30 protein-coding genes (1 of these 30 cut by a window edge) are annotated in these 47,919 nt (G+C 44.2%); 8 read left to right on the top strand and 22 right to left on the bottom strand.

The features are described 5' to 3' along the window. On the bottom strand, positions 1 to 1,993 hold a 1,993-nt coding region (locus IKG78_RS01385; protein WP_290938378.1), incomplete at its 3' end, for an AAA family ATPase. A 369-nt stretch (positions 1,994 to 2,362) separates the two neighbouring features. Between IKG78_RS01385 and IKG78_RS01380 the strand changes: the two genes are divergently transcribed. From IKG78_RS01380 to IKG78_RS01355, 6 genes are all read left to right on the top strand, one after another. Then, entirely contained in the window at positions 2,363 to 3,100 is a 738-nt protein-coding gene (locus IKG78_RS01380; protein ID WP_290938376.1) for a hypothetical protein, read from the top strand. A gap of 316 nt (positions 3,101 to 3,416) precedes the next feature. After that, positions 3,417 to 3,683 (top strand): type II toxin-antitoxin system Phd/YefM family antitoxin, encoded by a 267-nt coding sequence (locus IKG78_RS01375; RefSeq protein WP_290938374.1) that lies wholly within the window; start codon positions 3,417 to 3,419, stop codon positions 3,681 to 3,683. Further along, complete coding sequence (locus tag IKG78_RS01370) at positions 3,680 to 3,991, top strand: type II toxin-antitoxin system RelE/ParE family toxin (RefSeq protein WP_290938372.1); 312 nt, start codon at positions 3,680 to 3,682, stop codon at positions 3,989 to 3,991. Before IKG78_RS01375 ends, IKG78_RS01370 begins: the two co-directional genes overlap by 4 nt. Positions 3,992 to 4,185: 194 nt before the next feature. Then, entirely contained in the window at positions 4,186 to 6,030 is a 1,845-nt protein-coding gene (locus tag IKG78_RS01365) for a DNA topoisomerase IV subunit B (RefSeq protein ID WP_290938370.1), read from the top strand. A 256-nt stretch (positions 6,031 to 6,286) separates the two neighbouring features. Continuing rightward, positions 6,287 to 6,883: a hypothetical protein gene (locus IKG78_RS01360; protein WP_290938368.1), complete on the top strand. Its 597-nt coding sequence runs from the start codon at positions 6,287 to 6,289 to the stop codon at positions 6,881 to 6,883. A gap of 6 nt (positions 6,884 to 6,889) precedes the next feature. Further along, positions 6,890 to 7,474, top strand: a complete 585-nt coding sequence (locus tag IKG78_RS01355; protein ID WP_290938366.1) for a hypothetical protein — start codon at positions 6,890 to 6,892, stop codon at positions 7,472 to 7,474. A 117-nt stretch (positions 7,475 to 7,591) separates the two neighbouring features. Here the strand turns inward: IKG78_RS01355 and IKG78_RS01350 are convergent, their stop codons facing one another. From IKG78_RS01350 to IKG78_RS01320, 7 genes are all read right to left on the bottom strand, one after another. Then, complete coding sequence (locus IKG78_RS01350) at positions 7,592 to 9,343, bottom strand: FISUMP domain-containing protein (protein WP_290938364.1); 1,752 nt, start codon at positions 9,341 to 9,343, stop codon at positions 7,592 to 7,594. A 243-nt stretch (positions 9,344 to 9,586) separates the two neighbouring features. After that, positions 9,587 to 10,912: a hemolysin family protein gene (locus IKG78_RS01345; RefSeq protein ID WP_290938362.1), complete on the bottom strand. Its 1,326-nt coding sequence runs from the start codon at positions 10,910 to 10,912 to the stop codon at positions 9,587 to 9,589. After that, complete coding sequence (ybeY, locus tag IKG78_RS01340) at positions 10,905 to 11,390, bottom strand: rRNA maturation RNase YbeY (protein WP_072826736.1); 486 nt, start codon at positions 11,388 to 11,390, stop codon at positions 10,905 to 10,907. Before ybeY ends, IKG78_RS01345 begins: the two co-directional genes overlap by 8 nt. Continuing rightward, complete coding sequence (locus tag IKG78_RS01335) at positions 11,390 to 11,680, bottom strand: hypothetical protein (protein WP_290938359.1); 291 nt, start codon at positions 11,678 to 11,680, stop codon at positions 11,390 to 11,392. The genes ybeY and IKG78_RS01335 overlap by 1 nt, the downstream gene beginning before the upstream one ends. A gap of 314 nt (positions 11,681 to 11,994) precedes the next feature. Continuing rightward, positions 11,995 to 12,768 carry a metal ABC transporter ATP-binding protein gene (locus IKG78_RS01330; RefSeq protein WP_290938356.1) on the bottom strand — a complete coding sequence of 258 codons (774 nt, stop codon included), beginning with the start codon at positions 12,766 to 12,768 and terminating at the stop codon, positions 11,995 to 11,997. After that, positions 12,768 to 13,643, bottom strand: a complete 876-nt coding sequence (locus IKG78_RS01325) for a zinc ABC transporter substrate-binding protein (RefSeq protein ID WP_290938353.1) — start codon at positions 13,641 to 13,643, stop codon at positions 12,768 to 12,770. Before IKG78_RS01325 ends, IKG78_RS01330 begins: the two co-directional genes overlap by 1 nt. Beyond that, the gene (locus IKG78_RS01320; protein WP_290938351.1) at positions 13,643 to 14,434 is read right to left on the bottom strand and encodes an HAD hydrolase-like protein; all 792 of its coding nucleotides are present in this window, start codon (positions 14,432 to 14,434) and stop codon (positions 13,643 to 13,645) included. Before IKG78_RS01320 ends, IKG78_RS01325 begins: the two co-directional genes overlap by 1 nt. A gap of 71 nt (positions 14,435 to 14,505) precedes the next feature. Between IKG78_RS01320 and IKG78_RS01315 the strand changes: the two genes are divergently transcribed. Continuing rightward, on the top strand, positions 14,506 to 15,246 hold the full coding sequence (locus IKG78_RS01315) for an RsmE family RNA methyltransferase (protein ID WP_290938349.1): 741 nt from the start codon (positions 14,506 to 14,508) through the stop codon (positions 15,244 to 15,246). Positions 15,247 to 15,337: 91 nt separating this feature from the next. Here IKG78_RS01315 and purT read toward each other — a convergent pair whose 3' ends face one another. The 13 genes from purT to IKG78_RS01250 form a co-directional block, all read right to left on the bottom strand. Further along, positions 15,338 to 16,522, bottom strand: a complete 1,185-nt coding sequence (purT, locus tag IKG78_RS01310) for a formate-dependent phosphoribosylglycinamide formyltransferase (protein WP_290938347.1) — start codon at positions 16,520 to 16,522, stop codon at positions 15,338 to 15,340. 112 nt (positions 16,523 to 16,634) lie between these two features. Continuing rightward, positions 16,635 to 22,811: an FISUMP domain-containing protein gene (locus IKG78_RS01305; RefSeq protein WP_290938344.1), complete on the bottom strand. Its 6,177-nt coding sequence runs from the start codon at positions 22,809 to 22,811 to the stop codon at positions 16,635 to 16,637. A gap of 18 nt (positions 22,812 to 22,829) precedes the next feature. Then, a complete protein-coding gene (locus IKG78_RS01300; RefSeq protein ID WP_290938342.1) occupies positions 22,830 to 24,218 on the bottom strand; it encodes a fibrobacter succinogenes major paralogous domain-containing protein in 1,389 nt (462 codons plus the stop codon). Positions 24,219 to 24,320: 102 nt separating this feature from the next. Beyond that, positions 24,321 to 27,299, bottom strand: a complete 2,979-nt coding sequence (locus IKG78_RS01295; RefSeq protein ID WP_290938339.1) for an FISUMP domain-containing protein — start codon at positions 27,297 to 27,299, stop codon at positions 24,321 to 24,323. 91 nt (positions 27,300 to 27,390) lie between these two features. Next, positions 27,391 to 28,785, bottom strand: a complete 1,395-nt coding sequence (locus IKG78_RS01290) for an FISUMP domain-containing protein (protein ID WP_290938336.1) — start codon at positions 28,783 to 28,785, stop codon at positions 27,391 to 27,393. Positions 28,786 to 28,887: 102 nt separating this feature from the next. After that, on the bottom strand, positions 28,888 to 30,183 hold the full coding sequence (locus tag IKG78_RS01285) for a fibrobacter succinogenes major paralogous domain-containing protein (protein ID WP_290938334.1): 1,296 nt from the start codon (positions 30,181 to 30,183) through the stop codon (positions 28,888 to 28,890). 198 nt (positions 30,184 to 30,381) lie between these two features. Continuing rightward, positions 30,382 to 32,259, bottom strand: coding sequence for an FISUMP domain-containing protein (locus IKG78_RS01280; protein WP_290938331.1), 1,878 nt, complete (start codon positions 32,257 to 32,259; stop codon positions 30,382 to 30,384). 29 nt (positions 32,260 to 32,288) lie between these two features. Beyond that, positions 32,289 to 34,319 (bottom strand): FISUMP domain-containing protein, encoded by a 2,031-nt coding sequence (locus IKG78_RS01275; protein WP_290938328.1) that lies wholly within the window; start codon positions 34,317 to 34,319, stop codon positions 32,289 to 32,291. Positions 34,320 to 34,663: 344 nt separating this feature from the next. Then, complete coding sequence (locus tag IKG78_RS01270; protein ID WP_290938326.1) at positions 34,664 to 37,456, bottom strand: fibrobacter succinogenes major paralogous domain-containing protein; 2,793 nt, start codon at positions 37,454 to 37,456, stop codon at positions 34,664 to 34,666. Next, positions 37,438 to 38,340, bottom strand: coding sequence for a fibrobacter succinogenes major paralogous domain-containing protein (locus IKG78_RS01265; RefSeq protein WP_290938324.1), 903 nt, complete (start codon positions 38,338 to 38,340; stop codon positions 37,438 to 37,440). Before IKG78_RS01265 ends, IKG78_RS01270 begins: the two co-directional genes overlap by 19 nt. Positions 38,341 to 38,619: 279 nt before the next feature. Continuing rightward, positions 38,620 to 41,733, bottom strand: a complete 3,114-nt coding sequence (locus IKG78_RS01260; protein WP_290938322.1) for a fibrobacter succinogenes major paralogous domain-containing protein — start codon at positions 41,731 to 41,733, stop codon at positions 38,620 to 38,622. 241 nt (positions 41,734 to 41,974) lie between these two features. After that, complete coding sequence (locus tag IKG78_RS01255; protein WP_290938321.1) at positions 41,975 to 43,924, bottom strand: FISUMP domain-containing protein; 1,950 nt, start codon at positions 43,922 to 43,924, stop codon at positions 41,975 to 41,977. Positions 43,925 to 43,937: 13 nt separating this feature from the next. Then, entirely contained in the window at positions 43,938 to 47,195 is a 3,258-nt protein-coding gene (locus IKG78_RS01250; protein WP_290938319.1) for a fibrobacter succinogenes major paralogous domain-containing protein, read from the bottom strand. A 148-nt stretch (positions 47,196 to 47,343) separates the two neighbouring features. Between IKG78_RS01250 and IKG78_RS01245 the strand changes: the two genes are divergently transcribed. After that, positions 47,344 to 47,553, top strand: a complete 210-nt coding sequence (locus IKG78_RS01245; protein WP_290938317.1) for a hypothetical protein — start codon at positions 47,344 to 47,346, stop codon at positions 47,551 to 47,553. A 63-nt stretch (positions 47,554 to 47,616) separates the two neighbouring features. Here the strand turns inward: IKG78_RS01245 and IKG78_RS01240 are convergent, their stop codons facing one another. After that, positions 47,617 to 47,919 carry the 3' end of a hypothetical protein gene (locus IKG78_RS01240; protein WP_290938315.1) on the bottom strand. It continues 765 nt past the right edge of the window, so only the last 303 of its 1,068 coding nucleotides appear in the window; its start codon lies off the right edge, out of view; it ends in the stop codon at positions 47,617 to 47,619.

Below are 47,919 nucleotides of genomic sequence, written 5' to 3'. Positions count from 1 at the left end.
GATGCGTACGCACAGCCTCGGTCAGCTGGCCACCTTCTTCGTAGCCCACGTATCCCGGAGGAGCACCGATCAAACGGCTTACGCTATGCTTTTCCATATATTCGCTCATGTCGATACGGACAAGTGCGTTTTCGCTATCGAAAAGTTCCACAGCCAAAGCCTTTGCAAGTTCCGTCTTACCCACGCCCGTCGGGCCCAAGAAGAGAAAACTTCCAATCGGCGCATTCTCGCGGCTAAGTCCGCTACGGTTACGCAAAATTGCTTCGGACACGGCTTCGACAGCTTCGTCCTGGCCAATCACGCGGGCATGCAGACGTTCATCCAAGTGCAACAACTTTGCCTTTTCGCCTTCGCAAAGCTTTGTCACCGGAATGCCCGTCCAACGGCTCACCACAAGCGCAATCGTCTCTTCGGTCACTTCTTCGCTCAAGCCACCTTCTTCAGCACTCTTGCGGAGCGCTTCAGTCTTTTGAGCCAGTTCCTTTTCGATGTTCACGATCTTGTTGTACTTGAGTTCTGCAGCACGGTTCAAGTCGTAACGGGCTTCGGCCTGTTCCATCTCATCCTTTGCGGCCTTCAAGGATTTCTTCAAGTCCTGAACTTCGGCAAAAGCGGCGCGACGATCCTGCCAGCGTTCCTGCATCTGCTTGACAGCAGCATCGGTCACGGCAAGGTCTTCACGGAGTTCTTTCAAGCGCTTGACGCTTGCTTCATCCGATTCCTTCGAAAGCGCCTGCTCCTCGATTTTCATCTGGAGTTCCTTACGCTGCAACGTATCGAGCGCTTCCGGGACCGTATCCATCTGCGTTTTCACAAGGCTTGCAGCCTCGTCGATCAAGTCAATCGCCTTGTCCGGCAAAAACCTATCACTAATGTAACGGTTCGAAAGTTTCACAGCAGCCACAAGCGCATTGTCATGCAGACGCACGCCGTGGTGCGCATCAAAGCCGTCCTTAATGCCACGCAAGATGGAAATAGCTTCGTCTTCGCTCGGTTCCGAAACCTGCACCGGCTGGAATCGACGTTCCAAAGCGGAATCCTTTTCGATGTACTTGCGGTATTCCTGAGTTGTAGTAGCACCAATGCAATGGAGTTCTCCACGGGCGAGTTTCGGCTTCAGCATATTGCCCAAGTCCATCGAGCCTTCGGTCTTGCCCGCCCCCACAATGTTGTGGAGTTCATCGATGAACATAAGCGTGTTGCCATCTTCTTCAATCGCATCTATAACGGCTTTGAGCCTTTCTTCAAAGTCGCCACGGTATTTTGCACCCGCCATCAACGCGGACAAATCAAGCGCAAACACTTTCTTGCCCTTCAACGCATCCGGCACGTCGCCGCGGTAAATACGTTCGGCAAGGCCTTCGACAATAGCCGTCTTACCCACGCCCGGTTCACCGACCAAGCACGGATTGTTCTTTGTCTTACGGCTCAAAATCAAAATCACACGGCGGATTTCTTCTTCACGGCCAATCACCGGCGAAAGCTTTCCGTCAGCCGCCATTTCCACGAGTTCACGACCGTAGAGTTTCAGCGGAGACTGTTCCTCAGCATTCGCAGCACCCGCAAACGGATCTGAAAGCCATGTTTCCACCACTTCGGTCGAACCAAGAGCATCTTCAAAGACCTTCGCAAGTCCGCGGTCGCCCGAGAACTTCATCAATGCCACAAGCAAATCGCCCGGCGTCACCATACGGCTCACTTGCCGCGCCGCCTGCACAGCGGCACGCAAAATGCGGTTCAAGTCGCTATCCGGTTCCACATCTGGATTCACGCCTTCCATGCGCGGGATTTTCTGAACAAACGGCTCCAAACGTCCACGGAGTTCGTTCGTCTTGACGCCCTTGGACTTATAAAGTTTTTTCAAGGTTGCATCGGGGCCTTCCACAAGGCCAACCGCCAAATGCGCCGCCCCCAAATAGGAATGCGAACAGCGGTCGCGCAAGCTCTGCGCTTTTGCTAAAACCTTTTCTGCATCATTAGTAAAATCTGACATATAATACCTTCTTTTTTTATCGCCCTACTCATGCAAATAGCGTGCCAAAATTTTCCTTGAACCCCAAATTGCAGTTTTTAGCGAAAAAAAAAGCTTTTTTCTGCAATTTCACACCTCCCACTTATTCAAAAAACAACATGTAAACGTTTCAAAAGTAACGAATAAAAGGAATTTTTGAAACAATTTGCCAAATCGAAAACCAACACAAAATAGACTTTGGTTACCCTACGATTTAGTGATCTCACAAATCTGAATGTGATCTAAATCACTACATTTCTTTTACGCAAAACATACTTTTTTATTATATTTCTATATAAAACTATAAAAAAGGAGCAATGACTTTTCAAGAAAATCGCACTCGCTGCAGCTTTGGCAGCGACCGCATCTTTCGCAACTTGGGACTACTTCCCGGTTAAAGAAGCAGGCCATGGTCAAGCCCAAATCAGTGAACAGGTCTTAATGCACGGCAATAGAAGTGTAGATGTAGTCGCACTCGGTGCCCGCTTTTCCTTCATCCAAAACTTTGAAGCCGGTCTCGTAGTCCCTGTCACCGCCTTAACTTATATCGATGGAAAAAATGCTGAACAAAGCGGACTTAACAACATCTCACTCATGCTCCGCTACCAGTTCATGCCGATTATGAATGCGTTCTTGGACGTTGAATTCCCCACATGCAGCAAAGACCTCTGCGGCGACGACAAGCCGTTTGGATTCCATTTCGGTGTGCAATTCTCCCAGAAGTTTGGCATCGTAGATTTCGGTTCTGAACTCGGCCTCAAGCTTGAAACGAAGGGCAAAGACAAGACGACTCCACCCTGGGACTTGAACCTTGGTTTAGAAGCCGACTTCTTGGTGAGTGACATGCTTACCCCGTACGTCGGTTTTGATTTTAACATGCTGCTCGGCAAAACTACACGTGACGGCAAGAATGAAGGCGAAAGCCGCACGGGTGATTTAGGCATAGCTCCGTATGTTGGTTTGAATATCGATTTCAACCCGATGTTGTATCTCGGCTTTGAATTCCGGTTCGGCGTTGGCGAAGACTATGACGATTATGGCAAAGATACCCCGATTTGGCTCACCGTCAATTTCGGCGTAAACTTCTAAAAAAATCAAAAAACAAAATTTGCACTCTAGTGAAATATCTAGGGTGCTTTTTTTGTATTTCCAAAATCACATAAGTTTTGCCTTTTTTGCAGACCTGCATGACCGAAGCAAGCGAGGGCTGCCTATAGCAAGTTATAACACACTTTTGAAAAACTCTCGAACCGATATTTTTAGTAAAAATATTTTTCCAGCATTCATGCTAACGGTTGGTTGCAAAATTTAGGCTTTTTCCGTTTTTCGTGATTATCATTTGTAAATTTACAAGCAGACTTATCTCACCAACTCAAAAAATATATATTACTCCAAAGGAATCCTCATGAGCACAACTAGACCCATATCAGATTTGCAAGATTGTCTCGACGACATTTCCAAGACAGCACACGAATCTGGGCAACCCGTCTTTTTAACAAAAGACGGTTATAATGATATGGTTTTAATGAGCATCGAAGCCTTTGAACATCTACAAATCGAAAAAGAAATTTTCGAAAAGTTACACGAAGCTGAATTGCAGGCCAAACGCTCCTCTAAGAGATATTCCTCATCTGAAGTTCTTGCGGAACTAGAAAAGATCACAAACGTATGAATTATAGAGTCGAGTTTCTTGAACTCGCGCTCTTAGACTTACAGGCAATTACCTTCTATATTACAAATGAATTAGGAATGCCCAAGGCTGCTAAGAATTTAGCCGAGTTGTTCATACGTGAAATTAACTTACTACAAAATCACCCATATTCCAACGCTCAATATATTCCAACAAAATCTTTGGAACATGATTTTAGAAGAATGATCGTTCGTCATTATTCAGTTTTTTACTGGATTGAAGAAGATTCAAAAACAGTAACCATAGCACGAATTTTATACAACAAGAGAAATTTTATTTCCATGTTATAAGCAGTCGGGCCATTCAGTACACTTTGCCCCGGCTAGCCCCAAATTTCCAATTTGTAAGCCCATTTTCGAAGTTTCGCCCGAAAAGTACTGTTTGGTAGGACAGAGCCGTTTTACGCCTTGCCCTTATGTGCAGTAATTAAAATTTTTATATATTTGTTTTCGGTTTTTTATTGAAATTTTAAAGAGATTGATTAATGGCAGCTACGAAATATACAGAAGAAAGCATCAAGTCCCTCGAATGGCATGAACATATCCGCCTGCGCCCCGGCATGTACATCGGTAAGCTTGGCGACGGACAGAGCCCGGACGACGGCATTTACGTGCTCGTCAAGGAAATTATCGACAACTCCATCGACGAATTCGTGATGGGAGCGGGCAAGAAGATTGAAATTGATATCGACGACCACGCGGCTCGCGTGCGCGACTATGGCCGCGGCATTCCTCTCGGCAAGGTCATCGACTGCGTATCGAAGATCAACACGGGCGGCAAGTACGATTCCGAAGCGTTCCAGAAGTCGGTCGACTTGAACGGCGTGGGTACAAAAGCCGTGAACGCACTTTCCACGAAATTCGTGGTCAAGAGCTACCGCGATGGCCGCATGAAACAGGCTGAATTCTGCCGTGGCGTTCTGGTGCAGGACTACAAGGAATGTGCAACGAACGAAAAGAACGGTACCGAGATTTACTTCGAGCCAGACGCTGACATTTTCAAAAACTACCGTTTCCTCCCAGCGTACATGGAAGAAAAGGTCTGGAACTACGCCTACCTGAACAACGGCCTCCAGCTTATCATGAACGGCAAGGTCTATACGAGCCCGAACGGCCTTTTAGACCTTTTGAACAAGCACGTCGATGACACCATCCGCTATCCGGTGATTCATTTTAAGGACAAGGATATTGAATGCGCGTTCACGCACGGCAACCAGTACGGCGAACATTACTACAGCTTCGTGAACGGCCAGCACACCACGCAGGGCGGTACACACCAACAGGCTTTCCGCGAAGGCATCGTCAAGGGCGCCCGCGACCACTTCAAGAAGGACCTTGATCCGTCGGATGTTCGCAACTGCGTCATCGGAGCGATTTCTGTACGCATCCAGGAACCGGTGTTCGAATCGCAGACAAAGACGAAGCTCGGTTCTACGACGGTTTCGCCGGGCGGTGCTCAGTTGCGCTCCTGGGTCGTCGATTACGTCGCAAGCCAGTTCGACAACTACTTGCACAAGAATCCCGAAACCGAAAAGGCTTTGCTCAACCGCATCACGCAGAACGAACGTGAACGCAAAGAAATCGCGGGCATCAAGAAGCTTGCGAACGAACGTGCCAAAAAGGCGAACCTGCACAACCGCAAGCTCCGCGACTGCAAAATCCACCTTACCGACGTGAAGAATGCGCTAAACCGTGAATCGATGATTTTCATTACAGAAGGTGACTCCGCATCCGGTTCCATCACGAAGGCACGTAACGTGCAAACGCAGGCGGTGTTCAGCTTGCGCGGTAAGCCGCTCAACAGCTTTGGCATGACGAAAAAAGTCGTCTATGAGAACGAAGAATTTAACTTGTTGCAACACGCACTCGATATCGAAAACGGTCTCGAGAACTTGCGTTACGACAAAGTCATTATCGCGACTGATGCTGATGTCGATGGCATGCACATCCGCCTTTTGCTCATGACGTTCTTCTTGCAGTTCTTCCCGGAACTCGTGGAACAGAAGCACTTGTACATCTTGCAGACGCCACTTTTCCGCGTGCGTAACAAGCAGGTGACCAAGTACTGCTACGACGAAACCGAACGCGACAAGGCCGCCAAAGAAATCGGCAAGACCGGTCTCGAAATCACTCGATTCAAAGGTCTTGGCGAAATCAGCCCGGAAGAATTCGGACAGTTCATCAACGAAGACATGCGCCTTGAAACGGTCAGCATTCCACCCGACGCTACGCTTGGCAAGATGCTCGAATACTACATGGGCAACAACACGCCGAGCCGCCAGGAGCACATCGTGCAGAACCTGCGAGCGGAAGCCGTCGAAGAACTGTAAAACTGCGGCTTTGGGCTATGGGCTCGCGCTAAAGCGCTTTGAGCACGCTACGCTTTGAGCGATTGCACACATCTTTTATGGATTACCACCTAAAAGCGGCGATTTTGCAGCGATAAAAAAACTAATGACCATTGACTAATGACCATTGACTACAAAAAGCTATTCGCCTCGCAATTTGCGGGGCGTTTTTCATTACCAAATGCGCTGAAAAGTTTTATACATTTACAAAGAGCAACATCATTCACGGCAAACCCTCATGAAAAAAATACTACTCGCAATCGTTTTGGCGTACTGCACGCTATCAGCACAGGAAAGCATCCGGGTAAACTTCAAAGGAGCTAGCCCCACCATCAAGGACTTTGCATGGGCTCTGCTTTCATCGACCGACAACGAAGAGGAATGCACTGACGAAGTGATGAACACACTCAAGCAAGCCTGGAGTCTGCACAGCAAGGGCAAAGCACTTGCAAACGGCGAGACGCTCACCATCGACACCAAAAGCGGTTTCGTTTTATACGAACGCACGCAAGACAACTACATGTTGCGAATCGAAATGTGCTACTGGAACGAATCGGACAAAAAACACAAACTGTTCGCCTACAACGTGACTAGCTTTATAAACGGCAGACATGAGCCCGGACAATTCGACGGAATTAACTTCTACCGCTACAACAAAGCCTCCAAAAAGATGACATTAACACACGATGTCGGATTCGACCGGCAATACGGCACCAGCGGAGCTTGGGTGTCCTATACCCTACCGCGTTCCGGCAAGGACATTACCGAAATCACGTGGTCCGAAAAAGAAACGAAACAGAAAATGTTAAAGTGGAACGGTCGGGAGTTCAAGTAAAAACGTATGAGAGTACCAAGACCTGATCATGAAAAATGGATAAGGGAACATTTTCCAGAAGAACTCCAAAAAGAAGACTTTGACTTTCTTTTTTGGGGAGTGTATTATCTGGAAGATGGACTTTCTGTAATGCAAGTTGGAGATAGACGCCCAGATGAGGTCCTTTATAAAGCAAAAGATGAAGAGGATCTGAAATGGTGGTTGCTGGATTTTTTCTGTTACAGACATGCTGACAGCAATGTGCTTAAGCATGAAAAAAACGTAACTTGGCGCTGGTGCCGTGACGATGTGAAAAAAAATCATTGGCGCTATATCGAGCATAGGCACTACGACTACAACACGCTTGAAAACCAAAGATTGGTACGGTACGACTTATACCTCAAAAATCTGAAACGGGCTTCTTTTCCTGAAGACTATTTTAGGAAGAAGGTCGAAGAATGTACCGACATCATGAACCTCCTTTTTCAAGATCCCCACTGGGGTTACGACTATGAGAATCTGCGTTTCATAGAAATCAGCGATTCAGTGCCAACCGATTACGAAAAATTTGAATATAAAAATCCGAAATATACCACTAAAGTCGTGGATTGATGAAATAAAGGTTCACTGCCCAAAGACTGTATTTTAATGCCAAAAGTCCAGCGTGAAAGCCGGACTTTTCTATGGACTATTGACCATTGACCAAAGACCAACGACTAATAACTAAATTCAGTCCTTGAGGCAACGGATAGAACGAGCAACGTCCTTGCCATACTCGCTAATAGAAGCATAAATAGTACGAGCGTTCAAAATCATGTAATTTGCATATGTTGAATGATACTCTTCTGAACTCCAAAAATAAGTTACGTTACCATTACCAAAGTAAATTCCTTCACGATCTCTGGCACCTGCCGGTAACGCAGAAAAACCATAAGCATCCGCCCCATTGAGTTGATCCTCCCAGCCAAAAACAGACTTGAGAGCCGTACCGGCATAATTTTTACTACCCATCGTATTGAATAAAGTTTCCCATTCAGAATTGCTCGGTAGATGCCAATTTTCGGGACAGACACCACGAACAGGAGTTTTCTCTACACAATTTACATTATAACCACATCCTTTGCCATTTGTACTGAACACCGCAGCACTATCCATTGCAGCACTCCACAAATAGAGGCGACCGTATTTTTCGCAATATTCTAGCGAATCATTGTAACAAAAACTACTTGAATCTAAGTCTTTCGTAGGTTGCAGATTAGCGTAATTTAAATTTTCCGCCATCCACGTTTGTTCTCCTATAGTCACCGTCTTATACGTCCGACCATCGCGTTCATCAGTAAAAGAGCCATATTCACATGTTTTCATTCCACATGGAGATGTTAGTGGGGATTGGCCTTGAATACAACGGACTGAATACATTTCATTCCTATTGCACATATAATCTTCAAACATACCATAAGTCTCAATATAGGCACTATAGCCATACTTATTACTATTCAACGTATATAACCAAAAACAAGAACGATAACCTTCATAATAAAAAATCCAATCCACATTTTGACCACTTGCATAACGTATATACGCACCCGCAGGTATTGCAGAGAAACCGAATGAATCATAATTTTCCATTTTTTTTCTCCAACCATTAATTGATCTTAGTTTTGCAGCATCTTTGCCAATAAAATCTTCCAAATATTTTATTTCCTCAGATGTCGGAAGATGCCATCCCTCTGGGCACGCGATTTCAGAAGAACGCTGATTATATAAGCGCCCATACCGGGCACACATTAAAGTATCGTTATTATAGCACATGTTCTCATAAGCTTTTGATACACTATCTATATAATAGTTAAGGTTTTGAGCCATCCATACAAGTTCTCCAATTTTAACAGTACGATAAACCTTGTTATCACGTTCATCTAAAAATTCGCCGTATTCAACATTAGGATTCAAATAAGCAGTACTCACACAATCATAAACAGAGCAATCATATTTTCCCGGCGGTAAGACCGTCGGTTCCCATGAACTAGACCAAGACAATTGACGACTTGAAGACGATGCAGAAGAATACGAGACAACAGATGAACTGCTATTTTTGCTGTTAGAACTTGAAGATTTAACAGAGCTATCACTATACTTTACAGAAGAGGAACTATATGTTTCCCCTCCGCTCCGCCTCGAGGATGACGATGACTTTTTGTTCGAAGAAGACGACATCTTAACGCTGGAAGACGATTTCGACTGGTTATAAGATTCAAACCAATGGTCACCATCGCATTCGTAATTTTTTCGTTTTTCATTCACATAAACTATTTCACCGATTAAGGACAAATTGCACTTGAAATCTTCAAGTTCGTCCATATCGGCAACTTCTGACGGAAGCGATGAAGGTCTTGTAGTCGAACCATCGTCACCGCAAGAGGTCAATAGAGCAAATACGCTCAGATAAACAAAAGCCCTCAATCCTCGTCCAAGAAACATAGATACTCCTTATTGTATGAATAAATTACAAAAATTTAGATAAAAAAACTAAGGCATTAGAGAAAATCTATGATGTATGGACGAGTCCCGTATATCGCGTTCGCCGCAGATTGACTAGAAAAAAACTCGCGAACATAAAAGTCGCGAGCTTTTTCGTTTTTAAAAGGAGACGCCCGCATCCTTCGACTTCGCTCAGGACAGGCACCGGCGGGCATGACAAGTGCATTGCAGAAATCGCGAGCCCTACACTTTATGCAGGCTTTGCGTCTTGGGGCCTTTCACTCCGGCAGGGAGAATCATCATGACCTTTTCCATGCGAGTACCGTCCATGCGCAAAACGCGGAAGGTGTAGCCTTGAATCTTGACTTCGGCGCCCGGCGACGGGATGATGCCAAGCGTCGCTTGAATCAAGCCAGAGAGCGTTTCCACGTGAGAATTCTCAGGCGGCTTGAGTTCCACATCGAGTTCGTATTCCAAATCCGAAAGCGTCATCAGCGGGTCGAGAATGTAGCGTCCATCCTTCAACTTCTGCACGTCCTCGTCTTCGTCCATGTCGTCTTCATCGCGGATTTCACCGACGATTTCTTCGAGGATATCTTCGAGCGTCACAAGGCCAGCCGTTCCACCGTATTCATCGACGACAATCGCGAGCTGGTTACCCGTCTTGCGGAGTTCCGTCAACAAATCGTCAATCTTCTTGTGATAGGGCACATAGACCGGTGGCATCACGAGCTTCATCAAGTCAAACGGTTCATCGCGATGTTCCGTAAACCATTCCAAAAAGTCGCGGTTCGAAAGAATGCCGACGATGTTATCGACAGTATCTTTATAGACCGGCAAACGCGAGTGGCGTTCGTTGTTCAAGACCTTCACCAAATCTTCCAGCGAAGTATCCACGTCAATCGCGCACATATCGACTCGCGGCGTCATGATTTCACGCACCGGCGTTTCCACGAAATCGAAGATGTTAAGGATCATCTGGCGTTCTTCTTTTTCCAAGCCTTCACCTTCGGCAAGCGAAGAATCCGAGAGGTCCGCCTGCACAGCGTCACGGCGTTCTTCGGGCAAGAAGCTGAGCTTTGCATCATAGCCCAAAGCGTTCAGAAGTTTCAGATAAACTATATGACAAAATTTACCCACAGGCACAAACGGCATGCGAATGTACTTGTAAAGCGGCACAAGAACAACAGACAAAGTATCAGGTTTTAAGCTACCGAGCAAGTTCGGGCAAAAAATAGTCACCACATAAATCACGACGCAGGCGAAAACCATGTACGCCAAAAGCCCGAACAGCCAATAGTCGTGCGTCCACTGCCACGGAGCATTCGAAAAGAGGTAATAGCCGAATACGCCAATACCGACATCCGAGAAAATCCGCCCAATCGAGACAGTCTCGTTGTAGCCGCCGTGCTCCACAATCTTCGCAATCTTTTCTTCGCGGTCCGTGCGGTCGCGGGAATCGCGCTTAGCATAGATGGCAGCAAAGACAGTCTTGACTAAAGTAAACGTCGCCGAAATAAAAAGAAAAACACAGAGAAGAACAACTGCAATGGTGTTTGTATCACCCATTTTCCATGCTCTCCTTGTCCTTGTACGGATCTAATCCCAAGAACTCGCATTCGCGGGCACGCATGACCTTGCGGTCGGCGGCCTTGATATGGTCGTACCCCGACAGGTGGAGCAGTCCGTGAACAATCACGCGCTTCATCTCGGCAAAAAAGCTGTTGCCGTACTGCGGAGCCTGACGCTTGACTTGGTCCCTTGCGATGTAGATTTCGCCAAGCATTTCTTCTTCGCCGGGGATTTCTTCGTGCCATTCGAACGAGAGCACGTCGGTCACCTTGTCGAGTCCGCGATAGTTCTTGTTCATCTCGCGAACGAACTCGTCCGTGCAGAGCACGATATTGACGTTGTTTTCAGTTCCTTCTTCGGCGAGGAGTTTGCGGGCCATAGCCTCGAACTTGTCCTTCCACGGGAAAGATTCGATATTGCCCTCGCACAGGAATTCGATGTTGTAATTTTTCTTTTTACTAGCAGGGTCTGGCATTAAATGTTATACCACTTTTTTAATACGTTGATAATGGCTTCGGCTTGCGCTTTGCCTGTAATCTTGAACTTGCCCTGGGCTTTAAAGGTGCCTTGCATTTTGCGGTAACGGCGCAGAGAGACCTTCGGTTCGCTGAATTCACCCGTTTTCGGATCGCGGTCCTGATAAAAGAACATGACGGTCGGCCAAGCGCCTTTCGACAAGACTTCCTTGTCTAATTCCTTGATGACGACTTCGCCGGTTTCTTCGTCGGTGTATTCGACGGTCAATTCTTCAACTTCTGCACTCATTTTTACCTCCAATGAATCACAAGACTCCTTTCTTGCGACAAGTACTGGAATAAATATATAAAAGTGGTTAGTGGTTGGTGGTTAGTGGTTAGGAATTGAGCGGGTTTAGGTGATAGACGAGAGACGAGAGACGAAAGACGAAAGACTATAGACGATAGATATTCCAATCATCTACACGTGCGAAGCACCATAATTTCTCTTTCGTCTTTGGACAAGTCCCAAATGCTAAGCTCAGTTATAGGTCTGCAAGCAGCCCTGCAACATTCGCCCTTTGCATTTGTAGTCTATAGCGAGCCTAGCGAGCGTTCTCTCGTCTAATGCGCCTTCGGCGCATGGTGATGTTCGCAGCAGCCGCCGTGGGTGTGATCGTGGCTTCCAAGGACGCGGTGCGGTACCCCATGTGCAATCAAATCGACTTCGCAGCCGTATGTGCGGTGCAACATTTCTTCGGTCAGGTTTCCGCCCTCGTGGTAATGCACGGAATGGTTCACGCACACAACGCTTTTTACCTTATGCGAAAGAGCCATCAAGTCGTGCGTCACAATCACAATCGTCATGGATTCGCTAAAATCCGCAAGCATGTTGTAAAGAGCCTCGATTCCCGCCACATCGATATTGTTGGACGGTTCATCGAGAAAAAGGATGCGCGGGTTACAGACAAGAGAACGTGCAATCAGAACACGTTGGCGTTCGCCGCCGCTCAATTCGCCCAAACGGCGATCGAGATACCCTGCAATATGAACGCGATCCAAAGCGGCCTTCACTTCGCTAGATTTCGATGAAAGCCCTGTCTTGCCTGTCGCGACGCACTCGCCCACCGTAATCGGGAAATCGATATTCTTGTTCGTATTTTGCGGCACGTAACCAACAGCCACCTTCTTTGTCGGCACCTTTTCACCGAACAAACGAACAGTTCCGGTCGTAGGTTTCAAAAGCCCAACCATCAGCCTCATCAACGTCGATTTACCACCACCGTTCGGTCCGATAATTGCAACAAAGTCATTTTCATCAATAGACAGATTCACGTCCGTCAACACGGGCGACTTGCCATAGCTAAAATTAAGTCCATTGATGTCAATTGCTGACATTACTTTTCGCCCACTTGTTTAAGAGCATCGATAAACTTTTGAAGGTTTCCGGCAAAGTCTGCCGAAAGCGGATCGGTTTCAACAATTTTCGCTCCAAGATCCTTCGCAATCGTTTGTGCGGCACGCTTACTAAACTGCGGCTGAACAAAAACAATTTTCGTTTCGTTTTTGCGTCCAATTTGAATGAGTTTCGACAAATCCCTCGGTTTCGGTTCCTTGCCATTTACTTCAATCGCATACTGCTGTAGTTTGTAATCCTTCGCCAAATATCCATACGACGGATGGAACACGATAAACGAACGCGACTTGGGCGGCATTTTTATAACAGCTTCATTAATTTCTCGTGATTTTTTTTCTAAGAAATCTTGAGTTATCCCATAATGAGTTACATAGTAACTAAAATGCTCGGGATCAAGTTTTTTCAAAGCTTCAAAAATATTCATGGCTAAAATTTTCACACGAGCTGGCGACGTCCAAATATGTGGATCAAGTTCATCATCATGATGTCCGTGTAAACCATGGCCTTCATGTTCCAATTTCATCCATTCAATGCTTTTAGAAATATCTATAACATTGACCTTTTTATTGGCAGCCATAAAACGAGGCAGCCAAGCCTTATCCAAGCCCGATCCATCCGTAAAGTAAACCTGAGCCAGCGAAAAAGCCTTGATGATTGCGGGCTTCGGTTCGTAATTGTGCGGATCGGCACCCGGCGGCAAAAGCGTTACCACGTTCACGCGGGCACCGCCCACCATCTTTACAATTGTCGCATAAGGTTGCAACGAAACAGCAACCGTAATATGTTCATCTCCGGCGAAAGCAATCGCAACGGGAATAAGGACGAGCAAAAGCAAGGAACGAGCTATACGATGCATTATTTTTTTCCTTCAAAAAAAGCGTTAAAATCTATTTCACTAACATTATTGACAATAAATTCGGGCTTCACGTCGAGCTTTTCGACATCCGCCATTTTCGACTCACCGCACAGAGGCAGCACAAAACGGCAACCAGAACGTTTCGCGAGTTCAAAATCCGTATAAAGCCTATCGCCCACAAACAAGATTTCTTCAGGGCGGTAAAGCTTCAAAAGTCCAGAGAGCATCGCCGGATTCGGCTTGCCAAAGCTTTTTTCAGGCTCCACTCCGTAAGCGGTTTTCAAAAGAGCCATGAAGCTCCCGATGTCGGGCACGGGGCCGCGTTCGTCAGGGCAGACAAAATCCGTATGCGTCACCCAGAACGGGATTCCGCGTTGCACCCGGAAACTGAGTTCGCAAAGTTCGCGGTAATCAAAGCTGTTGTGGTAAGCGACAAGCACCAACTCCGTTTCTTCGACGGACGGACGCAAATTGAGGCTCGGATCCTGCGCAGCAAACCATTCATAGACTTCGGGATTCGCAAAGAAAAAGACATTCTTGATTTTGCGTTCGTGAATCGCATCGAGCGAAAGGTACAATGCCGAAATAATCGAATCTTCTGCAAGCGGAAGCCCCATGACTTTGAGGCGGTTCTCGTAGAAAACCGGAGACTTGCTCGTGTTGTTGCTCAAATAATAAACGGGAACTTGTTTCGCCACGCGATTAACCGTCTCGACCGCACCTGGATAAGGGCGACCGCTCAAATAGAGAGTTCCGTCTAAATCGAATACAACAGCTTTAACTTTTTTCACAAGATGTAATATAGAAAAGTGGTTAGTAGTTAGTGGTTTGTGGTTAGTATAATTTTTCTATTTTTAAGACTATGAAAACTCCTGATAGCCGTTTCTATTGTCCGCTGATTACTGTTGGCACAATTATTTTAGACGAAAATGAAAGCAGCCATGCGGTACGCGTTTGCCGTGCCGCAAACGGCGATACGCTGCAACTCTGCGACGGCCTCGGACATTACGCCGACGCGACAATCACCAAGGCAGATGCAAAGGCCTGCGAAGTCCGCGTTGACGTAGTTGAAGACGCACCGTTTAAACGCCCACGTTTGAATCTCGGCATCGCTTGCCTCAAAGACGACGCGCTCGAAGAAGTCGTATTCCATGCGGCACAGACCGAAACGGACAGCATCATCTTTTTGCGTACAGACTACTCTCAGGAACCCAAGAATTCCGATTTGAAAAAGACAGTTCGACGAGCCGAACTCAAATCGCTCGTAAGCCTCAAGCAATCCAAAAAGCCCTGGATGACGCGCATCGAGGGGCCGATTGAATTTGACAAATGGCTTAAGGACTATCAGGGAGACTTGATTCTCTGCGATATTGATGGAGAACGTAAGCTCGATTTGGGATTGGATGTGTCTGCGGAAGGTGCCGACGGGAAATGCACTGCAGTTCCCGTTACTTTACTCGTAGGCCCTGAAGGCGGATTTTCTCCACGCGAAATTGAAGCCGTAAAATCGTTCAAGAACGGGAAAGTCCATTTGCTGAACCTAGGCAACACACGCCTGCGCGCAAGAACCGCAGCGGTAATAGCGTTAGGGAAAGTTTTATAAATAGTGGTTAGTGGTTGGTGATTAGTGGTTAGGATTTATAATCGCGGCGAAGCCGCCCTGTTTACTAATCACTGTTTACTAATCACTTTTCCTATAAACTAATTTTCACTTTTTCGCGCATGGCCATGACTTGAGCCTTGGCTTCTTCGACGGTGTCGCGACGAGCGAGGAGAACGCCCAAACGGCGGTGGCCTTTGAGTTCCGGTTTACCGAACAAACGAAGTGCAGTATCCGGTTCGGCAAGAACATCTTCCAAGCCGCCGAACTTCATGTGGTCGGAAAATCCATCAACAACAATAGCCTTCGATGCACTCGGACCATGGAACGCGATGTTTGGAATCGGGAGGCCGAGAATCGCACGGGCATGCAATGCAAATTCAGACAAATCCTGCGAAATGAGCGTCACCATGCCGGTATCGTGCGGACGCGGAGAAACTTCGCTGAACAAGACTTCGTCCTTGCAAACGAAAAGTTCCACGCCAAAGATACCGCGACCGCCAAGTGCGTCCGTGACCTTCTTCGCAATCACTTTCGCTTGTTCCAAAAGTTCCGGCTTCATCGGCTGCGGCTGCCAAGATTCCTGATAGTCACCGCCCACCTGATGATGGCCAATCGGCTCCAAGAAGCTCGTGCCGCCTACATGACGGACCGTGAGCAAAGTAATTTCGTAATCGAACGGCACAAAGCCTTCGACAATCACACGGCTTGCATGGCCTGTACGGCCTTCATGCTGAGAAATGTTCCAGGAATTTTCGATATCGGCTTCGGTCTTGATGACGCTCTGACCGTGACCGGAAGAACTCATCACCGGCTTGATGACGCACGGGATGCCAATTTCCTTGACTGCAGCCTTGAAATCTTCGTAGTTGTCTGCAAAACGGTACGGGCTCGTCTTGAGTCCAAGCTCTTCGGCAGCCAAACGGCGGATGCCTTCGCGGTTCATCGTAAGCTTGGTCGCCTTCGCGGTCGGGATGACGTTGTAGCCTTCCTTTTCAAGTTCCACGAGCGTATCCGTCGCAATCGCCTCGACTTCCGGGACGATGTAGTCCGGCTTTTCAAGTTCAATCACGCGACGAAGTTCTGCACCGTCCAGCATGTTAATCACGTGGCTGCGGTGAGCCACCTGCATACCGGGAGCGTTGGCATAACGGTCCACCGCGATAACTTCAACACCAAGACGAATCATCTCGATGATGACTTCCTTGCCTAATTCGCCTGCTCCGCAGAACAGGACCTTGGTTGCACTAGAACTTAGAGGTGTACCGATTTCTGCCATATAGTCTCCTTGATATGCTGGAAATATAGGTAATGTCTAGACGAAAGACGAAAGACGAAAGACGAAAGATGGTAAAAGTGGTTAGTGGTTAGGAAATGCTTGGTAAAAGTGGTTAGTAATCCTTCACACAGCGGACGGTATAACCATTCGCTTTAGCGTCTTCGAACTTGATTACATCACCATCGAAATAACCCATTCCCATGACATAAGCGCTGTCGGCACTATGCTCTTTAGAAGTCCAAAAATTCGCGCTGTAGCCATTTTCACTAAAGGTTCCATCCTTAAGCATTGCATCAAAAGTCACCCAGCAGCCAACAGGTTCCGCCGTAAAACCATAATCGTCAGAACCTCCACCATTACGGTCTTTATATTCAAGCCAACCCTCTTTGGACTTGAGCGCCCTAGCCGCCGTCGCAGAATCACCCACCGCATTTATCAAGGTATTCCAATCTTTTTCTGTCGGCAAATGCCAACCCACAGGGCATGCCCCATGCGCATCAATCCATTGATAAATTCTACCAAAATCGTCACACCTGCGAGGCTCATCATCCAAACATCTACTAAGTTTCGTTTTGTAATTGAGGTTTTGAGCCATCCAAGTTTGCTTTCCAATCTTTACAGTCTTGTAAGTTCGCCCATCACGAGAATCCGTAAACGTTCCCTTAATAGCACTCGATGGAGGCACAATATGAGCAGCGTTCTTTCGTTTATCGCCATTTCCCTTTCGTTTAGCATCATCCTTGACGCAGCGGACACTAATTTCTTTATACGTAAAATCATCCGTCCGTTCAACGCTATCGCTGCAGAAATTAAAACACATTTCAACTTCCATAGAATAATCATCTTTTTCTGCCGTATGGAAACACGCTTTATACCCCGGCTTATAAGTCTCAACGCCACCTCCGTAAAAAGCGCCTACCGGTAGAACAGAAAAGCCGAATTCATCCGTACCATTACCATTGCCATAAAAGCCTAAATTCGAATCGCAATAATGCCACCCACTCTTCGACCTCAGCAATTTTCCTGCAACAGAAGAACCTCCCACAGCCGTAAACAGAGTATCCCATTCAGCGTCTGTTGGCAAGTGCCAACCCGCAGGGCAAACTTCCTTCAGCGCATTCCATTTGTAAAGACGACCTTCTGAATTGCAACTGGCCGGATTATTATCATTACAAAAACTGTTCTCCGTTTTGAAGTTCATATTTTCGGCCATCCAAGTTTGAGAGCCTATAGTCACAGTCTTGTAAATTTGTCCGTCACGAGAATCGACCATAGAATCCCTTATCGCAGATTCTTTCGGTAAATCATTCTTGACACAACGGATTCCATACGAATGATTCTTCTCGTATTTAGTAACATTATCCTTTTGCCTTTCGTCATTGAATACCACGCCATGAGCCTTGTATCCGTCATCCTGCGTAGAACTCCACAAACGCAGCCGATCGGTATTCCCGTAACGATGGTTATCGGTATAAACAAAATCCGATTTTAAAGAAGGCTGTTTTTTCAAAGTTCCCAAAAGTGTAATCCATTCATCACTTGTCGGTAAATGCCATCCGTCAGGGCAAAGACCTTGAACAGTTTTCGTCGGGATACATGACGACTTATAGCCACACCCTTCACCGTCCTTAGAATAAGTACCGGCGCTATCCATTGCAGAAGCCCATGAATAGTGACGACCGTATTTTGCACAATTGCTTGCAAAGCTAGACTCGCAACCGCTTGATTCGCTTTTGAAGTTCAAATTTTCAGCCATCCAGGTTTGAGAACCGATAGAAACGATCTTGTAAACTTGTCCATCACGGGAATCCACAAGTAAATTCATAGAATCAGGGAAAAACGGCAGACGTTTTTCGCGACTTTCATCTTTTGCAATTATCTTATTGAATTTCTTATCATCTTTTACGCAACGGATGCTTTTACCAGAACGCATTTTATCATCGGTGCCCAAATTCACATGATTATCATAGCCATACAAACTCATGCCATAAGCGCGTTTGTCATCGTACTCCGTAGAACTCCAGTAATTAGCGAACCGATAATTCGATGAACGCCAAGAGTAATCCTCGTTTTTAAATTCCCGATCGCCCTTATCATCTATAGAAAAATTACCCGCAGGGAGAGCCGAGAATCCATAATCATCCGAGCCCAAAATAACACTATTCCAACCGGGAACCGATTTTAGAGCCTTACCCGCCGAATCGTTTCCGCCCAACGCATAAATCAACACGTTCCATTCAACAAGCGAAGGCAAGTGCCAACCTGCAGGGCAAACACCCTCCCCATCCATCGCCGTCACCCAATTGTAATAACGGCCATATTTTACGCAATTGCTATCGGCATTATTGAAACAGAAACTGCTACCCGTCTTGTAGTTCAAATTTTCGGCCATCCACGTCTGAGTACCAATTTCAACAGTCTTGTAAGTTTGCCCGTCACGGGAATCAGTTAGCGGTTCCGCTTTTATCATCTTTTTCTTGCTACCATCCGCTAGTTCACCTTTGATGCAGCGAATCGGGAACTCACTTTTCTTTTCAATAATTCCATAAGAGGCACTATCGGTATAATAAAGCGTATATACGGCATAAGCCTTATCTTTATCTTGTTCTGTAAAAGTCCAGAAGAATGCATTTCTGCCTTCCTTCGTCATCCAAGGGTTTCCATAAAGGGACTCAGCCCCGTCCTTGTCCGCAACACGAATAGGGATGGCCGAGAAACCATAAGCATCCTCACCATTGCCATTTCCAAACCACCCCGTCTGAGACCGGAGCGCCTTACCTGCAACATTTTTACCGCCAACAGCAACAAACAAAGTATCCCAATCCTCTTGCATGGGCATACGCCAACCATCAGGGCATACTTCTTTCGCAAGGAGCCAAGAATAGTAGCGACCGTATTTAGCACAATTTTCAGCACTGTCCCCAACGCAACTGCTATTTTTCACTTCATAGTTGAGGTTTTGGGCCATCCATGTCTGACGGCCAATGGTAACAGTATTATAAGTATGCCCATCACGAGGGTCAACTAAAGTTACATCGACGTATAACTGAGAGGCACTAGATGAAGATGACACAGGGGCCGGTGCAACCGTTTTTTCGCGACTTGCATAATAATCTTTGACACAACGAACAGACAACCGCTCGCTTTTGCGCGCTTTAGATAAATTCACCTTATTTGAAATATGTATATAAGAATCTCTATACGAATTTAAGGCGCGATAAAAACCGTCACTTGGAAGCCCGAAACGATACGCTTCCTTTTCCCCCTCATAATCAGTAGAACTCCAAAAATTCGCATCATTATTCTTTTCGTAAAATTCACCATTATATGACTTGTTATAAACTACAGGAATTGCCGAAAAGCCAAAATCATCTGTACCATTATTTTCACCAAACCAACCTTTCTTTGACCTAAGCGCATTATTAGCAACATATTCCCCACCCACCGCATAAATCAAGTTTGCCCATTCTCTTAGCGAAGGCATGTGCCAGCCATCAGGGCATACACCTTGAACAGGATCTTTCAAAGCACACCATTTTGTATATCCCCAACCATCACCATCTTCGTCCATCCATTTATCTTCACAATCAACGGCTTCATTCCATGTGTAAAAACGGCCATATTTCGAGCAGGTTTCGACACTATCACCATGACAAGTACTATTTTCGGTTTTGTAGTTTAGATTTTCGGCCATCCAAACCAGCGAACCAATTTGAACGGTTTTATAGGTATGTCCATCGCGAGAATCCTTGAGAGGTTTAGCTTTCACAACTTTACGAACAACATCAAGAGTATCATCTTTTACACAACGGATCGACAACCGATTTTCGTCAGACATGTAATCCCATTCTAAAGTATCATTTTTTAAAGCAACCGTTTCATTACGGTCACTGTTATATTCTTCTCTTGTAGAACTCCACCAATAAGCTCCTAAGCCCGCATTTTCAACCCATCCATCGGCTTTACCATAACCAGCCGGCAACGCAGAAAAACCAAACTCATCCGTGCCAGCCACACTATTGCGCCACCCCATTTGAGACCTAAGCACCTTAGCTGCAACTTGTCGATTACCAATCGTCACAAACAATTCTTCCCATTCCTTAATCGAAGGCATATGCCAACCTACAGGACATGCACCAGATGCAGCCCCCCTTTTGTAAAGTCGGCCATAAAGGGAACAATAGTCTTCGTCATTACGATAACAAAAACTACCCTCCTTTTTATAGTTCAAATTTTCGGCCATCCAAGTCTTGGAACCGATTTTTACAGTCCTGTAAGCTTGTCCGTCACGAGAATCTACAAGAGCATCTTTGACACGACTCTTGACAACGTGTTTCTTTTGTCTAGGGGTATCCTTAAGGCAACGGATAGACGAAGCATCGTTTTCAAGACTATGATAACGATCAACTTTGCCTTTGAGAAGGGAAATTGTCCGCATACATTTTCTTTTGGAAGCACACTCCCCAGAAGTCCAAAAATTTGGTCGCATGCATTTTTGTTCGGGAGCACAATCCGTAGAAGTCCAGAAATCAGCACAATATCCAGATTTCTTATACTTGTCTGCATCCTTGAAACCGCCAGGAAGCGCAGAGAATCCAAATTCGTCTGTACGTATTCCGCTATCAAGCCAATCCGTTGTCTTCGATCTCAGCGCAATATCAGCAGCGAGCAACCCTCCAGCCGTCACGAGCAGTTCGTCCCATTCATCTAATGTCGGTAAATGCCAACCCATCGGGCAAACTTTTTTTGCAACAGACCACCCATAAAGCAGTCCATATTTAGAACAGTTAATCGTATCGTTGTCATAACAATAAGTGTTTTCTGATTCATATTTCAGATTTTCAGCCATCCACGTCTGAGAGCCTATAGTTACAGTCTTGTAAGTTTTCCCGTCACGGGAATCGGTCATAAAAGAATGACGAGATTCCGGCTTGGTGGCCGGAATGACGGAAGAACTAGAAGCTGGAATGACGAAAGAACTGGAACCAGGAATGACAACGCTCTTGTTTTGGTCAGCCAGCTTGCCGAGCCGAGTCTCGCGTTGAATATTTCCCATAAGGCAGCGGACCCTCATTATATTAGATTTTGGAGTCCGATTCATACTAGCCGAGCCGTCATCAGACGGCATATTTATGTGATAAGCACTTAAACTATCGTCCTCAGAAGAACTCCAATAGTTAGGCGACAAAGCCAAAAAACCGAACTCATCCGTACCATTAACTTTAAAAAACTCCGTAAACGGGCCGTACATTCTTGTACCACCCATTCCACTCGCTTTTCCTCTAAGCAATTTACCGGCAACCTCCCCTCCGCCAACATAAGTAATCAACGTTTTCCATTCACCATACGTCGGCAAATGCCAACCGTCCGGACAAGCATTCACCGCAGCATCCCATGTGTAAAAACGTCCTGATTCGGCACACGTTTTCAAATTGCAAGAACTATTTGCCGTCTCGTAATTCAAGTTTTCGGCCATCCAAGTTTGGGTACCAATCTTCACAATTTTGTAAACCTGATTGTCGCGTAAATCAGTAAGCCAATTCCCATCGATTCGAGAACCGCTCTGTATTTTTGTGGGAGAAGAAGAACTCGCAGAAAGCATTTCGACAGACTCCGACGATGAAGATAAATTATCTTGTTGCGGCACAGAATCTTCAACCTCGCGAACACAACGGACAGCAAACCACTGATCCTCAGCAACCGCCAAAGAGGCTTCATCATTGTAATAATTGAACCCCACGCTATACGCGGCATACTGATACAATTCCGTTGAACTCCAGAAAAACGCATAACGACCATCAATGCTATAGTCGCCATCTTTGTACCGCACGCCCGAAGGGAGCACCGAGAATCCGTAATCATCCGATCCATTTCCATCAGCAAGCCAGCTATCCGAAGACTTGAGCATTTTACCGGCAATAGCCTCACCACCCACCCAATAAATGAGCAAGTGCCAATCAATGGAAGTGGGCAACCGCCAATTCTCAGGACAAGCCTTTTTTGCCGCTTTCAAAGAATAGAGTCGTCCATATTTAACGCAACCCACCTCATCATTGCCATAGCAGTAGCTATCTTGCGTTTCATAGTTAAGGTTTTCGGCCATCCAGAGATGCTTGCCGACAGTCACCGTTTTATAAATCTGACCATCACGGGAATCCGTAAAAGTCCCTTTGGCAACAGCAACCACCTTATTGCTATCCGAAACAGCGTTTCTGGAATCACCACACGAAACAAGCAAAGCGAACAACACAAAGCAAATCAAAGACATTACAAGAATACGCTTATTCATTTTCACTCCCCAATACGGTCAATCCTTCACGCAACGGACAGACAAACTATAGTCAATCCCTGCAGAACTATTAAACGCAGTTGTCTCGTAATCAAGAAAGAAAACATTTTTCACAAAAGAAGAATTACTCTGTACAGATGTCCAAAATTCCGCTCTTGATCCACCTTCTTTATATCCCCAATAATTTTCCTTGAACCCACCGGGGAGCACAGAAAATCCATAATCATCTGTATTGACGAAACGCTTCATTTCCTCCGGAGTTCTCACATGTACTTCTTGTCGAATACCATTTTCTTCCATATACAACAAAGTTATTTCTTTTTCAGGAGCAGTCCAACCGTTTTTTGATTTCAGTTTTTTACCGGCTCTTGGGAATTGATCATCCGATATTTTCCCTTCACTTACAACAGAAAGTAAAACACTCCATTCTGAACTCGTTGGCAAATGCCATCCAAGAGGGCAAATTCCTCGCACCGGATATCTCGGAGTACACATGTCGCGATCTTCGAGAGTATAACCGCAACCCTTGCCGTTGGTAGAAAAAAACGCCGTGCTATCCATTGCATCCGCCCATGTGTAAAGGCGACCATACTTGGTGCAGTTGCTATCCGCATCATCGTAGCAAGAACTTTTTTCGGTTTTATAATTAAGGTTCTGTGCCATCCATATTTGCGAACCAATTTTCACGGTCCTGTAAGTTTGTCCGTCACGGGAATCGGTGATAAAATTTGCAAGCGAATCGGGAATGACTGCGTCGCCCTCTCGTCTGAGATTTTCCCTAATGCAGCGGACAGAAAAGCCGTTCTTTTTATCGGCTTCATTCAAGTCGCTTCTGTCATTGAAATAGCTCAAGTTCATGCTATACGCATTTTCTGCACGATTCTCCGTAGAACTCCAGAAAAAAGCATAAGCACCATCCGCACTGTATTTGCCATTGTCAAATCGAACACCAGCAGGGATTGCCGAGAATCCAAAATCATCCGTGCCATTTCCTAGATTAAGCCAATCTTTCGTAGCTTTCAGCAATTTGCCACCAGCTGCTTGCCCGCCCACCTTATTAAGCAACGCAATCCAATCACCGTCTGTCGGCAAATTCCAACCGTCCGGGCATGCATCCATCGCAGATTTCCATGAGTAAAGTCGCCCGAATTTTAAGCAATCATTGCCACGGCAATAGCTTTCGTCCGTCTTGTAGTTCAAATTCTCAGCCATCCAAGTCTGCGAACCGATTGTTACGGTCTTATACACCTGACCATCACGCGAATCCTTAACTGACCCGTAATTTATTTTGCTATTAAGCCAACCATTTTCGCCATCAGCAAAAGACTTTTTCGCACCGCTACACGCAACAAGCGCAGCAAATACGAAAAAACAAACAATAGACGACAATGCTATTCGTTTACCCATGATTCCCATCCTCTATAAAGAGAATAACTACAAATTTATCAAACGTCACACAAGAATCTTTTAGTAAAAATTAATTTTCGGGAGTCTCTAGGCATACTCCCATCAATCCTTCACGCAGCGGACGGAATGGGCGTTATCCCCCGAAGAAGATGAATAGTGGACTATATCATTATCATGATAAACTTTTAAAACACTAATATCATAAAAAAGTTCTCCTGTTGACATCCAAAAAGCCGCACTAAATCCATTATTGACAAATTTATATATAGATGATCCAGCATACGGCGATTTCCAATAATATCCAGCCGGAAGTGCAGAAAAGCCATAATCATCCGTACCATTCCCACGGATAGAATCAGCGTGTTTCCATCCCTTTTTAGATTTAAGTTTTTTACCTACAGATTTAAATTTTGGGGCTAAAAAAGTTGAATCATTGACAGCAAAGAGCAAGTCTAGCCATTCCGATCCCGACGGCAAATGAAAGCCCACAGGACAAGCGTTCATAGCATCTTCCCAGGTATAGAATCGACCATATTTAGAACAACTATCCAGAGAATTGTGGTAACAATAGCTATTAGGCGTTTCAAAGTTCAAATTCTCGGCCATCCAAGTCTGTTTGCCGATTTTTACAGTCTTGTACTTTTTCCCATCCCGTGAATCCTTAAACGTTCCTTTAACAACTTTTGATGGCGGAACAAATGATCTAAATTTCTTTCCCTTATCTTTTCTCATTGAGACTTTTTTGCGTCCAGAATCGTCCTTTAAGCAACGGATACTCATGGCATAGTAAACACGCCAAGAATTCAGCTCTGCAACATCTCTAGAATTATTCAAACACATTTCCCCCACCAAAGAATCTCCATCTATAGCAGCATGAAAGCACGTATAATGTCCCTCTCTAGACTCACTATCGGGTCCTGCAAGTTCTCCATTGGGAAGTATCACATAAATTAAATCATTAAAGTCATACAACCCTGCCGGAAGAGCGGTAAAACCGAAATCGTCGGTTCCATTGCCATTATCATATTGAAATTCTCCTGTTTTATAATAAAGCCAATCATGCGTCGATTTAAGTTTTTTCCCGGCTACAGTTTGCCCACCCACAGTTGCAAAAAGCGTTCGCCACTCCGATTCATTGGGCAAATGCCAACCCACTGGACAAGCCCTATCTGCCACATCCCGATGATAAAGGCGGCCATATTTAGAACAACTTACAGGATCATTTTCATTACAGAAACTATGCTCAGATTCATAGCGTAGATTTTCGGCCATCCAAGTTTGTTCGCCTATTTTCACGATTTTGTAAGATTGTCCATCCCGTTCATCCGTTATAATATTTTGTACGCTATTCGAAGAAGACGAGTCAACACTTTCCTGTCTAGACTCATCTTTCACACAACGAACATTTAGCTCATCTTCATTTTCTAAGTTGATTAAGGAAATTCCACTCTTTGTACGCCAATACAAAGCAAGCATATAATTTCCAACAACCTTAGTGGAACTCCAAAAAAATGCTTCTTTACCAAGTTTTTCATCTGAGATATTTTCTCCTAATGTAGCGATATAATCAACCCATTCTACTTCCGATGGCAAGTGCCAACCCACTGGACAAGCCTTTTTTGCGGAATTCCACGAATAATATCGCCCATACTTAAGGCAATTACTGGCGTAATCATTACGGCATCGGCTATATTCCATTTCATAATTTAGGTTTTCTGCCATCCAAGTATGCTTTCCAATAGTTTTAGTCTTATAAATTTGTCCGTCACGGGAATCCACAAGAACGTGCGAATCCAACATTGCATCAGAAACCTTTTTCTCAACATTTTGCCTTGAATCATCCGCTTTGTTCAAGTCCAAACCACTCCCATCATTCACACAACGAATGTAGCCTTGTTCCTTATCGGATATACGCAAATCAGCACCATCTGAATCTCCACGGAACAAAACACTAAAGGACATGTCATACCCATGCTCTGTAGAACTCCAAAAACTTGACCCCACCGGTAATACCGAAAAACCATACTCATCAAAATTCAACATGGGTTCACGCCAGCCATTCACTGACTTAAGAACCTTGCCAGCAATATCTTTCCCTCCCACTGTAGAAATCAAGACATTCCATTCGATTTGCGTTGGCAAATGGTAACCAACAGGACAAAGTCCTCGCACCGGATATGTCGGGATGCAATTTTTTCCTTTCGTGCATCCCTTGCCATTTGCTGAAAAAATCCCAGATTCGTCCATCGCATCAGCCCAAGAATAAATACGACCGAATTTTGTACAGGAAGTGCTGTCATATTTATTGGAGCACGAACTGCCATCCGTTTTGAGCCTCAAATTTTCAGCCATCCAAATCTGCGAACCAATTTTTACAGTCTTGTAAGTATTCCCATCACGAGAATCTATAATCGGCTCAGCCTCTATCATTTTCTTTTTATCCACAATCAAAGCATTTCCCTTAATACAACGGACTGAAATCCAAGAATCTTTGGGGAAAACAACCTGCCCGACATTGCGTGCATTATAAAGAAAAGCCTTTGCATAGGCACTATCGGAATATTGTTCCGTATAGCTCCAGAAAAAAGATCTTCGACCTTCATCATAAAACTCACTTAGACTCTTACTCTTGGACAAGAGGGTTCCTGCCGGGAGTACAGAAAATCCGAACTCATCAAAGCCATTCGCGCCACTAAACCATCCAAACGACGATTTAAGAACATCGCCCGCAGAATCGGCTCCAACAACAGCAAAAAGAGAATCCCATTCCGATAATGTAGGCAAACGCCAGCCACTAGGACACGATTCCTTCGCCGAACCCCATCCATAGAGACGACCGTATTTATCACAGGAATTTACACTATCGCCATAGCAATAGCTATCTGGATCTCTGTAATTGAGGTTTTCTGCCATCCAAGTCTGCGAACCAATTTGCACGGTCTTGTATATCCGACCATCACGATCATCAGTAATTTGTCCAACAATTTTTTCAACAGGCATTCTTCGTGAACCACCACACGCCACAAGTACGGCGACCGTCATAAAAAGAACAAACAAAAGCAAATAGAACAGTTTATTCATAAAGCACCTAATCTTGGCAATCTAAATCTCCCAAAACATCACAAGAAGTATCAGGCTCCCCTGAAGGATATCCGGAAGGGTCATCCGAGACTTACCTATCCGCATCCCTGCATATAAAAGCGTCTAATTTTGTAGAATCTTCTATATCTAAAGGATCAACAACATTTGAAATTTCGCCCTTGACACAGCGAACTGGGAAAAAATTAACGTGCTGATCCAAATCAACATACTCATCTTTTTCAAAACAAGCCCGCCATTTGAAACAAAAATTTGTTTTCATATATGAAGTTTCATGGATTTCACACCGAAAGGTCATGTGATACGTATTGGAATCATTTTTTTCTGAAGCGCTCCAAAAATACACTTCCAAATTCAAATATGGGGCGATTACAGAAAAACCATATTTATCCGTTGAATCATCTATATTTAGCAATGCATCCCACTTTTTGGACATAAGAGTCTTTGCAGCTTCTGGCCCACCCACTGTGGTAATCAAAGATTTCCATTCCGCCATTGTTGGCAAATGATACCCCGCAGGGCATGCCTTTAGAGCATCCGACCTTGTATAAACACGACCATATTTAAAGCAGTTCATTGCCTGACGCTTATAGCAGGTACTATTTTCCGTTTCATAGTTCAAGTTTTCGGCCATCCAAGTTTGTTCGCCAATAGTCACAACTTTATAAGCTTGTCCATCACGAGAGTCGATAAGAAGGCTATCTCCAAGAGTATCGCGAGCAGACCTAATAACCGGAATAATTGGATGCGTAAAAACAGAAGGCGAATTCTTCTGGACTGAAGAACTATTGGATGTCGGAGAATCGTCCTTAATGCACCGTATAGAAAGCCAATTTTCTGATTGCCCTTCATATTTCTTCTTGGGTTCGCGAACTAAAGAAGCTCTATCATTATAGTAGTACAAATACAAGCCATAATTATCAACCCCAGCTCTCCAAAATTTTTCAGCTCCAGTACTCCAAAAAGCGGTATTACGCCTCATTCCGCTGTAAGCCCCATTTTCGGATCCTGAGTTAAAATTTTCGTCCAACTTGATTCCAGCAGGATATGCCGAGAAATTCAATTCATCGGAACCATTGCCGCCATTAAGCCAACCCTCTTTTGATTTAAGTTTTTCGCCTGCCAATAACGGTCCGCCAGCAAAATTAATCAAGACACTCCATTCCACTTGTGTCGGCACACGCCAGCCCGCAGGACATGCTTCTTTCGCTGAAGACAACGCATAAAGACGACCATATTTAACGCAATTGCTGTCAAGATTTTCATAGCAGTAGGTATTTTCCATTTCATAATTCAGGTTCTCGGCCATCCACGTCTGTTCGCCGATTTTCACAGTCTTGTAATTATGACCATCGCGAGGGTCAACGAGAGTTCCTTGCAAAGAAGGTTCATTTGCAAAACAGCTCGGGACAAAAACCGCGAGCAACATAACACAAATCAAAGGCAAAAAGGCGATACGTTTGTTCATAAGCATATTCTTTATTTATAAAAACAATATAAATACTTATAGCACAAGATTTCAAATAAATATTAAAGAAAAAGTGTGTCAATCGAATGAGTGAGGCATTCATCACTCCTTCACGCAGCGGACCGAGAGTTTTCTCATTTCGTTTTTCTCGTCATCTAACAGATTCGCATCGTCTCGATTCGAAATCAATTGCGTGTAATAGACATGGGCAGAATCCTCTGGTGCAAAGCTCCAAAAATACGCGTATTTGTCACCGACTCCGTAATCTCCCCAAAAATCTTTTTCACCAGCAGGGAGAGCGTTGAATCCGAAAGAGTCTATACCGTTGCCATTCCCAAGCCATCCCGTTTGAGCCTTAAGCGATTTCCCAGCAACAGCTTGGCCGCCCACTGTTGCAAATAAAGTTTTCCATTCTACGGTATCGGGCAAATGATATCCAGCAGGGCAAACTTTCATAGCTTCACTCCAAGTATATAGACGACCATATTCTGCACAATTAACCGCACGGTCATTAAAGCAATCACTGTTCTCTGTTTCGTAATTGAGGTTTTGAGCCATCCAAGTCTGCGTGCCGATTTTTACAATTTTGTACGATTGACCATCGCGGGAGTCAGTGAGGAAATCACCTATCAACTTAGAAGAGACAGCGTCATTCTCACGTTTTTCACCCTTAATGCAACGTACGGAGTATGCATTTTTCTTGCGTCTCTCATCCAGAATAAAGTTTTTATCCAAACTCATTCCATACGCAAAAGATGAAATAATATCAGTAGAACTCCAAAAAAACGCTGAATTTTCCATATCTAAATAAACAGAATCGCCTTCATCACTTCGCATACCCGCCGGAAGTCCTGAAAATCCAGAAGAATCCGACCCATTTCCATGAGGGGATCGCCAATCAATATACCATCCCGATTTTGACTTTAGCGACAATGCAGCTATAGTCTCTCCGCCCAATTCATCAATCAAAGTATTCCATTCTGCCGTATCTGGCAAATGATACCCAGCAGGGCATGCCTCTACCGCAGCATTCCATGTGTAAAGGCGGCCATATTGAAGGCAATTACTCATGCGATCGTCATAGCAGTAGCTATTCTCCGTTTCATAATTCAAGTTTTCTGCCATCCACGTTTGCGAGCCGATTTTCACCGTCTTGTAAACTTGACCATCACGGATGTCACAGACAAAATCTGCGGAAGCCGATTCCGGAATGCTTCGGCTTTGCTCAGTGCAAGTAGCGTCGGCAGCACAAGCTCCGTCCAGGATGACAACGGAAGAATCTACAGCTGGGATGGCAGCGGAAGAATCCGACGACATATTTTTAGCGGTACTGCATGCATCAAGCATCGCCAACGCAAAAAACAACGTGAAAACAAAAGCAGGGATGAATTTATGCATAAATACGTCGTTCGTTTATGAAGAAACAGTTGTCATTAGTCAGTGGTTAGTGGTCAGTGGTTAGTGGTTAGTGGTTAGTGGTTAGTAAACAGTAGGCAGTAGAAATTAACTACAGGGTATGGGGTATGAGCAATTGTAATTAGAAATGCCCAAACCCTTGCAAAGCAAGGTGACCTCAAGCGAAGCGACCTCATACCCCTAATCCTTCACGCAGCGGACTGATAACGCAATTTTTTTTATTACTTTGGCATCGTCGCCGTTCACGAAAACATTTGCATCATCACTTTTCAACTCCACCGAATGCACTAATTTATCACCAATTACAGTATAGCTCCAAAAACTCGCACTAGAACCCGCACCGAAAATTTTTTCTTCACTTGTTAAATAACCCATAGGATATGCGGAAAAGCCGTAATCGTCCGTACCATTTTTACCATCATTCCAGCCAGCGGTGGATCTCAGCTTATTACCTGCCGTGAATTGTCCTCCGACAGCGAAGAAAAGCTGTTCCCATTCCATTAGCGTGGGCAAGTGCCAACCTACAGGACAAATTTCCATCGCTATATTTCCTTTATAATAACGACCGTATTTAGCACATTTACTCGAATCATTTCCATAGCAGTAGCTGTCCTCCGTTTCGAAATTTAAATTTTCTGCCATCCAAGTCTGCGATCCAATACGCACTGTTCTGTACTTTTGACCATCACGAGAGTCGGTCATGGAATCAAGCTTGACCCCTGCCAAATGACTCTTGGGCAATACTCGGTTTGAATCTAGCTCCAGCATTGTGGCCGGTGTGACAACATTACGCACTTGTTCGTCTTTAACGCAGCGAATTGAAGATTCCAAAGCGGTCTTAGAATAAACATTCACCATATCTTCATCAAAACACACTTTATACGCACGACCGGAATCAAGTTCCGCAGAAGTCCAAAAACTCGCAGCAACGTCATAATTATCCGAAAGAATCGCATCGGTTCCACTGTACGTTCTTGGCGTAGCCATTACTGTAAATCCAAAATCATCCGTACCATTTTCACCGTCATCCCAACCTGATGTAGATTTAAGAGTCCTACTCGCCGCCTGTAGCCCCCCCACCTCAGAAAACAAGGCATACCACTCCATCGGAGTCGGCAAACGCCACCCCGACGGACACGCATCCTTCGCATCGTTCCACGAGTAAATACGTCCATATTTGATACAAGGGCCTTGTCCATATTCGGTACAAACGGAATTACTCCATCCCCACCAGCAATAACTGTCTTCAGTCTCATAGTTCAAGTTTTCAGCCATCCAAGTCTGCGAGCCAATATGCACCGTCCTGTACGTTTGACCATCACGCGGATCTGTCATGGAACCAATCTTGGGCCTTGTCGAATTGCTCCAAGAGTCGTCTTTAACACAGCGAATAGAAAGCGATTGAAACATCATTGATCCACTAACGAAAATACGATCGTCTATATGCAAACTATAAGCTTTAATCTGATAAAAAATATCAGAAGAGCTCCAAAAATCCGCACCATAGAACCAACCATTAGATGGAAGTACAGCAAAACCATAATCATCCGTCCCGCCCACTTCGGCAATTACACAATAATCATCAAAATCACATACGAAATCCTTCCAGCCCACCCTAGATTTAAGAGGAGCGCTCATTGAATCCACATGCGTTACGGATAAAAAAGCTTTCCACTCGTCTATTGTTGGCAAATGAAAGCCTTCAGGACAAGCCCCTCGCACAGGATAAGTCAAATTACAGTGTCCCTCAAAACAATCCGTCGCCTCATACCACGAATAAAGACGACCATATTTAACGCAATTGCTATCATTGCCATCTAGGCACTCGCTACCTTTCACATTGTAATTCAGATTTTCAGCCATCCAAATTTGGTCGCCAATTTTAACAGTTCTGTAAATGTGACCGTCGCGAACATCCATCAAATATCCATCAAGTTCGATTTCTTTTTCAGCAGGCGAAGAGGCCTCTCCAGACAGATCTTTCCTTACAGAGCCGCAAGCGACAAGCATCACGAAAGCTAGGCAACAAACAAGATATTTCAGAATAATATTTTTCATTTTCAAAAATCCGTGAACGAGTCGATTATTTAATGTTTAGAACTTGAAGAAGCAGGAGCTTTCGACGAAGACGATTCTATGGTTTCACCATTATTCTTTACGCAACGAACAGAATACGCATTCCCTCCGTCATAGAAGCGGCTATAGGGACTGTTAAATATGTCATAGGTATAGACATAATCGAATTTCACATCATCATAACAGCAAGTAATAAAAAATGATTCGATACGCCCCCCATCATAGCCGCCCCCTCCATCCCGTTTACCCGCTGGAAGCACCGAGAAACCATAATCGTCCGTTCCATTGTTATTATACCATCCTTCGGTAGCCTTAAGTTTTAACCTCGCCACCGACGAGCCGCCTACAGCATTCACCAACGACTTCCATTCATCTGTCGTTGACAAATGCCAACCGTTCGGGCAAGCATTTTTCGCGATTTCTTTTTTGTAGAGTCGTCCATATTTAGCACAGTTGTTTACATTATCTTCATAACAGTAGCTATCAGGTGTTATATAGTTCAAGTTCTGCGCAAACCAAGTCTGCTTGCCGATAGTTACCGTTTTGTAAGTTTGTCCATCGCGAAAATCAACAAAGGTATCCTTAACAACTTTCGAAGGTGGGAAATCCGCTGAAGATCGAGCCTTCTTTTTGCGGCGTATTTTAGATTTCGAGTGAGAAGTTCCATTTCCTTTGATGCAGCGCACAGAAATTTTTTCGTATTCAGCTTTTCTTTTGTCTATATTGCCTATATTGCAACATGTGGACAAATAATTGGAAAAATTCATAAAATAGCGTTCCGATGAAATCCAAAACTTCGCTTCGGAATCAAAAGTAGGAATCATCGTAAAACCATAATCATCCGAGCCATTACTATAAAACCACTCATTATAAAGCCACTCATTCGCCGTCCATCCATTCCTTGACCGAAGCACATAACCTGCCGTATTTTTTCCTCCCACAGATTCAAATAAAGTATCCCAATCCGCTTCAGTCGGCAAGCGCCAACCCACAGGACAGACATCGTTAGCGTCTTCCCATTTATAGCAACATCCTCGATATTTATTGCAACCATTATCTTTGTCAGAACAATAACTATCCCCGATGTCATAATTCAGATTTTCAGACATCCAAACCTGCGAACCAATCGTCACAGTTCCATAAGTTTGTCCGTCACGAGAATCTTTAAACGAACCTACAATAACGCTGTCTGGCTGAACAGGCCTACGCCAATATTCCCTTCCTTTTTGGGGTTCACCATGAGGATTCGACCGAAAAGACAAAGGAGAACGTCCGCTTTCTCCACCATCTACATTCTTTATGCAACGCACAGAAAAGCCGCGTGTTTTCGAGATACTTTTAACATCGACTTTATTATGTTCCAAGCCCATGTAATAGGCATCAAAAATTCCGATTTCCGTTGAACTCCAAAAAACGCCGTCATTGCCAATGAGAAAACGATTGTCCAAATCCACGTCACCAGCAGGGAGTGCCGAAAAGCCGTAATCATCGGTTCCATTACCGATGCCAAGCCAACCCGTTTTCGATTTGAGAACTTTATTCGCTATAGACGCACCGCCCACTTCTTTAATCAAGTCAAGCCATTCATTTCGCATCGGCAAGTGCCAACCATCTGGGCATACACCTTGCACTTGTCTTATCAAAGGACATTTTCTATCATAACCACATTCATAGCCACTTGTACGTAAAATTTCAGCACTATCCATCGCGGCAGCCCAAGTATAAAGGCGACCGTATTTAGTACAACTATCGGAAACATCCTTATAACAATAGCTGTTTGGTGTCGCGTAGTTCAGATTTTCAGCCATCCAAGTTTGCGAACCGATTTGCACAATCTTGTAACGCCGCCCGTCACGAGGGTCGGTTACAAATTTCATAGTTTCTCTGAAGCTGTCAGAGTGCCTAGACAACGAATCTGATTCTGGCACTGGGGTCGTGACTGCCGAAAGATCCGACGACATATTTTGGGCATAGCTGCTAGCGACAAGCATCGCCAACGCAAAAGGCAACATGAAAACAAAAGTAGAGATAAATTTATGCATAAATACGTCGTTCGTTTATGAAGGTAATATACAAAATAAGAGGCGGCTGGAAAATAGAGATCAGAGGTCAGTGATTAGTGGTTAGAGGTTAGTAAACAGTAGGAAGTTGGGATCGTCATCCTGGAGGCGTCAGCCGATAGGATCCAGTAAAGTCTTGAATAGCAATAAAAAAGTAACTGTAGTTCCAGAATCCTCTTATGCGGATCTTTTTGCAGATGCGTTTCTTTTTACTTTTGCCCATAGCTCATGGTTCGACAAAAGGTTGGTGAGCCTGTCGAACCACACCAACCAGCTCATCAATGTAGCAAGCGACCCCATACCCCAAGAGCCCATGCCCAAACCCCTTAATCTTTCACACAGCGGACTGGCATGGCATAATTTTTATTTCGTTGTTTCAAGAGTGTTCGAAGAACATTTTTAAAATCAGCAAAACTTCCTTCTATAGACCACTCAACATCACGTTTAAAATCCATAGAATATGCGGAATCGCGGCTATCGCTTTCTGTAGAACTCCAAAAATGAGCATCACTTGCAACATATTTATTTTCTTCTTCAAAATTTCCATCACTAGACCTGCATCCGACAGGAAAGGCTGTGAACCCATAATCATCTCTACCGGCAACATTTCCATACCATAAAAAATTTTTTCCAATTGTTCCATTTCTAGATAAATCTTTTTCAATCGTTTCAATTCTAGATTTAAGCAATGTATAAGCGTACTCTTCTCCGCCAGCAGATTCAATCAACGTTTCCCATTCCGATTTTGACGGCAAATGAAAACCGGCAAGGCAAACATCCTTAGTCATATTCCATGGATAAAAACGACCGTATTTAGAACAGTAATCAACGCTATCGAGATAACAAAAACTCCCCTGCACATCGTAATTTAAATTTTCCGCCATCCAAGTCTGCAAACCGATGGTGACCGTTTTATAAATTCGTCCGTCACGGGAATCTATGACACTATCTTTCACAACGCTCGAAGGGTGAACAAACCCCGGCTTTGATTTTTCGTCTTTAACGCAACGGACAGAATACCGGTTACGAGCATCATCGTTATTGATATGAGCATCCTCATCGTTATTCAGGCTCACAGAATTCGTACCACCATGGTCATCAACACTCCAAAAATTAGCGATAGAGCTCTCGAAATAAAATCCGCTTTCAAAAGACGAACGCCCCACAGGGATAGCAGAAAATCCATAATCATCTGAACCATTCTTTTCCCAACCCATCGTTGATTTGAGCATTTTTCCGGCAGATATTTTTCCACCCACCGCAGAAAATAAGATTTTCCATTCATATGTTGTTGGCAAATGAAAACCCACAGGGCAAACTCCTTGCACAGGGTAAACCCCAAGCGGATTGCAAGTTGATTTATAACCACACCCTTCACCATTCACGCCAAAAACGCCAGCACTATCCATCGCTGCAGCCCAAGTATAAAAGCGACCGTAGGCAGCACACTTATCAGGGTCATTGTTGAAACAGTAGCTATTGGCCGTTCCGTAATTCAAATTCTCGGCCATCCAAGTTTGCGTGCCAATTGTGACCGTATTGTATTTGCGTCCATCGCGAGAATCAACAAGCGTACCCTTGATAACATCTGAAGGCGAAACAACTTTTGCAACCTGCCTTTCGTCAAGAACGCAACGAACCGATAATCCCATATCCTTCGATTCATTATACATATCGACCCTATCATGGTAGTAACTCAAAATCACTGCAGACGCGTCTTTTTTATTTTCCAAAAAGGAATCAGAGTCCCAAAAAATCGCAAAATTTCTATCAGCGCTATAAACCCCATCATTACCATATCTAAAACCAGCAGGAAGAACGGAGAATCCATAATCATCCGTTCCATTGCCACCGCCATGCCATCCCGATTTTGACTTTAAAACCTTACCCACCAAGGACGAATCATTCATTCCATAAACAATCTCCGTACCACTAGGAGTAAGCACAATTTCATCATCTGGCCAACCCACATCATTAAACAAACTCCTCCATTCACCTATTCTCGGCAAATGTGATCCCGCAGGGCACGCATTCATCGCAGCCTCCCATGTATAAAGGCGACCGTACTTTTCACATTTGCTAGAATCATCTCCAAAGCAATAGCTACCTAAAATATCATAATTCAGATTTTCGGCCATCCAAGTTTGCCAAGAAAAAGTCACTGTTTTGTATTTTCGGCCATCGCGTTTATCCGTAAACGAACCTTCAAGGACATTCGAAGGTGGGAATTTCACGGAAGAGGACAAAGTTGCTGAAGAAGAGGATTCTTCATTTTTCATCGACGTTTTCAAATTTGACGAAGAATTTTGCAGTTCGAAAGATGGTTCATTTTTTACACAGCGAACCGAAAAACCACTCCCTTTATAATCACCCTCTAACCCCACATCATCTCTGTAATACGACAAAGTAACACTATAGGCATTATCTTTGTTTTTTTCTATAGAACTCCAAAAAGCGGCATATTCATTCTTTGCGAAAAAGTCATAAGGAATATTCCTATCAGTCCTATATTTATCATAATTAACGATAGGCACTCCATAAAGATATTCATCAAGGCGAATCGCTCCAGAGGGTAAAACCGAAAATCCATACTTATCTGTTCCTTGGCCGCCATAGTTCCAATCGAAAGTAGATTTTAGGACATTGCCTGCTACAGACATTCCGCCAACAGTTGCAAACAAAGTTTTCCATTCGGTAGTATCGGGCAAGTGCCAGCCCTCAGGGCATGCATCCTTTGCAGCGTTCCACATGTAAAGACGGCCATTTTTAGCACAGTTACTGACGTGGTCATCATAGCAGAAACTCGTACCCATCACAGCAAAAAAGCTACAATCCGTGGTTCCAAATTGATCATCACAATACATATTGATTTTTGCTTTTCTAATTTTTGCAGTTTCGTAATTTAGATTTTCCGCCATCCAAATTTGATGGCCTATTTTCACGGTCTTGTAAATTTGTCCGTCGCGAGGATCGACAAGCATTTCCGTAGACTCAGCTAGACACAGTCCGTCGCCAGCGGCACAGCTATCAGCTTTAACTTCATTACGAGAAGCACCACACGCAGCGAGAGTCATAAGCACGACGGCATAAAGAATAAGCATTATAATTCGTCTAGCCATATTTTCATTTCTTCGTCATTCAATGTAGGAGTATTCGCCGTCAAAGGGAGGTCGTAAAATTTAATTCCCGGTCGATCCAAGTCATTCATTTTTAAGGGACCCTCAGATTTTGAAGGAGTTCCCTTAACACAACGAACGGAAAAACCTTTATTTTTATTCCCCAAAAGCAGCATCGCGACACTAGAAACATTCGCAAAACCCATGTATGGAATTTGGTTAGACTCGGTTTCTGTAGCACTCCATAAAAAAACATATTCAAATATTTTGTCGAAAGAACCGTCTTCGTTCATGACACCGGTGGGAAGTGCAGAAAAACCGTACATATCATCCGCAATATCGCAATGACGGCATTTTTTCCAGCCACCCTTAGACTTGAGCACACCTCCCGCCAAAAATTGTCCACTTGCATTTTCTATCAACGAGACCAATTCATCATACGTCGGCAAATGCCAGCCATCGGGGCACGCATTCATTGCCGCATTCCAAGTATAAAGGCGGCCATATCTCATGCAATTACTCGCGTTATTTTTATAACAATAGCTACCGGCCATTTCGTAATTCAAGTTTCTTGCCATCCAGACTTGATTGCCTACAGTCACTATCTTGTAAACTTGACCATCGCGAAAGTCGCGGAAAAAATCTGCGGAATCCGATTCTGGCATGCTCCGGCGTTGCTCACTTCGGCTTTGCTCAATGCTGGCAGTGTCGGCAGTGCAGGCAGCACAGGCTCCGTCCGGGATGGCAGCTGAGGAATGAGATTCCGGCACAGTGGTCGGGATGACTGCAGAGGAATCCAACGACATATTTTTGGCGGAGCTGCACGCGATTAGCGTCGCCAAAGCTAAGAGCCACAAGAAAACAATAGCAGGGATGAATTTATGCATAAATACGTCGTTCGTTTATGAAGGCAATATACAAAATAAGAAGTGGCTGAAAAATAGCGATCAGAGAGTAGAGATCAGAGGTTAGTGGTCAGTGGTTAGTGGTTAGTAAACAGTGGTTAGTAGGCAGTAGGAAGTAGGCGGTAGGAAGTGACTGCTAGGTATGGGCACGGGGCTTACGCCCCTTGAAGTATGGGGTGAGGTTATTGTAATTAGAACAGTCCAAAGCCTCGCAAAGCAAGGCAAACTCAAAGCGAAGCGACCTCATAGCCCTCCACCCCATCAATCCTTCACGCAGCGGACTGATCTTTTCTCTGATTTTTCACTATCCGATTGATACACCGCATAACTGTACTTGGCAACCATATACACATAATAAACCGAATTACCGGAGCGACCACCATTATTCGCCGAAGAACTCCAGAACGAAGCATATTCGCCTTTGCCATCAGAAGGCAATACAGAAAAGCCGTAATCATCCGTTCCATTTCCATTTTGCCAATTCCAATTCTCGCAAGTTTTCCAAAGCGATTTAGACTTAAGAACTTTACTCGCCGAAGCTTGACCGCCTACAGTTGCAAATAAAGTTTTCCACTCCGTCGTATCCGGCAGATGATACCCCACAGGGCATACATTCATCGCTTCCGCCCATTCATAGAACCGGCCAAATTTAGTACAGTTACTGTCCGCGTTCTTATTGCAGGAACTTTTCTCCGTTTTGTAATTTAAGTTTTCGGCCATCCATGTCTGCGAACCAATTTTTACGGTCTTGTATTTTTTACCATCGCGAGGGTCTACCAAACGTTCGCCTTTTATTTCCCGTCTTTGGACTTTTTCCTCTCCACTAAACGAGTCCTTAAGGCAACGCACAGAATAAACATATTCTTTTGCATTATATGATTTCAAAGCGTCATTGCTACCATCAAACTTTATATAGAAAGCATCTTTATAATTACCATTTTCCGAAGAACTCCAAAAAATCGCATTAGCACCTTTATTTTTATATTCATCAATGAGTTCCAATCCATAACCAACAGTTCCGTAATAATACGCTTCGCCCGCTGGGAATACAGAGAATCCATACGTATCCGTACTGTTTACACCATTGTTCCAATCCGTTGCAGATTTTAGAATTCCCACATTCAATTTTTTCCCATACGGAGCGAATTGTCCACCGGCAAACTCAAACAAAGTATTCCATTCTGTCGTATCGGGCAAATGATAACCCACAGGGCATGCGTTTATTGCCATTGACCATGGGTAAAGGCGACCATACTTAGCGCAATTGCTGGAGTCATCGTCATAACAAGAACTGTAATCGGTTTTATAGTTGAGGTTTTCGGCCATCCATGTTTGCGAGCCAATTTTCACAGTCTTGTATGTTTGTCCGTCACGAGAGTCTGTTACGAATCCTGTACTATCGCGAGACTCCAATATTTGGCTTGCTCCGCCCTCCCAAATATCATTTTTTCTTTTTTCTACACTCTTTCCAAGAATCGTATCCTTCACGCAGCGGACCGAGTGCTTGATAGTTTTTTGTCCACGAATACTCAAATTCACATCATGGTTACGATAATTCAATAGAAGATGATATGCAACAGTTTCATAGTTGCCGACAGAAGTCCAAAAACCAGCATTATAGCCATCAGTTGCCTGAGCACCGAAGCCAAAATAATCCGAGCCGTTTCCAACTACAAAATCTGAGCAATCTAAGCAACGAATTAGCGGTTCTGTCGCCCACCCACTTCTGGACTTGAGTGCTTTACCCGATCCGCCAACAACATGAATCAAAGTATCCCATTCCTTTTCCGTTGGCAAATGCCAACCTACAGGGCATACTCCTTGCACAGGATACGTCACCGGAATTTTTTCACAAGAATTGCAATTTTCATCGTTTCCATTAAACGATTCAGGAATACCCATCGCAGAAGCCCATGTATATTCGCGACCGAACTTAACACAGTTGCTATCCGCATCACCGGGGCAAGAACTATATTCCGTTTTGTAGTTAAGGTTCTCCGCCATCCAAGTTTGAGAACCTATTTTTACAGTCTTGTAAGTTTGTCCGTCACGAGAATCAGTCATTGTTTCTTTCGGAACATTTTTGACACAACGAACAGAGACAGACAAACCGTCTCCCTTCTGAACAAAATCACCATCGTTATTATTGTACTTTAACAAATAAGGCTCAGGACTCCAAAAAAGAGCGTAACGTCCATCGCTGCTGTATTTACCATTACCATATCTGAAACCGGCAGGGATTGCCGAAAAACCAAAATCGTCCGTTCCATCGCCACCGCCAAACCATCCTGCGCGAGACTTGAGAGCCTTGCCTGCAGAAGAACGGCCCACAAACTTCAACAAGACTTCCCATTCATAATTTTCCGGCAAATGCCAACCGCTAGGACAAACCCCTTGCACAGGATACGTTGCATTATTGCTATCCATGACCGCATTCCATGCATAAAGCCGTCCATACTTTGCACAGTTACTTACTTTATTTTCATAGCAATAACTTTTAGACACTTTGTAGTTCAAATTTTCCGCCATCCACACTTGATTGCCAATTTGGACGGTCTTGTAAGTTTGTCCATCACGGGAATCTGTCATGGATTCTACAGTTCGATGTTGCTCGCCCACTGCAGCGTTATCCGAGGATGACAGCAAAGCTTTGAAATCTAATTTCGTCACACGTTCGTCTTGTGTCTCTCGCTTGTCTTTGATGCAGCGAACAGAACCGCCCATTTTTTTATAATCCGAAACCAAGTCCATCTTATTTTTATAGTAATACAAATACGCTCCATACGCATCACTACTATCAAGTTCTGTAGAACTCCAAAAAAATGTATTACGCCCCTCGGCATTGTACTTGTTATCACCATACGTTCCATAAACATTCATCATCCCAACTGGGAGAGCCGAAAAGCCATAAGCATCAGTGCCGTTCTTCCCATTAAACCATCCTGTGGTAGATTTAAGCGATTTACCAGATTTATCTACGCCCACAACAGACATCAAAGTATCCCACTCATCTCGCGTCGGCAAATGCCAGCCTTCAGGGCAAGCTAGCGTCGCTATTTTCCATGCATAAAGACGACCATATCGGGTACAGTTGATAAAATCATCGTCAAAACAGTAGCTAGTCGGCACGTCATATGAACCACCTTGTCCCCAAAAAACAAGCTCAGAATCGATATGTTGATCAAGCGTTTCGTAATTCAGATTTTCCGCCATCCACACTTGATTGCCTATTTGGACGGTCTTGTAAATTTGACCGTCACGCGAATCCTTCATGAAGCCGTATTTTTCCGCAGACGAATTCTTCGCAAAAGAACTCGACGCAAGAACAGCAAGCAAGAAGACAACGAATAAAAAAGAAAAACGTTTATTGGTCATTGGTCAATAGTCATTAGTAAACAGTGGTTAGTGGTTGGTGGTTAGTAAACAGTAGGAAGTAGGCGGTAGGAAATAGGAAGTGGTTAGTGAATAGGTAATGAGGTTTGAGTGGCTGCGTTGTCATCCCGGACTAGTTCCGGGATCTTCTTACGCGGTTCTCTTTGCAGATGCGTTTCTTTTTGCTTTAGCCCATACCCCAAAGCACCGTAGGTGCGACCCCAAACCTCATAGCACATCCCCCTTAATCCTTCACGCAGCGGATGGTGAATGCATAATGCTTTTCAATACCGCTAAATTGAATACCTTTGCCATTGTAATTATTCGAATGTTGGAGAGACATATGATACGCCTTGTCTGTACTACTTTCTATAGAACTCCAATAATTTACTGGTGGGTTACAAAATCCGCTTGTGCCATCATGTTCCATATTGCAACTCGGGTACGCCGAAAATCCATAATCATCCGTTCCTTCCTCTACCCAATCAAAACCTTCTTCCAATTTCTTAGCAGACATGAGTTTTGATGCCGCATCATATTCGCCACCAGCCGTAGCCACCAAGTTCTTCCATTCTGTCAGAGTCGGCAAATGAAAACCTTCAGGACAAACTCCACGAACCGGGAAATTCGGGGGACAAGACGTTCCTGAACCACATCCCTTACCATTTACGCTAAAAGCACCCACACTATCCATAGCCGAAGCCCAAGTGTAAAAACGGCCATACAGTTCGCAATATTGAGTAGAGTCATGGTAACAAAAACTACCGGCTGTCTTGTAATTGAGATTTTCGGCCATCCAAACTTGATTGCCAATTTTAGTTGTTCTATACGTCTTACCATCACGGGCATCAACAACAGAATCCATAATGGTCGCTTTTTCAATTCCTTCCGTATTTTTCTGCAATTCAACAGGGAATGCATTTTCCCGTGCAGACTCATCCTTCACGCAACGAATCGGTATATCATTACGTTTACGTACGTAATCAATCCCCACTTCTTTTTTTTCTTTCGAATAAACTTCAAGACGTATTCCATAAGCATAATCATCATCACTATCATTGTCGGAACTCCAAAAAGCTGCAGTTTTTCCGCATATACTCTCAGAGCTATCTTCAGCACATATTATTTCATAATTATTAGCAACCATGGAGAATCCATTACCAGATGTCGATTCAAGAACATCAAACACCGCATTTTCACCACCTAAAACAGAAATCAGAGTATTCCATTCGGTCGTATCCGGCAAATGCCAACCAATGGGGCAAATTCCACGCACGGTTCCCGTCCTGTTCTTTTGAGTGTACGCTTCCCCCATCGCAGTTTTCCATGTATAATATCCAATATTTCGGCAATAGAATCTCATGCAATTATCATCGTATTCGGCCTTATAAGCCAAATCCTCCGCCATCCAAGTCTGTTTACCATAAGTCACAATCTTGTAAACATTTCCATCGCGAACATCGACCATTTGATTACTCGTTTCGCCGATAGGCAGAGTTTTCTTTCCGATAAATTCATTTTTAGCTAAAGAATCATCTTTAAGGCAACGAACAGAATACTTATTGCCCTTATTTTCTCCAAGCAAGAACGCTTCATCACTTTCGCTTCTTAATCCCATGAAATACGCTAGGCTATCATTGTAATAATCAGAACTCCAGAAAAAAGCTTCTCCAACGGAACTAAACTCCCCATTATCTTTTTCATACCCACTTTGAAGTGCAGAAAAGCCAGAAGCATTCGTCGCCCTATTATGCCCATACGAGTCCATTCCCCAATTTTTCGGTGACTTAAGCGCTATGGCCGCAGTAACTTTCCCACCAAGAGCAGAAAAAAGCTCATGCCAATCCGATTGTGTCGGCAAATGCCATCCCTCAGGGCAAGATTCAAGTGCAGCCTTCCAAGCATAGAGACGGCCATTTTTATAGCAATTACTTATAAAGTTGTCATAGCATGTACTATTCGCCATTTCATAATTCAAGTTCTCAGCCATCCAAGTTTGAGAACCGATCGCTACGGTCTTATAAATTTGACCATCACGTGGGTCCATCATGTGCATCCCGGAATCCGCTGTAGAATCAGCAGATTCATTACTAGACATTGCATTTACTTCATAAGATTCAGGTTTCGTACCGCCACAAGCGACAAGAATTAAGAACAAAATTGCACTAACAATAGAAAAAAAACTTTTATTCATATTCCACACCTATCTAATCAGAATCTTTAACGCAACGGACTGAACGCCCATAGTAATTGAAATTTCTGTTAAAGTAAATCGTATAGCTATAGGATGCCACTAGGTATATGTAATACGCATCACGATCTTTTACTGAAGCAGTCCAGAATTCAGCCTTTCTTCCTTCGGAACCAAATTCGTGATTATAACCCCAACCATCAACAGGAAGTACTGAAAAACCATAATCATCTGAGCCATTACCATTCGCCCAGCACCAGTTTTTGCATGTTTCCCAACCGCTTTTAGATTTCAAAAATTTACTGGCCGTAAGGCGTCCACCCACTGAAGCAAATAAAGTATTCCATTCGGTTGTATCAGGCAGATGCCAGCCTGCAGGGCACGCTTTCACAGCATCATTCCATGTGTAAAAACGGCCATATTTAGAGCAGTTGTGGTAATCATTTTTGTAGCAACGGCTGTCATTTGTTTCATAGTTCAGGTTTTGAGCCATCCAAGTCTGTGAACCAATTTTTACGGTTTTGTAAACTTGACCATCACGATCGTCAATAAGAGAATCCTTAACGACGCTCGACACAGGAACCATTGCAGAATAGGTTTTATTTTGCAGAGGCTTATTCTTTATGCAACGAACAGAGATTGCATTGCGATCACTTCCAGACATATAAAAAGCACGTTTGGTACCACTTTCCATCGTTAAAAAGGAATTACTGAAACTGGGATCCACATCAACAGACCAAAAATAAGCGCTCGTTCCCACACCCTTATGAGTATTCGGTCTATTAAATACCTCAGAATAATAATTGGATTGACCCGCGGGCAATGCAGAAAAACCATATTCATCCGTACCGTTTCCATTGCCAAGCCAGCCCTCTTTGGACTTGAGCTTTTCTCCCGCCCCTATGAATCCATCATACTTTCGACGTTCCACCCCAAGCGTTGCAAACAAGGTATTCCATTCATCTTCAGTCGGCAAATGCCAATCCGCAGGGCAAGCGTTATACGCCTCGCCCCATTCATAAAGGCGACCATATTTTGCACAACTATCCGGGTCTTTATGACAAGTACTGAATTGTGTTTTATACTTGAGATTTTCCGCCATCCAGGTCTGTTCCCCAATCGTCACGGTCCTATACGTTTGTCCGTCACGGGAATCTTTGAGTGTTCCATAATTTATTCCGCGACCATCATTTTTTGCTACCGTTGGTTGAGCTGATGGTTTACTCTCTCGTTTTTCTTCTTTCGTTTGGAGTGCGCCGAGGTCTGCGCTTTCAACTTCATCCTGAATGCAGCGGACCGATAATCCATCATTTTTATAATCGCTCCCGGAACAGTAACTAACATCGGCTTTTTCCTTTTCTGCACTAAGACTCATATAGTTCGGAGCACTCTTGTAGTAACCCGTAGAGCTCCAGAACATTGCCGATTCACCTATACCCTTGCCGCCATCCTTATTCCATCGTCCCGCAGGAACTGCAGAAAATCCAAAATAATCATAACCATTCCCACCAGGTTTACAAGTTCTATCAAAAAAGTGATGACCATAATCGCACCGTTTCCAACCGGTCGTAGACTTCAAAGCCACCCCTGATGACGTTCCTTTCTCTACCGTTTCCAATAAAGTCATCCATTCTGTTTCCGTTGGTATATGCCACCCCTTAGGGCAAACGCCACGTAACGGGAACTTCGGAGGACAAGGTTTGCAATAGCCGCAATCTTCATCATCATCTTTATACAAGCGAACGCTATCTAACGCAGCCGTCCACAAATAAAGGCGTCCGTATTTGGTACAGTTGCTATCCGCATTGTTATAGCAAAAACTATTCGGCGATTTGAATCTCAAATTTTCAGCCATCCAGTTCTGCTTGCCAATCTTCACCGTCTTATAAGTTTGTCCATCACGATGATCCACGAGCGTCCCTATAGCAATATCTTTGATGCAACGCACCGACGCTCCAACTTTTGACAATTCCACTATCATTTTTGTTCTAGGGCTATAGTAGTTGAAAAATACTCCATTTGTAGCAGATATCCAGAACAAAGAATATAAGCCTTCACGGCTATAGCTTCCATCACTGAACCTGATGCCAGCAGGAAGCACAGAGAAACCCACATCATCATCGGCTTTGGCACTATCCCCAAACCATCCCATCGTTTTTTTAAGGCGCTTGCCCGCCAAAGAATCCCCTCCTACGGCATCAATTAATCGTTCCCACTCCCATTGAGATGGCAAATGCCAACCCACAGGGCACAAACCTTGTTCCGCATTTAAAGAAGAAGAATCCCTCATCGCATCCGATGTGTAGAGTCGTCCATATTTTTCGCAATTTTCGGCTTTATCGCCAAAGCAATAACTATCGGACGTTTTATACTTCAAATTTTCAGCCATCCAAGTCCAAGAACCAACCTTTAACGTCTTGTAAGTTCGCCCGTCACGAGAATCAACCATAGTTCCAGATTCCGTGACTACAGATACATCAGCATCAACGCTCGTTTCTTGCGAAGACGAAGAAGACGTTGCCATAGCGGAAGAACTTGAAGACAACTTAACACCCTTTAAGCAACGGACTGATCGCGCAATGGCATACGAATCAAATCCTAATTTTGCACCATTGTTATAATAATTCAAAAACATTCCATACGCACCTTTTTCGGGATCATCCGTAGAGCTCCAAAAGGAGGCATATTCATTGGGGGGACTTTGAGAATCTAATTCATACCTAAAGCCAACAGGAAGTGCAGAGAATCCATATTCATCTGTCCCATTTCCTCCATTCCGCCAACCTTCTGTAAATTTAAGTACCTTTCCAGCAGATTCGATTCCACCGACTGTTGCAAACAAAGTGTTCCACTCTGTAGTATCCGGCAAATGCCACCCCACAGGGCAAGCCTCCACAGCAGTACTCCAAGGATAAAGGCGTCCGTACCGCAAGCAGTTGGTAGTACGATTATCATAACAATAGCTAGTCTCTGATTTAAGCGTAACTTTTTTAGACCTTTTATTACGTATATTCTTAGATTTATGCGATCCATTCGTCAAAAAACCAGAAAAATCAGAATCAATACTGTAAACTGCATCACGCGTTTCGTAATTCAGGTTTTCCGCCATCCACACTTGATCGCCAATTTGGACGGTCTTGTAAATTTGACCGTCACGCGGATCCTTCATGGAACCGTAATTTTTTGCAATTTTTCCATTAGACGAAACGCTCGCAAAACCGCTAGCGAATAAAAAAGCACATATCAGCAATAACAGAGAAAATCGTTTATGCATAAAAACACCTTTATCCCAATATACAAAATATCCATTTTTATGTTTATGCAAAAAAAAATGAACAGAGAGCATCACTGACTTTGTTAAACCAGATTGTTTTAGACCTGAGTTCATTTCCGGCTCGTATAAAAAATGCTATATTTATGGCATGGCATATGTACTTCTCATTCTCGTTAGCATCGCAGGTCTTGCACTCTGCGGTTTTTATCTCAAAAAAAACATTATCCGCATCAAGGATAAGAACAAGGATGAGCCGAATAAATACAAACGTATTTGGAACTACGTGCCGACTGGCCTTTGGTACGGCTATCTCATCCTGTTCTTCGCAGGACTAACCATCAACAATACGATTTTCTAATCGTTAGTCTTTCCTGGTCTCATAAACCACTAATGACAAAAGACCAGGAACTAACAACTAGAATCACTTACAGGTTCCGTATTTACCTATTGCGTAAATAGAAAATGACGTATTGTTCGTGAACCTAAATGAAATCGATGCCGTTGACGTTATCACGGTAGAGAGAGAAACATATTTTCCCCATCCAGCCTGTTCAAATTCACTCCAGGGAATATCCACAATATAAGCAGCTGTCGTTTTAGCAGGTTTATAAAGAGTCGCAATTGGGTTGTCATACTTAGTCACAGTCGCTTCATTGGCAGGATGAAGTTCTAGTCCCATATACGCATTCGCCTTATAAATGATGCACAATCCCTTCCATGAAGA

The organism is Fibrobacter sp. (assembly GCF_017545445.1).
GTDB lineage: Bacteria > Fibrobacterota > Fibrobacteria > Fibrobacterales > Fibrobacteraceae > Fibrobacter.
The sequence above is the reverse complement of the archived record's forward strand: the minus strand, read 5'-3'. Positions and strand labels throughout refer to the sequence as shown.

Bases quoted from the DNA above. Each gene is read 5' to 3' on its own strand.
- IKG78_RS01375 (WP_290938374.1), top strand. From the start codon at position 3,417: ATGAGCACAACTAGACCCATATCAGATTTGCAAGATTGTCTCGACGAC.
- IKG78_RS01370 (WP_290938372.1), top strand. From the start codon at position 3,680: ATGAATTATAGAGTCGAGTTTCTTGAACTCGCGCTCTTAGACTTACAG.
- IKG78_RS01365 (WP_290938370.1), top strand. From the start codon at position 4,186: ATGGCAGCTACGAAATATACAGAAGAAAGCATCAAGTCCCTCGAATGG.
- IKG78_RS01360 (WP_290938368.1), top strand. From the start codon at position 6,287: ATGAAAAAAATACTACTCGCAATCGTTTTGGCGTACTGCACGCTATCA.
- IKG78_RS01355 (WP_290938366.1), top strand. From the start codon at position 6,890: ATGAGAGTACCAAGACCTGATCATGAAAAATGGATAAGGGAACATTTT.
- IKG78_RS01350 (WP_290938364.1), bottom strand. From the start codon at position 9,343: ATGTTTCTTGGACGAGGATTGAGGGCTTTTGTTTATCTGAGCGTATTT.
- IKG78_RS01345 (WP_290938362.1), bottom strand. From the start codon at position 10,912: ATGGGTGATACAAACACCATTGCAGTTGTTCTTCTCTGTGTTTTTCTT.
- ybeY (WP_072826736.1), bottom strand. From the start codon at position 11,390: ATGCCAGACCCTGCTAGTAAAAAGAAAAATTACAACATCGAATTCCTG.
- IKG78_RS01335 (WP_290938359.1), bottom strand. From the start codon at position 11,680: ATGAGTGCAGAAGTTGAAGAATTGACCGTCGAATACACCGACGAAGAA.
- IKG78_RS01330 (WP_290938356.1), bottom strand. From the start codon at position 12,768: ATGTCAGCAATTGACATCAATGGACTTAATTTTAGCTATGGCAAGTCG.
- IKG78_RS01325 (WP_290938353.1), bottom strand. From the start codon at position 13,643: ATGCATCGTATAGCTCGTTCCTTGCTTTTGCTCGTCCTTATTCCCGTT.
- IKG78_RS01315 (WP_290938349.1), top strand. From the start codon at position 14,506: ATGAAAACTCCTGATAGCCGTTTCTATTGTCCGCTGATTACTGTTGGC.
- purT (WP_290938347.1), bottom strand. From the start codon at position 16,522: ATGGCAGAAATCGGTACACCTCTAAGTTCTAGTGCAACCAAGGTCCTG.
- IKG78_RS01305 (WP_290938344.1), bottom strand. From the start codon at position 22,811: ATGAATAAGCGTATTCTTGTAATGTCTTTGATTTGCTTTGTGTTGTTC.
- IKG78_RS01300 (WP_290938342.1), bottom strand. From the start codon at position 24,218: ATGGGTAAACGAATAGCATTGTCGTCTATTGTTTGTTTTTTCGTATTT.
- IKG78_RS01295 (WP_290938339.1), bottom strand. From the start codon at position 27,299: ATGAATAAACTGTTCTATTTGCTTTTGTTTGTTCTTTTTATGACGGTC.
- IKG78_RS01290 (WP_290938336.1), bottom strand. From the start codon at position 28,785: ATGAACAAACGTATCGCCTTTTTGCCTTTGATTTGTGTTATGTTGCTC.
- IKG78_RS01285 (WP_290938334.1), bottom strand. From the start codon at position 30,183: ATGCATAAATTCATCCCTGCTTTTGTTTTCACGTTGTTTTTTGCGTTG.
- IKG78_RS01280 (WP_290938331.1), bottom strand. From the start codon at position 32,259: ATGAAAAATATTATTCTGAAATATCTTGTTTGTTGCCTAGCTTTCGTG.
- IKG78_RS01275 (WP_290938328.1), bottom strand. From the start codon at position 34,319: ATGCATAAATTTATCTCTACTTTTGTTTTCATGTTGCCTTTTGCGTTG.
- IKG78_RS01270 (WP_290938326.1), bottom strand. From the start codon at position 37,456: ATGGCTAGACGAATTATAATGCTTATTCTTTATGCCGTCGTGCTTATG.
- IKG78_RS01265 (WP_290938324.1), bottom strand. From the start codon at position 38,340: ATGCATAAATTCATCCCTGCTATTGTTTTCTTGTGGCTCTTAGCTTTG.
- IKG78_RS01260 (WP_290938322.1), bottom strand. From the start codon at position 41,733: ATGACCAATAAACGTTTTTCTTTTTTATTCGTTGTCTTCTTGCTTGCT.
- IKG78_RS01255 (WP_290938321.1), bottom strand. From the start codon at position 43,924: ATGAATAAAAGTTTTTTTTCTATTGTTAGTGCAATTTTGTTCTTAATT.
- IKG78_RS01250 (WP_290938319.1), bottom strand. From the start codon at position 47,195: ATGCATAAACGATTTTCTCTGTTATTGCTGATATGTGCTTTTTTATTC.
- IKG78_RS01245 (WP_290938317.1), top strand. From the start codon at position 47,344: ATGGCATATGTACTTCTCATTCTCGTTAGCATCGCAGGTCTTGCACTC.